The 40,666-nt window shown below is 69.9% G+C and carries 37 protein-coding genes and 1 pseudogene (1 of these 38 running past the window's edge); 25 read left to right on the top strand and 13 right to left on the bottom strand.

Annotated features, from left to right (window positions below; genetic code table 11):
- Positions 1-202: pseudogene (locus tag AAFN86_RS25315) on the top strand (D-galactarate dehydratase); the annotation flags it as partial.
- Positions 203-297: 95 nt separating this feature from the next.
- A complete protein-coding gene (locus AAFN86_RS25310; RefSeq protein ID WP_347546385.1) occupies positions 298-1,884 on the top strand; it encodes a calcium-binding protein in 1,587 nt (528 codons plus the stop codon).
- Positions 1,885-1,923: 39 nt separating this feature from the next.
- Here the strand turns inward: AAFN86_RS25310 and AAFN86_RS25305 are convergent, their stop codons facing one another.
- Positions 1,924-3,123 (bottom strand): M20 aminoacylase family protein, encoded by a 1,200-nt coding sequence (locus tag AAFN86_RS25305; protein WP_347546383.1) that lies wholly within the window; start codon positions 3,121-3,123, stop codon positions 1,924-1,926.
- 81 nt (positions 3,124-3,204) lie between these two features.
- Between AAFN86_RS25305 and AAFN86_RS25300 the strand changes: the two genes are divergently transcribed.
- The 8 genes from AAFN86_RS25300 to AAFN86_RS25265 all read left to right on the top strand — a co-directional run bounded on the left by AAFN86_RS25300 (position 3,205) and on the right by AAFN86_RS25265 (position 10,743).
- Positions 3,205-4,176 carry a tripartite tricarboxylate transporter substrate binding protein gene (locus tag AAFN86_RS25300; RefSeq protein ID WP_347546382.1) on the top strand — a complete coding sequence of 324 codons (972 nt, stop codon included), beginning with the start codon at positions 3,205-3,207 and terminating at the stop codon, positions 4,174-4,176.
- Complete coding sequence (locus AAFN86_RS25295; protein WP_347546381.1) at positions 4,176-5,177, top strand: Ldh family oxidoreductase; 1,002 nt, start codon at positions 4,176-4,178, stop codon at positions 5,175-5,177. The genes AAFN86_RS25300 and AAFN86_RS25295 overlap by 1 nt, the downstream gene beginning before the upstream one ends.
- Positions 5,174-5,908 carry an RNA methyltransferase gene (locus AAFN86_RS25290; protein ID WP_347546380.1) on the top strand — a complete coding sequence of 245 codons (735 nt, stop codon included), beginning with the start codon at positions 5,174-5,176 and terminating at the stop codon, positions 5,906-5,908. The genes AAFN86_RS25295 and AAFN86_RS25290 overlap by 4 nt, the downstream gene beginning before the upstream one ends.
- Positions 5,909-6,434: 526 nt before the next feature.
- Positions 6,435-7,547 (top strand): ABC transporter permease, encoded by a 1,113-nt coding sequence (locus tag AAFN86_RS25285; RefSeq protein ID WP_347546379.1) that lies wholly within the window; start codon positions 6,435-6,437, stop codon positions 7,545-7,547.
- 2 nt (positions 7,548-7,549) lie between these two features.
- The gene (locus AAFN86_RS25280; RefSeq protein ID WP_347546378.1) at positions 7,550-8,302 is read left to right on the top strand and encodes an ATP-binding cassette domain-containing protein; all 753 of its coding nucleotides are present in this window, start codon (positions 7,550-7,552) and stop codon (positions 8,300-8,302) included.
- On the top strand, positions 8,303-9,349 hold the full coding sequence (locus tag AAFN86_RS25275) for an MlaD family protein (protein ID WP_347546377.1): 1,047 nt from the start codon (positions 8,303-8,305) through the stop codon (positions 9,347-9,349). It abuts the gene before it with no gap.
- A complete protein-coding gene (locus AAFN86_RS25270) occupies positions 9,350-9,955 on the top strand; it encodes a hypothetical protein (protein WP_347546376.1) in 606 nt (201 codons plus the stop codon). It begins immediately after the preceding gene.
- A 113-nt stretch (positions 9,956-10,068) separates the two neighbouring features.
- The gene (locus AAFN86_RS25265; protein WP_347546375.1) at positions 10,069-10,743 is read left to right on the top strand and encodes a hypothetical protein; all 675 of its coding nucleotides are present in this window, start codon (positions 10,069-10,071) and stop codon (positions 10,741-10,743) included.
- 374 nt (positions 10,744-11,117) lie between these two features.
- Here AAFN86_RS25265 and AAFN86_RS25260 read toward each other — a convergent pair whose 3' ends face one another.
- The 7 genes from AAFN86_RS25260 to AAFN86_RS25230 all read right to left on the bottom strand — a co-directional run bounded on the left by AAFN86_RS25260 (position 11,118) and on the right by AAFN86_RS25230 (position 22,766).
- Positions 11,118-13,448, bottom strand: coding sequence for a xanthine dehydrogenase family protein molybdopterin-binding subunit (locus AAFN86_RS25260; protein WP_347546374.1), 2,331 nt, complete (start codon positions 13,446-13,448; stop codon positions 11,118-11,120).
- A gap of 242 nt (positions 13,449-13,690) precedes the next feature.
- On the bottom strand, positions 13,691-16,840 hold the full coding sequence (locus AAFN86_RS25255) for a multidrug efflux RND transporter permease subunit (RefSeq protein WP_347546373.1): 3,150 nt from the start codon (positions 16,838-16,840) through the stop codon (positions 13,691-13,693).
- 6 nt (positions 16,841-16,846) lie between these two features.
- Positions 16,847-18,007: an efflux RND transporter periplasmic adaptor subunit gene (locus tag AAFN86_RS25250; protein WP_347546371.1), complete on the bottom strand. Its 1,161-nt coding sequence runs from the start codon at positions 18,005-18,007 to the stop codon at positions 16,847-16,849.
- A gap of 226 nt (positions 18,008-18,233) precedes the next feature.
- The gene (locus tag AAFN86_RS25245; RefSeq protein WP_347546370.1) at positions 18,234-19,067 is read right to left on the bottom strand and encodes a universal stress protein; all 834 of its coding nucleotides are present in this window, start codon (positions 19,065-19,067) and stop codon (positions 18,234-18,236) included.
- Positions 19,068-19,244: 177 nt separating this feature from the next.
- The gene (locus AAFN86_RS25240) at positions 19,245-20,426 is read right to left on the bottom strand and encodes an MFS transporter (RefSeq protein ID WP_347546369.1); all 1,182 of its coding nucleotides are present in this window, start codon (positions 20,424-20,426) and stop codon (positions 19,245-19,247) included.
- Between the two features lie 94 nt (positions 20,427-20,520).
- Positions 20,521-21,912, bottom strand: coding sequence for an FAD-linked oxidase C-terminal domain-containing protein (locus tag AAFN86_RS25235; RefSeq protein WP_347546368.1), 1,392 nt, complete (start codon positions 21,910-21,912; stop codon positions 20,521-20,523).
- A gap of 5 nt (positions 21,913-21,917) precedes the next feature.
- Positions 21,918-22,766: an arginine deiminase family protein gene (locus AAFN86_RS25230; protein WP_347546367.1), complete on the bottom strand. Its 849-nt coding sequence runs from the start codon at positions 22,764-22,766 to the stop codon at positions 21,918-21,920.
- Positions 22,767-22,878: 112 nt separating this feature from the next.
- Between AAFN86_RS25230 and AAFN86_RS25225 the strand changes: the two genes are divergently transcribed.
- The 4 genes from AAFN86_RS25225 to AAFN86_RS25210 all read left to right on the top strand — a co-directional run bounded on the left by AAFN86_RS25225 (position 22,879) and on the right by AAFN86_RS25210 (position 26,491).
- A complete protein-coding gene (locus AAFN86_RS25225) occupies positions 22,879-23,640 on the top strand; it encodes an aldolase/citrate lyase family protein (protein ID WP_347546365.1) in 762 nt (253 codons plus the stop codon).
- Positions 23,641-23,643: 3 nt separating this feature from the next.
- A complete protein-coding gene (locus AAFN86_RS25220) occupies positions 23,644-24,114 on the top strand; it encodes a thioesterase family protein (RefSeq protein ID WP_347546364.1) in 471 nt (156 codons plus the stop codon).
- A 32-nt stretch (positions 24,115-24,146) separates the two neighbouring features.
- Positions 24,147-25,739, top strand: a complete 1,593-nt coding sequence (locus AAFN86_RS25215; RefSeq protein WP_347546363.1) for a GMC family oxidoreductase N-terminal domain-containing protein — start codon at positions 24,147-24,149, stop codon at positions 25,737-25,739.
- A 68-nt stretch (positions 25,740-25,807) separates the two neighbouring features.
- Positions 25,808-26,491 (top strand): hypothetical protein, encoded by a 684-nt coding sequence (locus AAFN86_RS25210; protein ID WP_347546361.1) that lies wholly within the window; start codon positions 25,808-25,810, stop codon positions 26,489-26,491.
- A 46-nt stretch (positions 26,492-26,537) separates the two neighbouring features.
- Here the strand turns inward: AAFN86_RS25210 and AAFN86_RS25205 are convergent, their stop codons facing one another.
- The 5 genes from AAFN86_RS25205 to gltS all read right to left on the bottom strand — a co-directional run bounded on the left by AAFN86_RS25205 (position 26,538) and on the right by gltS (position 31,810).
- The gene (locus tag AAFN86_RS25205) at positions 26,538-27,797 is read right to left on the bottom strand and encodes a DNA polymerase IV (RefSeq protein ID WP_347546360.1); all 1,260 of its coding nucleotides are present in this window, start codon (positions 27,795-27,797) and stop codon (positions 26,538-26,540) included.
- Positions 27,778-28,164 (bottom strand): hypothetical protein, encoded by a 387-nt coding sequence (locus AAFN86_RS25200; RefSeq protein ID WP_347546359.1) that lies wholly within the window; start codon positions 28,162-28,164, stop codon positions 27,778-27,780. Before AAFN86_RS25200 ends, AAFN86_RS25205 begins: the two co-directional genes overlap by 20 nt.
- A 96-nt stretch (positions 28,165-28,260) precedes the next feature.
- Positions 28,261-29,151 (bottom strand): ROK family protein, encoded by an 891-nt coding sequence (locus AAFN86_RS25195; protein WP_408906631.1) that lies wholly within the window; start codon positions 29,149-29,151, stop codon positions 28,261-28,263.
- A 5-nt stretch (positions 29,152-29,156) separates the two neighbouring features.
- Positions 29,157-30,620, bottom strand: a complete 1,464-nt coding sequence (locus AAFN86_RS25190; protein ID WP_347546358.1) for a TAXI family TRAP transporter solute-binding subunit — start codon at positions 30,618-30,620, stop codon at positions 29,157-29,159.
- A gap of 5 nt (positions 30,621-30,625) precedes the next feature.
- Complete coding sequence (gltS, locus tag AAFN86_RS25185; protein WP_347546357.1) at positions 30,626-31,810, bottom strand: sodium/glutamate symporter; 1,185 nt, start codon at positions 31,808-31,810, stop codon at positions 30,626-30,628.
- 98 nt (positions 31,811-31,908) lie between these two features.
- Between gltS and AAFN86_RS25180 the strand changes: the two genes are divergently transcribed.
- The 11 genes from AAFN86_RS25180 to AAFN86_RS25130 all read left to right on the top strand — a co-directional run.
- The gene (locus AAFN86_RS25180) at positions 31,909-32,148 is read left to right on the top strand and encodes a sulfurtransferase TusA family protein (protein WP_347546356.1); all 240 of its coding nucleotides are present in this window, start codon (positions 31,909-31,911) and stop codon (positions 32,146-32,148) included.
- The gene (locus tag AAFN86_RS25175; protein WP_347546355.1) at positions 32,145-33,074 is read left to right on the top strand and encodes a histone deacetylase family protein; all 930 of its coding nucleotides are present in this window, start codon (positions 32,145-32,147) and stop codon (positions 33,072-33,074) included. Before AAFN86_RS25180 ends, AAFN86_RS25175 begins: the two co-directional genes overlap by 4 nt.
- A gap of 83 nt (positions 33,075-33,157) precedes the next feature.
- Complete coding sequence (locus AAFN86_RS25170; RefSeq protein ID WP_347546354.1) at positions 33,158-33,865, top strand: NYN domain-containing protein; 708 nt, start codon at positions 33,158-33,160, stop codon at positions 33,863-33,865.
- 88 nt (positions 33,866-33,953) lie between these two features.
- Entirely contained in the window at positions 33,954-34,919 is a 966-nt protein-coding gene (locus tag AAFN86_RS25165) for a tripartite tricarboxylate transporter substrate binding protein (protein ID WP_347546353.1), read from the top strand.
- A 34-nt stretch (positions 34,920-34,953) separates the two neighbouring features.
- Entirely contained in the window at positions 34,954-35,211 is a 258-nt protein-coding gene (locus AAFN86_RS25160; protein WP_347546352.1) for an exodeoxyribonuclease VII small subunit, read from the top strand.
- A gap of 1 nt (position 35,212) precedes the next feature.
- Positions 35,213-36,127, top strand: coding sequence for a polyprenyl synthetase family protein (locus AAFN86_RS25155; RefSeq protein WP_347546351.1), 915 nt, complete (start codon positions 35,213-35,215; stop codon positions 36,125-36,127).
- The gene (gene dxs / locus AAFN86_RS25150) at positions 36,127-38,046 is read left to right on the top strand and encodes a 1-deoxy-D-xylulose-5-phosphate synthase (RefSeq protein WP_347546350.1); all 1,920 of its coding nucleotides are present in this window, start codon (positions 36,127-36,129) and stop codon (positions 38,044-38,046) included. The genes AAFN86_RS25155 and dxs overlap by 1 nt, the downstream gene beginning before the upstream one ends.
- Before the next feature lie 5 nt (positions 38,047-38,051).
- Positions 38,052-39,191, top strand: a complete 1,140-nt coding sequence (locus AAFN86_RS25145; RefSeq protein ID WP_347546349.1) for a mandelate racemase/muconate lactonizing enzyme family protein — start codon at positions 38,052-38,054, stop codon at positions 39,189-39,191.
- A gap of 61 nt (positions 39,192-39,252) precedes the next feature.
- Positions 39,253-40,425 (top strand): cobalamin-independent methionine synthase II family protein, encoded by a 1,173-nt coding sequence (locus AAFN86_RS25140; RefSeq protein WP_347546348.1) that lies wholly within the window; start codon positions 39,253-39,255, stop codon positions 40,423-40,425.
- Between the two features lie 3 nt (positions 40,426-40,428).
- Positions 40,429-40,641, top strand: a complete 213-nt coding sequence (locus tag AAFN86_RS25135; protein ID WP_347546347.1) for a hypothetical protein — start codon at positions 40,429-40,431, stop codon at positions 40,639-40,641.
- A 4-nt stretch (positions 40,642-40,645) separates the two neighbouring features.
- Positions 40,646-40,666 carry the 5' end (the start) of a TlyA family RNA methyltransferase gene (locus tag AAFN86_RS25130; RefSeq protein ID WP_347546346.1) on the top strand. It continues 717 nt past the right edge of the window, so the window shows 21 of its 738 coding nt (coding positions 1-21); the start codon lies at positions 40,646-40,648; its stop codon lies off the right edge, out of view.

Genomic DNA, 40,666 nt, shown 5'->3' with positions numbered 1-40,666 from the left:
GGCCAATCCGCGCACCATGCGCACCATGTCCGAGCACGTCGATGTGGACGTGACCGGGCTACTGCAGAAGCAGATGAACATGGACGAGGCCGGCGAGGCGCTGCTCGACTGCATCATCCGCACGGCGGATGGCCAGTTCACAGCGGCGGAGATCCTCGGCCACCGCGAATACAGCCTGACGCGGCTTTACGAGAGCGCGTGATCGGCGCGGCCAAGGGGCAACTTTCCCCCTTGGCCGTCCGAACCCGGCTTGGCTAGCATTCGGTTTCGATCCGACAACAAGGAGCCGAGCCCGACATGCCCAGCCAGGTCGTGACCACCGATGTCATCGGCGGTGCTTCGCTGAGTGGCGCGGAATACCTGCTCGTCAGCGCCGGCGGCATCCTGCGGTACAACTTCAGCACCATCGGCGTCACCTCGGGCGTCGGGGCCAGCACCGTCTTCAACTACGGGCTGGTGCACAGCGAAGGCAACGCGCTGGTGGCCTATGCCCTCAGCGAGGTCGTGGTCCGCAACCTGGGCGACATGATCGGCATCGTGTCGGGCATCGTCACCTCCGAGGCCGCCGAGGTCTCGCTGTTCAACGCCGGCAGCCTGATGAGCACGAACCAGGCTTTCTGGGCCGCCAATCCCGGCGCCGCGCCGACCGTCGTCGAACTGGACAATACGGGCGTGATGTCGGGCGCCGTCGCGGTGCGGATCGACGGGCAGCAGATCACCTCCTTCGTCAATGCCGGCACCATGAACGGCACGGTCGCGGCCATCCAGCTGAACGACCTCACCCTCGCGGCGACGCTGGTCAATCGCGGTGACATCGCCGGCCCGCAGGCCATCGCCGTCGCCAATACCACGGCGGCGCTCACCCTGCTCAACAGCGGGCATATCGACGGCACAGTCCAGCTCGGTTCCGGGGGCGACCTGTTCGACAGCCGGGACGGCACGACGAGCGGCCTGGTGCAGGGCATGGATGGCGACGACACGATGGTCGCCGGCACCGCCCTCGGCGCCTTCGACGGCGGCGTGGGGCAGGATGTGCTGATCGGCGGGGCCGGCGCGGATACGCTGCTCGGCGGCCTCGGCCTCGATACGCTGGATGGCGGCGGGGGCAATGACAGCCTGGTCGGCGGTGGCACCGGCGATGGCGCCGATCTGCTGCTTGGTGGCGCCGGGGACGACATCCTGGCCGGCGGCCTGGGCAGCGACGAGATGGACGGCGGCGAGGGCAACGACATCCTGCGCGGCGGCGCCGGGGCGGATTTCCTCGATGGCGGCCTCGGGCGCGACCTGCTGGACTACGCACTGTCGCTGGCCGTGAACGTCAACCTCGGCACGGCGGAAGCCTCGGGTGGCGATGCCGCGGGCGATGTCTTCAGCGGCTTCGAGAACCTCGCCGGCGGCACCGGCAACGACACGCTGACCGGCGATGCCTTCGCCAACGTGCTGTACGGCCGCGCTGGCAACGACCTGTTGAGCGGCGCCGGCGGCAATGATCTGCTGGTCGGCGACCTCGGCAACGACACGCTGGATGGCGGGCTCGGCGCGGATGTGCTGCGCGGTGGCGTGGGGGCGGATGTGTTCCGCCTGTCCGCGACGACCTACAGCCCGAATGTCGCCGGCCAGCGCGACCGCATCTTCGACTTCGTGCGCGCCGAGGGCGACCGGGTGGATCTTTCGCTGATCGACGCCGATGCGGCGCTGGCGGGCAACCAGGCCTTCGCCTTCGTCGGCAACCTCGCCTTCACGGCGGCGGGACAGGTGCGCGCGGTCGCCTCCGGGGCCAACTACCTGGTGCTGGGCAACACCGACGCGAACCTCGCGACAGCGGAATTCGCGCTGGTCATGACGACCGCGACCGCGCCGATCGCGGCCGACTTCATCCTCTGACCAGCGCGCAATTGTCGCACCGCCAGCGACATGCCGGGCTCAGCCTTCGACGCGCGGCATCTTCTGTTCCACCAGCGTCGCCAGCATCCCGCCGCCATACGGGATCGCGGCGTCGTTGAAGTCGTAGTGCACATTGTGCACCTCGCAGCCGCCGGCATCGCCCACACCGTTGCCGACATGGATGTAGGCGCCGGGCTTCTCGAGCAGCATGTAGGCGAAGTCCTCGCTGCCCATCACCGGGGATCGGTTGCGCTCGACATGCGCCTCGCCGACCAGCGCCACCGCCGCGTCGCCCATCGCGACCGCTTCCTCCGGCGTATTGATGGTGGGCGCGGCGATCTCGCGGAAGGTCACCTCGGCGGTCGCGCCGAAGCCGGCGGCAATGGATTGCGCCACGGCCTTCATCCGCTCCTCGACCATGCGCATCGTCTCCACACTGAAGGCGCGCACGGTGCCCTTCATCGCCACGCGGTCGGGGATGACGTTGTAGGCATCGCCGGCGGTGAAGCCGGTAACGCTGATCACCGCTGAATCCAGCGCGGCGACATTGCGTGACACGATGGTCTGCAGCGCCGAGACGATCTGCACGCCGACGATCACCGGATCGACGCTCGATTCCGGCCGCGCGCCGTGGCCACCGCGGCCCTGCACGACGATGTCGAAGAACAGCGCGCCGGCCATCACCGGCCCGGGGCGGATGGCGAACTGCCCGACCGGCAGGCCGGGGCGGTTGTGCAGGCCAAACACCGCGTCGCAGGGAAACCGGTCGAACAGCCCGTCGGCGAGCATCGCCTGCGCGCCGCCGCGGCCTTCCTCGGCCGGCTGGAAGATGAAATGCACGGTGCCGTCGAAATTCTTCGTCTCGGCCAGGTACCGCGCGGCGGCGAGCAGGATGGTGGTGTGCCCGTCATGGCCGCAGCCATGCATCTTGCCCTCGATGGTGGAACAATGCGCGAAGTCGTTGGCCTCGGGCATCGGCAGCGCGTCCATGTCGGCGCGCAGGCCGATGCGGCCCTGGCCATTGCCGTTCCGCAGCACGCCGACAACGCCGGTCCCGCCGATGCCGCGATGAACCTCGATGCCCCAGGCGGCCAGGCGCTCGGCGACCAGCGCGCTGGTGCGCACCTCCTCGAAGCCCAGCTCGGGATGGGCGTGGAAGTCGCGCCGCCAGGCGGTCAGCTCGTCCTGCCATTCCCGGATCCGTTCCACTGCGCTCACGCGTCGCTCCGTCTCTGTCATGGGTCGGCGATCCCTATAGGGTGCCGCGCCTGCCTGGGCTACCGTTGCCCCAACAACAAGCACCAGGAGAGGATTTCGTTCATGATGGACCGCCGTTCCATGCTTGCCGGCCTCGCCGCCGCCAGCCTGCCGGCCGCGGCGCGGGCCCAGGCCGCCTTCCCCGACCGCACGGTGCGCTACATCGTCCCCTTTCCGCCCGGTGGCCTGACCGACATCATGGCGCGGCTGGTCGGGCAGAAACTGTCGGAGACCTGGGGCAAGCCCGTGGTCATCGAGAACCGCGCCGGCGGCAATGCGCTGATCGGCGCCGATGCCGTGGCGAAGGCCGCGCCGGATGGCCACACGCTGCTCGCCATCACCATGACGCATGCGGTGAATGCCTCGCTGTTCCCGAACGCGCCCTACAATTTTCGGCAGGACCTGACGACGATCTCGGTGCTGGGTTCGCTGCCGCTGGTGGTGGTGGTGAATGCGGAGAAGAGCCCGGCGCACAGCCTCGCGGAGTTCATCGCGCTGGCGCGCACCGAACGGATGAATGCGGGGTCGTCGGGCAATGGCTCGCCGCCGCATCTGGGCATCGAACTGGTGCGGATCGCGGCGCGGGCGGGCGACAACATCCAGCACGTCCCCTATCGCGGCGGCGCGCCATCCGTCACCGACCTCGCCGCCGGCAATCTCGACTTCATGGTCTCGAACCTGCCGGAATGCATCGCGCAGATCCAGGGCGGCCGGCTGCGGCCCCTGGCGGTCACCTCGGCCGAGCGCCACCCGCTGATCCCCAACGTGCCGACGGTCAAGGAAGCCGGCCAGCCGAGCCTGGAGATGACCAACTGGACCGCGGTGATGGCGCCCGCCGGCGTGCCGGCGCCGATCCTTGCCCGGCTTGAGGCCGATACGCTGGGCGCGATCCGCGACGGCGATGTTGCCCGCCGCGCACGGGAAGGTGGCTTCACGGTCGAAGGCTGGGATCGTACACGGTCGAACGCCTTCGTGGCGGAGGAGACCGCGCGCTGGGCGCGGTTGATCCAGGATGCGGGGTTGCGCGCGGACTAATGCGGATTTCCCTGAACGACGCGCAGGCGCTCGCGCGCAATGCCCTGGCCGCCGCCGGCGCGCGGCCGGAGATGGCCGCGGCGACCGCCCGCGCCCTGGCCGCGGCGGAAGCCGCCGGGCAGGCCGGACATGGCCTGTCGCGCGTGCCGCAATACGCCGCCTTCCTGAAGAATCGCCGCGCCGATGGTGCGGCGGTCCCGCGCATCGTCAATGAACGCGGCGGCGCGGTGCTGGTCGATGCGCGACATGGGCTCGCCTATCCGGCACTGGCGCTGGCGGAATCGGAAGCCGCCTGGCGGGCGCGGGCGCATGGCGTGGCCTTCGCGGGCGTGACCAATTCCCACCATTCCGGGGCGATGGGCCTGCCGGTCGCGCGACTGGCGCAGCAGGGGCTGGTCGCACTGGCCTTCACCAATTCCCCCGCGGCGATGCCGGTGCCCGGCGGCGCGCGCCCGCTGATGGGCACCAACCCGATCGCCGCCGCCTTCCCGCGCCGCGACGGGCCGCCGCTGGTCATCGACATGGCGCTGTCCGAGGTTGCCCGCGGCAAGATCATGGTCGCCGCCAAGGAAGGCCGGCCCATCCCCGAGGGCTGGGCCGTCGATGCGCTGGGCCGCCCGACCACCGACCCGAAGGCGGCATTGTCGGGTGCGATGCTGGCGATGGGCGGGGCCAAAGGCGCGCTGCTGGCGATGGTGGTGGAATTGCTGTGCTGCGCGCTGACCGGCGCGGCCTTCGGCTTCGAGGCCGACAGCTTCTTCGAGGATGACGGCAATCGCCCACGCCTGGGCCAGGCGTTGCTGGTCGTCGATCCCGGCGCGCTCGCCGGCACCGACGCCTTCGCTGCGCGCATCGAAACCTTCGTCGCCGCCATGACGGCCGAGGACGGCGTCCGCCTGCCGGGCAGCCGGCGCGACGCGCTGGCCGCCCGCGCCGCCGCCGATGGGGTCGAGATACCGGACGCGCTGCACCAGCGCCTGATGGCCCTCGCAGCTTCGTGACCCAGCCCGAACTCGACCGGCATTGCGGCCCGGCCGCCGTCGCCGCGCTGTTCGCGCATCGGCCGCAGGATGTGATGCGGCTGTTCCACACGCCGGAGCGCCGGCGCGAAGCCGGGCCGCATTGCGCCGTCATGGCCCGGCAGCGCCGCCCCTATCGGGAGGTGACGGCAGCCGATCTCGCCCGTGTCGCCGGCACGCAGCACCATGGCGGGCTGGTGGCGCTGGCGCTGCCGCGGCCCGTGCCCGCGCTCGACGCGCGCAATCCGCCCGCCGCGATCGGCGCGGTGCGCGTGACGCCGGTGCTGGATGGCATCGGCAATCCGCACAATCTCGGCGCCATCGCCCGGTCCGCGGCCTTCTTCGGCTGCCGCGCGCTGGTGCTGTCGGGCGACCCGCGCCAGGCCGGGCTGTCGGATGCGGCTTTCCGTACATCCGAGGGTGGGCTGGAGGCGCTGGAAGTGTTCCGTGCCGAGGATCTGCCCAGGGCGCTGCGCGGCCTCGCCCCACGCATCCTGACCGTGGCCGCCGTGGCGCATGGCGGCGTGCCGCCCGCGCAGATCCCGCGCGACACCCCGATCGCCCTGGTGCTGGGCAATGAGGAGGATGGCGTGACGCCGGCGACCCTCGGCGCCTGCGCGATGCGCGTGACGCTGCCGCCGGTCGGGCCGGTCGAAAGCCTGAACGTGTCGGTGGCCGCGGCGGTGCTGATCCACGCCCTCGGCGGTCCGTGACGCGGCGAACCTGGTTGGATGGCGGAGGCCCGTGGGCGGCAGATTGGGCTGAAGGTTGGAGGGGCCTTGCCCCTCCAAGCCACCCCACCAAAGGCTTAAGGCCTTTGGAAACCTCGACCTGGCGTTGGGCGCGGCGGTTCGTCCCCGCGATGAACGCGGCTTTGGGCCGGCGAGCCCGTTCGGCAATCGAGCCCGCCTGCGGCGCGCAGCGCCCAGTGACAGGTTCTAGAAGGGTCAGAGCCGATCGCGTCTGACTGGAATCCGTCAGACCTGAGACGGTGCTCGTTCAAACAGGGGGGTTCAGGCGGCTTGCGTGAGCGCGGTCGAACGCCAACCGCGCGACGCCATTGGTGGGGGCATGAGGCACTGCCTCGCGTAGAGGGGGCAAGGCCCTCTCTGTGCCCATGCGTCACCGCCCTACCCCACCGCCACGCATACCCGCCCGTGCGCGGTTCGGGCCGGACCGCATGAACCCCGCATCAACTCGGGGCTTGCGGTGCGGTGCGGTATCGGTCCAATCGACCGCATGAACGCAAGCCCGGGCGAGGCGACGGCGCGGATCGAGGCGCTCACGGAACAGGGCGGGCGCGTGCTGCGCGCGAGCGGCCGCCTCGACACCGCGGCCGCGGCGCGGCTTTGGCCGGTCGCCATGAAGGCGGCCGAGGGCGAACCGATCATCGCGATAGACCTCGGCGGGCTTGAGGCCATCGATTCCGCCGGCGCCGTGCTGTTGCTGACGGCCGCCCCGGGGGCCGAGCTGCGCGGCGCGCCCGACCAGGCTGCCGCCGTGCTGGAACGCACCCGCAAGGCGCTGGAGACGATCCCGCCGCCCGGCCCACCGCCGCCCTGGCACCCGATCACCGCCATCGGCCGGGCCACGGTGGGCAAGATCCATGACGGCATCGCCGGCATCGCCTTCATCGGGGAAGCGCTGGTCACGATCGCGCGCGTGGCGACCCGCCCGAGGCTGCTGCGGCTGTCGGACGTGCTGCGCCATCTCGACGAGGTCGGCACCCGCGCCTTCCCGCTCACCCTGCTGCTCGGCTTCCTGATCGGCATCATCCTGGCCTACCAGTCCTCGATTCCGCTGCGGCGCTTCGGGGCGGAAGTCTTCGTGCCCAACCTGGTCGGCATTTCCCTGCTGCGCGAATTGGGGCCGCTGCTGGCGGGCGTGGTGCTGGCCGGGCGCACCGGGTCGGCCTTCGCCGCCGAACTCGGCACCATGACGGTGAACGAGGAAGTGGACGCGCTGAAGATCATGGGGGTGGATGCCACCGCCATGCTGGTGCTTCCGCGGCTGGTCGCCGCCACGCTGGCCATGCCGGTGCTGGCGATGCTGATGAACGTGGCGGGGCTGGCGGGGATGACGCTGATCATGGGCACGCTCGGCTACCCGTGGGCATCGGTGCAGTCGCAGTTGCAACAGTGGCTGTCGCTGCAGGACCTTGCCGGCGGACTGTTCAAGGCGGCCTGCTTCGGGCTGGTGATCGCCGGCATCGGCTGCCGCGCTGGGCTTTCGGCTGGGCGCGGGCCGCGCGCCGTGGGCGACGCGGCGACCGCGGCGGTGGTCGGTGGCATTGTCGCCATCGTGGTGATGGATGGCATCTTCGCCGTGCTGTTCTTCCGGATGGGCATCTGACCATGGCCGATGACCCCGTCATCCGCGCCGAGGGGCTAGCGGTACGCTTTGGCAACCGAACGATCTTCAAGGACGTTTCCTTCGAGGTGAAACGCGGTGAGATCTTCGTGATCCTGGGTGGGTCGGGCTGCGGCAAGTCCACCCTGCTCAAGGCGCTGATCGGGCTGGTGCCGCTGGCCGCCGGCCATGCCTGGCTGCTGGGCGAGGAACTGGCCACCGAGGACGACGCCGCCCGCCGCGCACTGTTGCGCCGCATCGGCGTGATGTGGCAGTCCGGCGCGCTGTTCGGGAGCATGACCCTGGCGGAGAATGTCGAACTGCCGATCGAGGAACACACCGACCTGCCGCGCCCCGCGCGCGTGGCGCTGGCGCGCTCCAAGCTCGGCCTGGTCGGCCTGGGCGACGCGGCGGGGCGGCTGCCGGCGGAGATCTCCGGCGGCATGGCGAAGCGTGCGGGCATCGCGCGCGCGATGGCGCTCGACCCGCCGCTGCTGTTCCTCGACGAACCGGGCGCGGGGCTCGACCCGATCACCTCGGCCGGACTCGACAAACTGATCAAGGACATCGCCCGTGACACCGGCACGACCTTCGTCGTGGTGACGCACGAATTGCAATCGATCCTGGCGATCGGCGACCGCTGCATCATGCTCGACAAGGACGCGCAGGGCATGATCGCCGAGGGCGACCCGCGACAGCTGAAGGCGGACAGCACCCAGCCCACCGTGCGCGCCTTCTTCCGGCGGGAGGCCGCGTAGATGGCCCGGTCAGGGCGCTCGCTCTACCTGCGCGTCGGCATGCTGGTCGTCGCCGGCACGGTGCTGGCGATCGGCTTCATCCTGTTCCTCACCTCAGGCAGCTTCGGCCCGCGCCAGCTGATGTTCGAGACCTATGTCCGTGAATCGGTCGCCGGGCTCGAGGTGGGCGCCCCGGTGCGCTTCCGCGGCGTCGCGGTCGGCCGGGTGACCGAACTCGGCCTGACCTCGGTCGTCTATGGCGTGTCGGAAGGCGGGGCGGACAACAGTGCAAATCGCCTGGTGCTGATCCGCTTCGCGCTCGACCCGACGCGCTACGGCAATACCCCGGTCGAGGAAGCGGTGCGCGCCGGGCTGCGCGTGCGCATGGCGAGCACGGGCGTGACCGGCGTCTCCTACCTCGAGGCCGATTTCGTCAATCCGGAGCGGTTCCCGCCGATCGAGGTGCCGTGGCGCCCGGCCTTCCCCTACATCCCATCCATCCCATCCACCATCAACCAGGTGACGACGGCGGCCGAGCGGCTCATGACGCGGCTGTCGGACATCGACCTTGACGCGCTGTTCACCTCCGCCACCGACCTGATCACGGATCTGCGCCGCCAGGTGGACGGCCAGGGCGACCTTGGCGTGACGCTGCGCGAGGCGGCGGCGACCATGACGGCGCTGCGCCAGGCGATCGAGGGGGCCGAACTCGCCAGCACCGTGCGCGATGTGCGCGAGGCGGTGAACCGCATCGGTGGCGCCGGCGAAGCCGCCGAGCGGCTGCTGGACGGCCCGGCGGTCGCCTCGGCGGTGAACAACATCAGCCAGGCTGCAGCCGACCTGCGCACCTCCATCGCGCGTCTGCCCGCGGTGATCCAGACGCTTGAACTGGCGCTGCGCAGCGTGCGCGGCACCACCACCGATGCGCAGGCCGACCTTGGCCCACTGCTGCGCGACCTGCGGGCGACCGCCGCCAGCCTGCGCGACACCGCCGAGGCGCTGCGGCGCAGCCCATCGCAATCCCTGTTCGGCCAGCCGCCGCCACCGCCAGCCCGGGACCGCCGCTGAATGACCCTGCGCCGCAGCCTTCTCCTCGCCCCCGTCGCGCTCGCGGCCTGTTCGGTGCTGCCGGACCGACCCTACCTGGACACGCAGCGCTTCCCGCTGGAACCGCGACGGACGGGTGCGCCGATCAGCGGGCGGGGGCGGCGGACGCTGCTGCTGCGTACGTTGCGCGCCGGGGCCGGGATGGAAACACGCAACCTGCGCACCATCCGCCCCGACGGCACGGAAAGCCTCGATTTCTACGCCGAATGGGCGGCCCCGCCGGCCGAGGCCGCCGAGCAGTCATTGCGCCGCTGGCTGATCGATTCGCGCCTGTTCGCGGCCATCCTGTCCCCCGGCAGCCGAGTGACACCGGATTTCGTCATGGAGGGCGAGATCACCGCGCTCGCTGCCAACCAGGGCCAGGGTGTCGCGCGTGCGGAGCTGACCCTGCTGCTGGTGGACGAGCGCAACGGCAGCCGGCTGGTCGGTCAGCTGGTGACCGACGGTACTGCGCCGCTGCCCGCCGGCACCGCAGCGCCCACCCCCGAACAGGCAGCCGCGGCGATGTCGGCAGCGCTGGGCAACGCCCTGGCATCCCTGGAACAGGCGCTGGCGCGCTACGCCTGAAGCAATTCGCAGGATGTGATGTGTCGCGGTTGGCTCTGCGTTGTCGCTCGGCTAGCGTGGCCACGGAATGAGCGGGCGCCATGCCCGGCACCTCGGGAAGGAGAGCCCGCCTGATGTTCAGACGCATCGCCATCGCCGCCGCAGCCCTGCTGGGCATGGGCTACCTGATCCCCGCGGCGCAGGCCCAGACGGGCGACCCGTCCTTCAACCTGATCAACCGCAGCAGCCGGGTGATCTACGAGGCCTATGCCTCGCCGTCCTCGGACAGCAACTGGGGCCAGGATCGGCTCGGCCAGAACATCATCCCGGCCGGGCGCAGCTTCGTCATGCGCCTGCCGCAGGGCGAATGCATCTACGACCTGCGCGTCGTCTATGACCGGGCAGGCGGCCCGTCCGAGGAACGCCGCAACATCAACCTGTGCAACCTGACGGAGCTGGTCTTCGACGGCCGGCCGCAGCAGCAGGGCGGCCAGCAGCCGCAGCAGGCGCCGCAGCAGCAGGCCCGCCCGGGTCCGGGCCAGGGCGCGCGCGGCAACCCATCCTTCAACCTGGTGAACCAGGGGCAGCAGACGGTGATGGAAGTGTACGCCTCGCTCGCCACCGACCAGAACTGGGGACCGGACCGGCTGGGGGCCGACACCGTCGCACCGGGCGCGGTCTATCCGGTGCGCCTGCCGGAAGGCGACTGCATGTACGACCTGCGCTTCGTCTACCAGAACGGGCAGTCGCAGGAGCGGCGAGGGGTGAACCTTTGCGAAGTCACGAATGTGACGCTGCCGCTGCAGTAAGGCCGACGCGATCGTCGCGATGAAAGGGGCGGGCCCGGCGGGGTCCGCCTTTTCTTTTGGGGCGGATGCCGGAGGGGCGCCGCCCCTCCAGACCACCCCGCCAGGGGGCAACGGGCCCCTGGACCGCGGAATGCTGGTGCCTGTGGAGACGTGGCGCCGATTGGTGGCGAGGGGGAGATGCTGCGGGCTGTGCAGAACGTGCCGGCCGGCGCCTTGCGCCTGCGGCCATGCACAAAGACATCGCCGGCAAGAACTCAGTTCATGCTCAGGGTTACACTGGCAGGTCCAGCCCGGCGCCAGGTCCCCGCGGTCCAGGGGGCCGTAGCCCCCTGGTGGGGTGACTTGGAGGGGCAACGCCCCTCCAACCTTTCACGTCACGCAGCAGCCTTCGCCAGCGCCTTCCACACCGCTTCCGGCGTCGCCGGCATGTCGATGGTGGCAACGCCCGCATCCGCCAGCGCATCCACCAGCGCGTTCATCACCGCCGGCGGCGAGCCGACCGCGCCGGCCTCCCCTGCCCCCTTCACCCCGAGCGGGTTGGTTTCGCAGGGCACCGCGACCAGTTCGACCTCGATGGATGGCAGGTCGTCCGCCCGCGGCAGCGCGTAGTCCATGAAGGATGCCGAGATGAGCTGCCCGCTGTCGCCGTCATAGGCGGTGCGTTCCAGCAGCGCCTGGCCGATGCCCTGGGTGACGCCGCCATGCACCTGGCCGCGCACGATCAGCGGGTTCAGCGCATGGCCGACATCATCCACCACGATGTAGCGCGCGACGGCGACGACGCCGGTTTCCGGATCGACCTCCACCTCGGCGACATGGCAGCCATTGGGGAAGGTGTGGGACTTGATCTCGGCGGTTTCCTGCGCGTCGAGGATGGTCGCCTCGATGCCCGCCGCCGCCTTCTTCCGCTGCACGGCGGCGAGTTCCAGGATGCCGATCGCACGATCGGTGCCGACCACGGTGAAGCCGCCGTCGCGCGGGGTGAACTCGATATCGGCGACCGAGGCTTCCAGATGCTCCGACGCCGCGATCTTGCCTTTCTCGACCACGCTCGCGGTGGTCACCAGGATCGCCTGGCCTTCGGAATACAGGCTGCGGGCGCCGCCGGTCCCACCGCCATCGGGCAGCGTGTCGGAATCGCCCTGCTTGACGCGGATCTTCTCGATGGGGATGCCGAGTTCGAAGCTCGTCATCATGGCATAGGCGGTCTCGTGGCCCTGGCCGGTGGATTGCGTGCCGACATAGACATCGACGAATCCGTCATCGGCGAATTTCACCGCGGCATTCTCGGTCGGCGAACCACCGGTCGCTTCCAGATAGTAGGCGAGACCGATACCGCGCTTCTTGCCGCGCTTCGCCGATTCCGCCTTGCGCGCGGGGAAGCCGGCCCAGTCCATGTTGGTGAGCGCGGTGTCGAGGATCAGCGCGAATTCGCCGGAATCATAGCGCTGCCCCATCGCCGAGGTGTAGGGCATGGCCGAGGACGGCACCATGTTGCGCCGGCGCAGCTCGATGCGGTCGATGCCGACTTCGTGCGCCGCGGTGTCGATCAGACGCTCGACCAGGTAGTTGCTCTCCGGCCGCCCGGCGCCGCGATACGCATCGACCGGCACGGTGTTGGTCATCACGCCGATGACCTGCGCGTGGATCGCCTGGAAGCCGTAGACCGAGGCCAGCACCTTCGTCCCTGCCCCGGTCGGGATGAAGGGCGCGAAGGTGTTGAGATATGCCCCCATCCCCGCCCAGTTCTTGGTGCGCAGCGCGAGGAACTTGCCGTCCTTGTCCAGCGCCAGTTCGCCGATGGTGATGTTGTCGCGGCCATGGGTGTCGGACAGGAAGGCCTCGGTGCGTTCCGAGGCCCACTTCACCGCGCGGTTGATGGCGCGCGCCGCGAAGGCGGTCAGGACATGTTCGGGGTAGATGAAGATCTTCATCCCGAAGCCGCCGCCGACATCGGGGGTGACGACGCGGAAATTGTCGGTCGAGACCTTGAAGATGTTCTGCGCCATCACGTTGCGGACCAGCCAGGAGCCCTGGGTGTTGGTCGTAATGGTCCAGTGGTTGCGCGCGGCATCGTATTCGGCGAGCGAGGCGCGCGCTTCCATCGAGGCGACCACGACGCGGTTGTTCACCACGCGCAGCCGCGCGACATGCGCCGCACCCTTGATCAGCGCATCGACCTTGGCGGCGTCGCCGGTTGCCCAGTCGAAGCAGGTGTTGTTGGGCGCGCTCGGCCAGATCTGCGGCTGGCCGGGGTCGGTCGCGGTGGCGAGGTCGGTCGCGGCGGGTAGCAGGTCGTAGTCGATCTCGATCGCCTCGGCGGCGTCGCGGGCCTGGGCGATGGTCTCGGCGACGATGAAGGCGACGGGATCGCCGACATAGCGCGCGACACCTTCGGCGAGTACCGGATGCGGCGTGGCCGAGGTCGGGCTGCCATCGACCGACTTCACGGGCGCGAGACAGGGCAGATGCCCGATGCCGGCCGCGGCGAGGTCCGCCCCGGTCCAGACGCCGAGCACGCCCGGCATGGCCTTGGCGGCCCCGGTGTCGATCGAGACGATCTTCGCATGGGCATGCGGGCTGCGCAGGACATAGCCCTGCGCCTGCCCCGCCACCGCGACGTCATCCGTGTAGCGGCCACCGCCCTTGAGAAGGCGGGGATCCTCGACGCGACGGATGGATTGGCTCAGGCCGAACTTCGCCATGCCCGGTGTCTCCCTTGGTTCCTGCTCCCATCATCTGCGATGCGGGGGCCGTATGGGAAGGGGGCGGCGCTCGCCTTTGGCGAGCGCTTGAGTCTTTGTGCGTCCCTCAGGCGGCGGGCGCGGCCCATCCGGGCCGCTTGCCTTCGCGCCCTGCACCGACGCGCCGGGGGCAGCGGGCGGTCGGGGCGCGGCCGCGCTGTGCGCTCGCGGCCCGAGGCAAAGCCTCGGGCCGCGGAATGGCGTCAGTGTTCGGCGGCGGGCGCCTTGCGTCCGAACAGCCGCTTGCTGCCCTCCCGCATCGATTGGAACACCACGTACAGCATCGGGATGACGAAGATGCCGATGACCGCGGCGCCGATCATGCCGCCGAACACCGCCGTGCCCACCGCGCGGCGGGACATCATCGCGGCCCCGGTCGCGAAGACCAGCGGCACCAGCCCCAGCACGAAGGCGATCGACGTCATCATCACCGCACGGAAGCGCAACCGTGCCCCCATCACCGCCGCATCGCGGATGGAGAGCCCTTCCTCGCGCTTCTCCTTGGCGAATTCGACGATCAGGATGCCGTTCTTGGCGGCCAGCGCGATCAGCACCACCAGACCGATCTGCGCATAGATGTCGAGCGGCATCTTGGCGACGAACAACGCCCCGAAGGCAGCCAGCACACCCACCGCGACCGACAGCAGCACGGGCACCGGGATAACCCAGGATTCATACAGCGCGACCAGGAACAGGTAGGCGAACATCACCGCGAGCGCGAGGATGTAGATGGTCTGCCCCGAGGCCAGCTTTTCCTGATACGCCGTGCCGGTCCATTCATAGCCATAGCCGCGCGGCAGCACCCGGGCCGACAGCGATTCCATCGCCGCAAGCGCATCGCCAGACGACACGCCCGCCCGCGGCGCGCCGTTGATCGAAATGGCGCGGTAGTTGTTGTAGCGGAAGATGGTCTGCGGACCGATGCGCGTCTGCACATCGGCGACCGCACGCAGCGGCACCATCTCGCCGCGCGTGTTGCGGACATGGATGCGCCAGATGTTCTCCACGTCACGGCGGTCGGCAGCCTCGGCCTGCAGATTCACCTGCCAGGTGCGGCCGAACAGGTTGAAGTCGTTGACGTAGAAGCCACCCAGCGTGGCCTGCAGCGCGGTGAACACATCGGAGATGCGCAGGCCCAGCGCCTGCGCCTTCTCCCGGTCGAGGTCGAGATACAGCGTCGGGTTGGTCGCGTTGAAGGTGGAGAACACCGCGGTCAGCTGCGGGTCCTGGTTGGCCGCCACGATCAGCCCCAGCATGACCGCGCCGAGTTCGGCGGGCGGCCGCCCTTCATAGTCCTGCAGGATGTATTCGAAGCCACCGCCGGTCCCCAGCCCGATGATCGGCGGCAGGTTGAAGGCGAAGACATTGGCCGTGCGCACCGCCTGGCCGGCGCCAAACACCCGCCCGATCGCCGCCTGCACCGACATCGCCGCATCGGTGCGGTCGGCGAACGGCTTCAGCCGCGCGACCAGGAAGGCGGAATTGGACTGCGCACCGCCATCGATCAGCGAGAAGCCGACGATGGCCAGCGTGCCCTGGACCGACGGGATGGACTTCAGGATCTCCTCGACCTGCACCACCGCTTCGCGGGTGCGGGAGACGGAAGCGCCCTGCGGCAACTGCACCTGGACGAAGAAGGCGCCCTGATCCTCCTGCGGCAGGAAGCCCGACGGCGTGATCTTCGACATCTCCCAGATGCCGAAGAAGAAGCCGCCGGTCAGCACGATGGACAGGATCGACACCCGCACCAGGCGCGACACCACGCCGGCATAACGGTCGCGCACCCAGTCGATGCTGCGCAGCCAGCGTCCCATGATGCCGGGCCGGTGGCCACCCGCATGCGCATGCGGGCGCAGGAACACCGCGCACAGCGCCGGGGACAGCGTCAGCGCATTGATGGCGCTGATCACCATCGCCGCGCTGATGGTCACCGCGAACTGGCGGAACAATTCGCCCGACAGGCCCGGGATGAAGCCGATCGGCACGAAGACCGACAGCAGCACCAGGGTGATGGCGATGATCGGCGCGGTGATCTGCGCCATCGCCTTCTTGGTCGCCTCGCCGGGGGTGAGGTGCGGTTCCTCCTCCATCACCCGTTCGACATTCTCCACCACCACGATGGCGTCATCGACCACGATGCCGATGGCGAGCACCATCGCCAGCAGCGAGATGGTGTTCGCCGAATACCCCAGGGCGAGCAGGATGATGAAGGACCCGATCAGGCTGACCGGCACGGCAATGGTCGGGATGATCGTCGCGCGCATGTTCCCCAGGAACAGGAACACAACGATGACGACCAGGATGAAGGCCTCGATCAGCGTCTTGATCACCTCATGGATCGTGTCGTTCACGAAGTCCGAGGTGTCGAAGAAGACGCGGTGGTTCACCCCCACCGGATAGCGGGCGCGCATTTCCTCGAGCGCGCGGCGGACATTCTCGGCCGCCGTCACCGCGTTCGCACCGGGCTGGAGATAGACGCCGAAAGTCACCGCGGGCTTGCCGTCGAAGCGGCTTTCGGTGTCCATGCTGGCGGCGCCGAGTTCGACGCGCGCGACATCGCGCACGCGCAGCACCGAGCCGTCCGGATTGGCGCGGATCAGGATGTCGCCGAACTGTTCCGGTGTGGTCAGGCGGCCCTGGGTCTCGAGGTTGATCTGGAATTGCTGGTCGTCGGGCATCGGCCGGCCGCCCAGCCGGCCCACCGGCGCCTGCACGTTCTGCGCCTGGATCGCCGCCACCACGTCCGATGGCGTGAGGTTGAGGCTGATCAGCCGGTCCACCTCGAACCAGATGCGCATGGAATAATCCATCGCGCCGAACAGGTTCACCTGGCCCACGCCCGGCACGCGCGCCAGCCGGTCCACGATGTTGATGGTGGCGTAGTTCGACAGGAACAACGGCGTGTGCTCGCCGCTTTCCGAATACAGGAAGATGAACTGCAGCACCGCCGAGGACTGCTTGCGCACCGTGACGCCCTGGCGCTGCACCTCCTGCGGCAATCGCGCCAATGCCGCCTGCACGCGGTTGTTCACGTTGACGGTGGCCAGGTCCGGGTTGGTGCCCAGCTGGAAGGAGACGTTGAGGCTGTAGGACCCGTCATTGGCGCTGTTCGACCGCATGTAGATCATGCGGTCCACGCCATTGACCGATGCCTCGATGACCTGCGCCACGGTCTGTTCGATGACGGTCGCCGAGGCGCCGGGGAAGCGCGTGGTGACGGATACCTGCGGCGGCACGATGTCCGGCAGCTGGGAGACGGGGATGCGCGTCATCGCCAGCGCCCCGGCCAGTGCCGTGACGATCGCGATGACCATCGCGAAGCGCGGACGGTCGACGAATATGGCGGAGAACACGCGCGGTCAGCCCCGGACCGGCGGTGCGGCCGGTGCGGATGGCGGTCCGGGGTTCACCGGCTGGCCGGGCCGGACGCGCTGCACACCTTCGACCACCACGGTCTCGCCGCCCTGCAGGCCGGATTCGACGACGGCCACCTGCCCGGTCGAGCGGCCAAGCGCGATGTTGCGCCGTTCCGCCTTGTTGCCCTCGCCGACCACGAAGACATAGGCGCCCTGCTGGTCCTGCAGCACCGCCGCACGCGGCAGGGTGATCGTCAGCACCGGCTCCGAGCCCTCCAGGAACACGGTGACGAACTGGCCGTCGACCAACTCGCGCGGCGTGACCGGCGTCGCGCTGTCCGAGGCCCGGCGCACCGGGTTGGGGATCAGCGCGCGCACCAGGATGGTGTCGGTGTTGCGGTCGATCTGGTTGTCCACGAAGTCCACGCGCCCGGTCTCGCTGTACATCCGCCCATCGGTGGTGCGGATGCGCACGCGCACCGCGTCGGGCCCGCCGCGCCCCTCGAAGCGGTTGCGCAGGTCGAGCGCGGTGCGCTGGCTGACCGTGAAGGCAACGCGCATCGGGTCCTGGCTGACGATGGTCGCCAGCGTGCCGGTATCGGGGCCCACCACGTTGCCGATGGACAAGATGGTGCGGCCGATCTGCCCGGCGATCGGCGTCGAGATCTCGGTGTAGCCGAGGTTGATCTGCGCCACCCGAACCGCGGCCTGGGCGGACAGCACCTGCGCCTGCCCGGTGCGTTCGGCGGCCTGCGCGTTGTCGAAGGCGACCTGCGTGCCCGCGCCGCTCTGCCGCAGGTCGCGCGCGCGGGCCAGCGCCACCTGGGCGTTCTCAAGCTGCGCGCGGGCCGAGGCCAGGCCGGCCTCCGCCTGCTCGACCTGCGCCTCGAAAGGCGCGCGTTCCAGACGGTACAGAACCTGGCCCTCGGTCACGTCGGAGCCTTCACGGAACAGGCGTTCCTGCAGGAAGCCGGTGACGCGGGCGCGGATGTTCACCCGGTCCGTCGCCTCGACCCGGCCGACGAATTCGGTCGTCTCGGTGATCGGGCGGCGTTCGGCCGTGATCACGCCGACGGCCGGCGGCCCCTGCGGGCCGAACTGCGCGGCAGCGGGCAGCGCACCGGCGAGAAACAGGGCAACGGCACCGGCGAGTACTCGGATCATGACGGCTTCCACTGGCGAGCCTCCGACATGAGGGGGCGTTGTGCGGTGCGTCAAGACCGTTGGCCAAAGGGCCGGCGGCCTCGACGGGTTGTATGCGGACACCCGGGCCCGCCGGGCGCCAGCCTAAAGCGTGATCGCCGCAGGTGGAATCGCCGGAGGCGCGGATCACGCGATCAAACAAAGGGCATGGAGCACGAGGCGCAGGCGAAAGCGAACGGATCCTGCCCTAATGCGCGACGAAGATCGGACAGGTGGCGCCGGCGAGCAGCTTCTGGGTCACCGATCCGGTGAACAGGGTGCGCAGGCCCGAATTCTCGTAGGCCCCCATGACCAGCATGCGCGCCGGCATGGCCGCCGCTTCCGCCAGCAGGGCTTCCAGCGGATGGGAGCCGACCACCGGCACGCCTTCCGCCGCCAATGTATGGCTGCGCAGGAAGGTCGCTGCCTCCTCGGCCATCCGCGCCGCCTTGGCGCGCGTGGGATCGACCGACAGCACCTTCACCGGCAGCCCCGCGCCAAGCCCGAGCAGGGCGAACAACTGCAGCGCCCGCATCGCCGGCACCGAACCGTCATAACCGACCAGCACGCCGCCCGCATCCGGCACCGGGCCCGGCGGCACCACCAGCAGCGGACGGGGCCCATCATGCAGCAGCGCCCCGATCACCGGCGCGACGTCGCCGTCATTCTCCTCAAGCCCCAGGGTCGAATCGCGGCCGATCACGATCATGTCATGGGTGGCGCCGGCGCCCAGCAACGCGGCCTCCGGTGCCTCGGTCAGCCGCAGGCGCTGGAAGGGCGTGTCCCCGGCCGCGGCGGCGCAGGCGGCAAAGGCCTGGTCGGCCTCGGCTTCCAGGCGTTGGGCGCGGGCGGCGTCGCGGCGTTCCTTGAAGGCGCCGGCGCCGGGGGGAACCGGTTCATGCGCGGCGTGCACATGCGGCCAGTCGAGCACCGTCGCCGCCGTCAGCGCGGCGCCGCTGCTGCGTGACAGGGCAATGGCGAGGTCGCGCGCCGCGATGGCGCCTGCGGTGTCGTCCAGCGCGACCAGGATACTGCGCAACATGGCTCGCTCCTCGCCCACCCCATGGGACGGCCGCCACTCCGTCCGGCCGGACGCCGCGGCCCCAGCCGCCGCACGATCTAGCGCGGATCGCGACCGGCGCGAAGCGCTGGCGCCCGAGCGCCCTGCCCTGTCATTGGCGGCGGCGCCGGCCGGGATCATCAAGGCGTGCCGGCGGGGTCAGGGCGGCCCGGGCAGGCGCAGGAAAACCAGGGTGCATACAACCAGCGCGCAGGCGAAGACCAGCAGCGCTGCCGCCAATCCGCCGGCCGACGCGGCCAGGCCCGAGACCGCCTGCAGCACCGCCGCGCCCCCGAAGAAGGATATGTTCATCGCCGACAGCGCCCGGCCGACACGTTCCGGCGGCACCGCCGCGCGCACCAGCGCGAAGCAGATCACCTGCGAGGAAACCAGCAGGCCGAAGCAGAACAGCAGCACCGCATCCGCCGCCACCCCCCAGCCGAGGGCGCCGCCCGCGACCAGCAGCCCGATCGCCGCCGCCGCGCCGAGATGCCCACCCACCAGCAGCGCACGCCGGTGCCGCTGCACGCGCCGTTCCAGCATGCCGAACACCACCGGCCCGACGGTCAGCGCCACCGTGCAGGCCAGCAGCACATTGCCGGCGGGCACGCGGGTCAGGCCCTTGACCTCCATCAGCCACGGCCCGCCCCACAGCCCGCGCACACCCAGCACGGCGGCGAAGGAGGCGAAGGCGATCACCACCGGCGCGCGGATCGTGCGCGACAGGCCAAGCGCGATGACATCGCGCGCATCGTCCAACATGCTCCGCCGCGCCTGGGGCGCGGTTCGCACGTCCCGGACGATGACGCAGACCGCAAGCGCGGCGCCCACCGCCAGCGTCGTGCAGGCGAGGTAGCCGCTGCGCCAACCGGCATGGTCCACCAGCAGCGCCAGCGGGCTGGCCGACAGCAGCATGCCGGTATTGCCGAAGGCCTGGATCACGCCGCCCCAAAGGCCGAATTTCTGGGGCGACAGGGTCTTCGCCGCATAGGTCATGGGGCACATCAGCATCCCCGAGCAGCCGACGCCCAGCACGACCTGCGCGGCCAGCATCGACCATGGCCCGGTCGCCACCGCCCCCAGCGCCGAACCCACCGCGGCGATTGCCAGCAGCGCCAGCGCCGTCGGCTTCACGCCAAAACGGTCGAGCGCCACGCCCACCGGCAGCATGGTCAGCGCGAAGGCCGCGGGGAAGGCGCCGGTCAGCGCCGCGAGGCCATCGGCGGTGATGCCGAGGTCGCGCTGCAGCACATCCGCCGCCATCGCCGGCAGCGTCCGCACCGCGTTGGAGAAGACATGCCCGAGCGTGAGCGCGAGGATCGCGAGGCTGAGGGCGTTCACGCCGCCGCCACGACCTCGGTCCCGGTCAGCCAAGCCGCGCCGGGAGGCACCGGTACGGCGTCGCACGCAGCGGTCGAACCGAACCGCATCGTGGTCAGTTCCGGAACATCTTGCCGGGATTCATGATGCCGCGCGGATCGAGCGCGACCTTCACGCTGCGCATCACCGCGAGCGCTTCCGCGCCATGTTCCTGTTCGAGGAATTCCCGCTTGCCCAGGCCCACGCCATGTTCGCCCGAGCAGGTGCCGCCCAGCGCCAGCCCTTCGGCAACGATGGCGCGATCCAGCGCCCAGGCCTGTTCCAGCCCTTCCTGGCTGCCCTCGGGGAACAGGATCAGGCAGTGGAAATTGCCGTCGCCGACATGGCCTACGATGCAGGACGTCAGGCCCGAGGCGCGCGACTTCTCCTTCGCCCCCAGCACTGCCTCGGCCAGGCGGGAGATCGGTACGCAGACATCGGTGGTGATGCCGCGATGGGCGGGCTTGAGCGCCACCGCCGCCCAATAGGCATCGTGCCGCGCCTGCCACAGCCTGTTGCGCGATTCCGCGTCGGTCGCCCAGGCGAAGCCGGTCGCGCCGTAGTCGCTCGCGATCGCCTCAACCGCCTCGGCCTGTTCCTTCACCCCGGCATCGGTGCCGTGGAATTCGAGGAATAGCGTTGTCTTCGCCGCGAAGCCCTCCAGCTTCGAATACTTGATGCAGGCCTCCATCTGGTCCTCGTCGAGCAATTCGATGCGCGCGACGGGGATGCCGGACTGCATGACGGTGATCACCGTCTCGACGGCGGCGGCCAATGTGGGGAACTGACAGACGGCGGCGGACATCGCCTCGGGGATGCCGTGCAGGCGCAGCCGCACCTTGGTGATGACGCCGAGCGTGCCTTCCGACCCAATGAACAGCCGCGTCAGGTCATAGCCGTTCGACGCCTTGCGGACGCGCCCGCCGGTCTGGATCACGCGGCCATCGGCGAGCACGACTTCGAGGCCCAGCACATTCTCGCGGATGGTGCCGTAACGCACCGCGTTGGTGCCGGAAGCACGGGTCGCGCACATGCCGCCGATCGTCGCGTGGCTGCCGGGATCGACCGGGAAGAACATGCCCTTGTCGCGCAGGAAGGCATTCAGCTCCTGCCGCGTCACGCCTGGTTCGATCAGGCAGTCCATGTCTTCCTCGTTCACCTCCAGCACCGCAGTCATGCGGGACAGGTCGAGCGAGATGCCGGCGCGTACCGGATTCACATGGCCTTCCAGGGACGTTCCCGCCCCGAAGGGCGTGACCGCCACACCATGCTGGTGGCACAGCGCGAGGATGCGGCTGACCTCCTCGGTCGTCTCCACGAAGGCGACGGCGTCGGGCAGGGTCGGGGTCGTGGTGTCCTCCCCGCGGCTGTGCTGTTCGCGCACGCTGCCGTTCACGCTGAGGCGGTCGCCGAGAAATTCCCGCGCGGCGGCAATGACGATCTCGACCGGGGTGGTGGTCAGGGACATGGGCGTTACTCCTCCCGCCCCAGCGGGCAGGTCAGGCAATGGGGACCGCCGCCGCCGGCGGTGAACAGGGAGAGGTCGGGGTCGAGCACGGTGAGGCCTTCCGCCCGCAGCGCGGCGTTCAGCGTCGCCGACCCGCGCGCGGATATGACGCGCCCGCCACCGAGCGCGAGGATATTGCAGCCGAGCTGCATCGCATCGCGATACGCCACGTCGATGCAGCGGATGCCGTGCGCGCCAAGCCAGGCGACGAAATCGGGATCGAGCACATCGAGGCAGGCCACCGCAAGCCCCGGTGCCGCCATGCAGAACAGCACGTCCAGGTGCAGGAAGTGTTCGTCGAAGACTTCGACCCGCACCTCCCAGCCCTCGGCGCGCAGCCAGGCGGCGAATTGCTCCGCGCCCGCCAGGTCGGTGCGGCCGCCGGAGGCGCCGATGCAGGCGAGGCCGGGCCGGATGATGTGGATGTCCCCGCCTTCCAGCGTGCCGGCGCTCGACTTGCGCCAGAAAGCGGCGGCATGGAAATCGATAACGGCGGCGTATTCCCCGCGCCGCTGCGGGCGTTCCAACTGCGTCAGCACCGGGCCCCAAGGCGTGACCACCGCCGAATCCCGCGTATAGGCCATGTAGGGCAGGTGCGGTTCGGGCGGCAGGATATGTACCCGCGCGCCGCCTTCGCGCAGTGCCGCGACCAGCTCGCCATGCTGCGCTGCGAGTGCCATCGCCGATGGCTGCTGCGCCCCTGCGAGCGTGCGACGCACGATCGCGTTGGTGGGGATCCAACGGTAGTGATCGGGCGGGCAGACCAGCACATCGGTCAGCGCGCCGGTCTCGGAACTGACGGCCCATTGCGACATGGCGCGCACCCTGCCCCGCGCATGCCTGCCAGTCCAGGGCCGGGTTTGACGCTTTCCGGGACGCAGCCTAGCGTCCCTGCCATAGCAGCCCAACAAGAGAGGAAGCGGCGCCATGGCGAATGCGGTCAAGGAAGCGTGGAAAGCCGGCAAGGCCGTGGTCAACGGGTGGCTCGCCATCCCGAACGCGTTCTCCGCCGAGATGTATTCCAAGTGCGGCTGGGATTCCGTGACCGTGGACATGCAGCATGGCGTCCAGGACTACCTGTCCTGCGTGGCCTGCTTCCAGGGCATCCAGCTGTCGCCCGGCGTGACGCCGATGGTGCGCGTGCCGTGGAATGAGCCCGGCATCGTCGGCAAGGTGCTCGATGCCGGTGCGATGGGCGTGATCTGCCCGATGGTGAACACCGTCGAGGAAGCCCGCGCCCTGGTGCAGTACAGCAAATATCCGCCGCGGGGCACGCGCTCCAACGGACCGATCCGGGCTGGCGCCTATGGCTCCTCGGGCAACTACCAGAAGACGGCGAATGACGAGATCCTCGTCATACCGATGATCGAGACCAAGCAGGCGATCGAGAACATCAAGGGCATCCTCGATGTCCCCGGCATCGACGGCATCTATGTCGGCCCGTCGGACCTCTCCTTCTCCTACGGCAAGGAGCCGAAGCTCGACGTCGAGGACCCGGAAATCCTGGCGATCTACGACATGCTGCTGGCCGAGACGTCGAAGCGCGGCATCGCGGCGGGGCTGCACAACGGCTCCCCGGCCTATGCCAACAAGATGATCCAGAAGGGCTTCAAGCTGGTGACCATCGCCAACGAGGTCGGGCTGATGTGCCAGGCGGCGACGGCGGCGGTGAAGACCGCGCGCGGCTGACGGATGGACGGCGCGGCAAAGCGGCAGCCAAGCCGCGCCGACTTCCGGTTCTTCATGGCGCACCGGGTGCGCTACGTCGAACTGGACACCCAGGCGATCGTCTTCAATGCCCATTACCTGGCTTGGTATGACGAGGCGGCGTCGGACTACATCCGCGCCGCCGGCTGGGCCTACCAGGATGAGGTGAAGGCGTCGGGCGCGGATTTCCACGTCGTCCGCGGCCTGGTCGAATACAAGGTCGCGATCGGCCGCAAGGCGGAGATCGAGATCGGCGTGCGCTGCACCCGCATCGGCCGCACCTCCATCGCCTTCCAGCCTGCGGTCTTCCCCAAGGGCGGCGATACGCTGCTGGCGACCGGCGAGATCGTCTGGGTGCTGACCGACCAGGCGACCCGTCGCCCCACCCCGATCCCCGACAAGTTGCGGACCATGCTCGCAGCGTTCGAGGGGATGGATTTCAGCGCCCCGCCGTAGGACGCTGCCGCAAACAGTGCGGAAGCCCCAGGATGGAAACGGACTACCTGATCATCGGCGCCGGTTCGGCCGGTTGCGTCGTCGCCGCGCGCCTTTCGGAAACCGGCGCGCGCGTCACGCTGCTGGAAGCGGGGCCGAAGGACCGCCACCCCTGGATCCACATCCCCGCGGGGATGCTGAAGCTGCTGCAGAACCAGAACCTCGTGAACTGGGGCTACGTCGCCGAGCCGACGGAAGCCGTGAACAACCGCGAGATCCGCTGGCCGCGCGGACGCACGCTGGGCGGCACGTCATCCATCAACGGCATGCTGTATGTCCGCGGCAATCCGGCGGATTTCGACATCTGGGCGCAGATGGGCTGCCGTGGCTGGTCCTATGCCGATGTGCTGCCCTTCTTTCGCCAGTCCGAGACCTACCGCAACGGCGGCGACCCGGACTTCCGCGGCCAGGGCGGTCCGCTCCAGGTCGAGGACTACCGCACCATCCTGCCGCTGACCCATCGCTTCATCGAGGCCGCGCAGCAGGCCGGCCACCCGTTCCGGAAAGACCTGAACGGGGAAGAACAGGAAGGCGTCGGCTATTCCCAGATGACCCGCGTCGGTCGCTGGCGTGGGTCGACGGCGCGGACCTATCTGCGTGCGGCCGGTGATCGCGTGCGGGTGGAAACCGAAGCCCAGGTCAGCCGCCTGCTGTTCGACGGAAGCCGCTGCATCGGTGCCGAATTCCGCCAAGGCGGGGAACTGCGCCGCATCACCGCCACACGCGAAGTGATCCTGTCCGGCGGGGCGGTGAATTCCCCGCATGTGCTGCAGATGTCGGGCATCGGGCCGGCCGACCATTTGCGTTCGCTCGGGATCGAGGTCCGCGCCGACATGCCTGCCGTCGGTGCCAATCTCCAGGACCACTACGTCTCCCGTGTGCAGCATCGGGTGAAGGACAGCCTGTCCACTAACCAGCTCGCGCGCGGCGCGCGGCTGGTCGGCGAGGTCGCGCGCTTCTTCCTGCGCGGCAATGGCGCCCTGACCTTCGGCGTCACCACCGCGCAGGTCTTCTCACGGTCGCGCGACAGCCTGGCCAGCCCCGACCTGCAATTGCTGTTCACGCCGGCGTCCTATGCCCCCGGCCAGTTCGGCGTGCTGGAGAAGGAGCCCGGCATGACCTGCGCCATCTGCCCGGTGAAGCCGGACAGTCGCGGCACGGTGATGGCGGTTTCGGCCGATCCCTTCGCGAAGCCGGCGATCCGTCCGAACTACCTCTCGGCGCGATCCGACCAGGCGTTGCTCGCCGCCGGCATCCGCATGGTGCGCGACATCTTCGCCCAACCCGCGATCGCGCAGCACAGCGTGCAGGAAATCCTGCCCGGCCCTGGCGTTGCCTCGGATGACGAGATGCTCGCCTTCAACCGGCAATACGGCACGACGATCTACCACCCGGTCGGCACCTGCCGCATGGGGGAGGACCCCGGCAGCGTGGTGGACAGCCGGCTGCGCGTCCGGGGCGTCGCGGGCCTGCGCGTCATCGATGCCTCGGTGATGCCGACGCTCACCACCGGCAACACCAACGCGCCGACCATCATGATCGGCGAGAAGGGTGCGGCGATGATCCGGGAGGATGCCGCCGCGTGAAGTGAATCACAGCGGCGCGTCACGTCCATAGCGCAGGATGCCAGCAGCCGACAGCATCGGAGGCATCCATGCGTATCCCCGCCACGGGTCTCGCCGGACTTTCCCCGCGCCGCCGCCGCATCATCTGCGAGATCCTGCCCGCCGTGGTGCCCAGCAGCTATGGCAGCGCGCGGTTCAGCGAGATCGACGCCAACTACAAGCCCGGCGCCGGCTACACGACCTGTGGCGGCCTGCCGACGCTGGTCGCACGGCGGCTCGGCGTCTCCGCGGCGCAGCGCAAGGAAGGCATGGGTGGATACGGGCTGGTCGGCATGCGCAACGGCGCCATACGGCGCGGCGCCTGGGTCCATGCCGGGAGTTGTCCCGGCAATGGCGCAGTGACCTCCGCGCCGTTGGGTACGCGGCCGCAACCGGGCGACATCTACATACTGTGCAGCGGTGGCGGCCATGATTTCGGCTGCTGCACCATCCAGCGGGAAGCCGAGACGGACCCGTTCCCGAAGCATCTCGGCGCCAAGGTCGAGCATATCGGCGTGATCGTCGACACCGACTGCAACGCGCTCTGGATCACCGCGGACGCCGGACAGGGCGGCAACGAGCAATACGCCGACTACATGCCACGCCAGTATGACGACACCACCGGATACATGACCGGCGAGCAATCGCGTGAGGGCAAGCCGATGCGCCGGCTCTGTGGCTGGGTCGATGTGGACCGCTACCCCTTCGAGGATGGCTTCAACGGCCAGGCGTAGCGGCGGCGGCCGGGCAAGCCCGACGCAGCCACCACGACGCGGTGCGTCACGTCTTGCGGAGCCCCCGTCCGCGCAGCACCGCGCCCTCGCCAAACTTCGCGCGCAACGTCTCCACCGCCTGCCAGCGGGCGGCGCGTTTCGGCGCCTCCGGATCGGCCAGGTCGCCCAGATCGGCGTCCGCGGCCGGCGCCAATGGCTGCGCACCGATGCCGATCAGCCGGAATGCGGTGCCATCCACCTCCTTCGCCAACAGCGGCCGTGCCGCGGCGAACAGCACATCGGGTAGCCGTGTCGGTTGCGGCAGGCGGACCGCACGCGTGCGCGTGGCGAAGGCGGCTGTCTTCAGCTTCAGCGTCACGCCGCCGGCGGCAAAGTCCTTCTCCTTCAGCCGTCGCGCGAGCTTCTCGCACAGCCGCCACAGCGGTGCTTCCAGTGCCTCCTGCGCGCTGATGTCCGTCTCGAAGGTTGTCTCAGCGCTGATCGACTTCGTCTCGCGATCAGGGTTCACGCGCCGCGTATCCTCGCCGCGCGCACGGGCGGCGAGCGCCGGCCCGTCCTCCCCGAAGCGGCGCATCGCGTCACGCGCATCCAGCGCACCAAGTTGCCCGAGCGTCGAGAATCCCGCCGCCTGCAACCGCTTCGCCATCGCCGGCCCGACCCCAGGCAGCAGCGACACCGGCTGCGGCGCCAGCCAGCCCGCCGCCTCCCCCGCTCCGATCACCGCGAAGCCGCGCGGCTTGTCGCGTTCCGCCGCGAGCTTCGCCATCAGCCGGTTCGCCGCCAGGCCGATGGAGACCGTCACGCCGACCTCGCGTTCCACGGCCAGCGCAAAGCGCGCCAGCACCACCGCCGGCAGGGCGCCGTGCAGCGCCTCGGTACCCGCGAGATCCAGCACCGCCTCGTCGATCGACATCGGCTGCACCAGCGGCGTCAGCGCCTCCATCATGGTGCGGATGCGGCGGCCTTCCTGGACGTATTTCGCCATCTCCGGCTTGATCACCACCGCATCGGGGCACGCGGCGAGCGCCTTGAACATCGGCATCGCACTGCGCACGCCGCGCGTCCGCGCGATGTAGCAGCAGGCGGAGACGACGCCGCGCTTGCCACCACCGACGATCACCGGCTTCGTCAGCAATTCGGGGCGGTCGCGCTTCTCGACGCTGGCGTAGAAGGCGTCGCAATCGACATGCGCGACGGTCAGGCGGAACAGGTCTGGATGCGAGACCACCCGGCGCGACCCGCAGGCGGCGCAACGCGTGGTGGTAGGCTCGACAGCGTGCAGGCAGTCACGACACAGCGTCGGCATGGCCACGGCCGATCAGGAAGGGCAGCGCGACAAGCCAGGCGAGCAACGGCAGCATGACGGCCTGTTCTGCCAGGCTGCGAGGGGCGCGATCGGCGGCAAACCCGCTCGCCTGCAGCGCGAGGCCCACCGCGATGTCGAGCACGAGCACCACGCCCAGCGCCACAACCGCTGACATCGCGCGACGACGCCATGGCACCCGTGCCATCACACGCCGGGCCGCCATCCATAGCAGCAGCGCCATGGCGGCTGCCTCGGCGAGCGCGGCCGACAGGCCACCGATCCGTGGGGCGAGAATCAATTCCCGGATCGGACCCAGGATCGCGCCGGCGAGGAAGGCGAGCGCGCCGTAGGTGAGGCCGGGCTTCATGGGCGCTGGAGGGGCGCCGCCCCTCCAGACCACCCCGCCAGGGGCCAGCGGGCCCCTGGACCGCAGGCTTTTGGCGCCGGGCCGGGTGGGGCGTGGCTATGGCACATCCCACAGCCTCGCGGCGCCGAACACGCCGGACGAATCGCCATGCTTCGCCCGCACAATCGGCGTGCGGGCCACGTCACCGAAGACGTGCGGCGCCATCAGCCTCGGCACCTCGGCATACAGGTGCTGCATGTTCGACAACCCGCCGCCCAGCACGATGACATCCGGGTCGAGGATATTGGCGATCATGCCGAGTGCCCGCGCCAGCCGGTCGGCATGCCGTGCCAGCGCCGCGTCGGCCTTCGCATCCCCCGCCGCGGCGCGCGCCGGCAGCCCGCCGGCATCGCGTGCGCCAGGACCGTCGCAATCGGCGGCGAGGCCGGGGCCGGAAAGGAAGGTCTCGAGACATCCATGCCGGCCGCACCAGCAGCGCGGCCCCGGGAATTCCTCCGGCCGCATCCAGGGCAGCGGCGTGTGGCCCCATTCCCCGGCGGTGCCGTTCGGACCATCCAGCAGCCGGCCGGATGACACTATGCCGCCGCCGCAGCCGGTGCCGATGATGACGGCGAAGACCGTGCGATACCCGGCCCCCGCGCCGTCCGCCGCCTCGCTCATCGCCAGGCAGTTGGCATCGTTGGTGATGCGCACCGCCCGACCGATCGCCGCCGCCAGGTCGCGGTCGAGCGGCTGGCCGTTCAACGCCTGGGAATTGGCGTTCCGCATCAGCCCGGTGACAGGGCTGAGGCTGCCGGGGATGCCGACGCCCACGGTGCCGCGCGCGCCGGTCTCGCCTTCCGCCTCGCGCACCAGCCCGGCCATCGCCTCGACCGTGGCCCGATAGCCGGGCGGCGTGGCGACGCGGCGGCGCAGCCGCACCGTGCCCGCATCATCGAGGGCGACGATCTCGATCTTGGTACCGCCGAGGTCGATGCCGAACTTCATCCCGATCACCGGGCCCCTGGACCGAAAAAGGCAAGAGCCGCCGGATGGAAGGGCAAGGGCAGCGGGCCCGCCGCCGTTTCCCGCCGGATCATCAGCGCGGCGGGACCACCGGCTGCGGCCAGGCCCTGGCCATCGAGCAGCGTCGCCAGCATGGCTGCGACCTCGGCCTGGGTCAGGGTTTGGGACGCGACGAGAACGGCCTGGGTGGCAAGCGTGGGCACGGCGTCCTCCTGGTTCGGATAGGTGCCGGCCGGGATGGCGAAGCGGATCAGCGGCCCGCCAGGGCCGGCAAGCGTGGCCATCGCCGCTTCCTCCAGCGGCAGGAAGCGCAGTGGCAGGGCATCGGCAAGGCGCAGCACGGACTGCGCGGGGGCGAGGCTGACACCGATCGCGGCGGCCACGCGGCCCGTCCCCAGGGCCTCCGCCAAGGCGTCGGGCGCGAGCGCCACGCGCGGCGTGGTGGCGGCATCGAGGCCATGGGCCAGCAGCACTTCCTCCGCCGTGACGCGCGCGCCGGAGCCCGGCGCGCCGACGCCAACCGGCCGCCCGGCGAGGTCCGCCATGCGCCGGATGGCGGAAGCCGCCGGCACGCCGACATGCACGGCCTCGGGATACAGTGCCGCGACGGCACGCAGCCCCGGCATCGCGGGCAGGTCCCACTCGCCCGCACCGCCATGCAGCGCCCGCAGCGCGACATCGGCCTGGGCGATGCCGGCAACGGCCGTGCCATCGGCGATCAGGCGCAGGTTCTCGACGCTGCCGGCCGATGGCAGGGCGACGGCGCGGCCCAGCCCCTGGCCCGGCGGCAGGCGGGCGAAGGCCTCGGCCAGGCGGGCATATTCGGAACCCGGGGCACCGCCGGCGATGGACAGGCCATGGCGCAGCCGCGCCTCGCGCGCTTCGATGTTGCGCCAGGCCTGGGCCAGTTCCTGCTCGATCACCGGCGTCATCTCGGCGCCGGTGGCCCGCCCGCCGGCAGTCAGCGCGGTGCCGATGGCACGCAGCAGGCGTTCTGCCTGGGCACCGGGGCCGTCGAAACTGGTGGGTGGCGTATCGTCCCAGGCGGCGGAAGCGAGCGGGACCCAGCGCCCGGCTTCTTCCCGCAGGCGCAGCGCGCCGTTCACCCGGATCACGTCGCCGGCGCGGTTGCCGTCCCGATTGGCGCCGAGGATGGCGCGCGGCGCCGCACCCAAGGCCGCCGCCAGCGATTGCAGGTTGCGCCCATCCCAGGCGCCGAAGGCATGGTCGCGCGCCAGCCGCAACCGCGCGGCGAAATAGGCGATGCGCGCCCCGCCCGCCGGGTCGGGCGCCTGGCCCATGCGACGGAAGCTCTCAATCTCCAGCAGGCCGGGCCCGGCGGCCTCGACGATGCGTGCCTGCACCATCGCCCGCAGCGCGTCGGTATCCGGCATGGCCAAGGCCGGCGGGGCCGCCAGCAGCGCGATCAGAAGAAGAAGGCGTCGGAGCATGGCGGCTACTCTCCGAAGACCGGCAGGGTCAGCGCGCCGGTCAACACCAGCGCATTGGCCAGGTCGATGAAGAAGGCCCCGGTCAGCGGCACCACCAGGAAGGCGACCGGCGCCGGCCCGTATCGCCCCGCCACCGCCTGCATGTTGGCGATCGCCGTCGCCGTCGCGCCCATGGAGAATCCGAGGAAGCCGGCGGTCGCCACCGCTGCCTCATAGTCGCGGCCCATCATGCGGTAGACCACCAGCACCGCGTAGATCACCGCGAAGGCCGCCTGCGCGCCGACGATCGCCATCAACGGCCCGGCGAGGGCGGCAAGTTCCCACAGCCGGATCGTCGCCATGGTCATCGCCAGGAACAGCGCCAGCGCCATGCTGCCGACTAGGTCCACCGAGGCATCCGACACCGGCAGGCGGATCGCCGGTGCGATCAGGTTGCGCACGATCACGCCGGCGAACAGGCACCACAGGAAATCCGGCAGGGCGATCGGTGCGCCGGCGGTCAGGCTCGCCATCCAGCCGCCGAGTAGCAGGCAGAACAGCACGAGGCAGGTGGTGACGATCGCCCCTTCCGTCGTGGCGGGTTCGACCCTGTCCTCGGCGGTCGCGGTGTGGCCGCCGGCGGCGATCGGTGCGCGCCCGCGCAGCAGGTATTGCGCGACCGGCCCGCCCACCACGCCGCCGAGCACCAGCCCGATCGTAGCGGACGCCATGGCGAGGCCCATCACGCCGGCCAGGCTGTGCGTTTCCTCGAAAATGCGGGCATAGGCGGCCCCGGTGCCATGCCCGCCGACCAGCGTGACCGATCCGCCGATCAGCCCGATCAGCGGATGCTGGTCAAGCAGGATCGCCATGCCGGTCCCCAGCGCATTCTGCGCGATCAGGAACGGCACGACGCAGGCGAGGAACAGCACCAGCTTCGGCCCGCCCTTGCGCAGCCGCCCCAGATCCGCCGACAGCCCGACCGAGGCGAAGAACGCCAGCAGCAAAGGTCCGCGCAACACCGAGGAGGTCTCGATCACCAGCCCCGACCAGGCATGCAGCGCCGCCGCGACCAGCGCGAAGGCCAGCCCGCCAGAGATCGGCTGCGGAATGTTGTAGCGCGCGAGCACGCCGATGCCGGCATTGAGGAAGCGCCCCGCCAGCAGGATCGCCGCCGCCAGCGCCAGCGTTCCCGTCGAATCGAGCGTCATGCGGGCACCTCCGGTGGCAGTGTGCACTGTCCGGCGCGCGGTGCGGAACCCTGCGCGGCGCGCTTGCCCCGGGCGGCGGCGGGTGGTGCAATCCCCGGATGGGTGAAACGCTGCTCGACGTGAAGGGCCTGACCTGCCCGCTGCCGGTGCTGAAGGCCAACAAGGCGCTGCGCGGGCTGCCGGCCGGGTCGCGGCTGACGGTGCTGACGACGGACCCGGCCTCGGTCGCCGATTTCCGCGCCTTCTGCAAGGAGACCGGCCATGCGCTGGTCGCCTTCGGGGAGGAAGCCGGCGCCTACCGCTTCGTCATCCGCAAGCGGGAGGATCCGCCCGCATGAGCGTGCTGCTGCTGACCCATCGCGCCTGCCTGCATCACGATCCCGGTCCGCATCACCCGGAATGCCCGGACCGGCTGCGATCGGTGCTGAAGGCGCTGGATGCCGGGGAATTCGCCGACCTGATCCGCGACCAGGCGCCGCTCGCGACGGTGGACCAGCTGACGCGGGTGCATCCGGAGAACTACGTCTCGGCCATCCTGGCGATCCGCCCCGAACCGGATGAGCATGTTGCTCTGGATGGCGACACCATCATGTCCTGGGGCAGCGCGGAGGCTGCGCTGCGCGCGGCCGGCGCGGCTGTCGCGGCGGTGGATGCGGTGATGAAGGGCGAGTTCCGCCGCGCCTTCTGCGCCACGCGCCCGCCGGGGCATCATTGCGAGGTGGCGCGGCCGATGGGCTTCTGCCTGTTCGCCAATGCGGTAATCGCGGCGCGGCACGCGCAGGCGGAACATGGCGCGAAGCGCGTCGCCATCGTGGATTTCGACGTCCATCACGGCAATGGCAGCCAAGCCTGCGTCGAGGCCGACGGGTCGATCTTCTATGCGTCGTCGCACCAATGGCCGCTGTATCCGGGCACGGGGGATGTGTCCGAACACGGCGTGGGCAATGTGTTGAACGTAACGCTGCCGCCGGGCGCCGACGGCGCGGCGTTCCGCGCCGCCTGGGCGGACCAGATCATCCCGGCGGTCGAGGCCTTCGCGCCGGATCTGTTGGTGATCTCGGCCGGCTTCGACGCCCATGCGGCAGACCCGCTGGCGCAGCTGCGGGTGCGGGAGGCGGATTTCGCCTTCGTGACGGAAGCGCTGTGCGCCATGGCGGAACGCTGCTGCGCGGGGCGGGTCGTGTCGCTGCTGGAAGGCGGGTACGACCTGGAGGCGCTGGGGCGGTCCACGGCAGTGCATGTGCGGGCGTTGATGCGGACGTAAGGCCCGGAAGCGCGACGGGCCAGATGCGTTGGAATGCGGGGATCATCATGGCAGGCGACACCAGCGGCACTGCCTGACTTGCCGTGCTGATCGATGCCGACAACGCAAACCCCAAGGTCATCGAGGCCCTGCTTGGGGAGGTTAGTCGATACGGTATCGCCAGCGTCAAGCGGGCCTATGGCGACTGGACGACGCAGCAGCTTGGCGGTTGGAAGACCAGCCTGCTGGATCATTCCATCCAGCCCATGCAGCAATTCGCCAATACCAAAGGCAAGAACGCGACCGACAGCGCGATGATCATCGACGCGATGGACCTGCTGCACATGCGGGGCCTGGATGGGTTTTGCATCGTCCCAAGCGACAGCGACTTCACGGGGCTGGCGCGCCGCATCCGCGAGAACGGTCTGCTGGTCGTGGGCTTCGGGGAGAAAAAGACCCCGAAGGCCTTCGTCGTCGCCTGCGACCGCTTCGTCTACACGGAACTGCTGCAGCCCCCCGAGGCGAAATCCGCGGCAACGACGGTTGCGTCACCCGAGCCACCTCGCGAAGTCCTGGACCTGATCCGCAATGCGATCGAGGCAGCTTCCGACGACACCGGGTGGGCCCCACTTTCTGCAGTGGGCAGCAATATCGCGAAGCAATCCCCGGATTTTGACTCCCGCAGCTATGGCCACGCGAAACTCAGCGGGCTGGTAAAGTCGCTGCCCAAGCATTTTCAAGTACAGGATCGGCCGCGTCCCGATGGTCAGTCCAAGGTGGTGTTCATCCGCGACCGACAAAGCGCCGCTTAGGTCATCTGGAAAGCGCGGAGGCCCAACCCTGGACGCCGCCGCCACCGGGCAGTATCCCCGCCGCCGACTCCACCGGGAAGGAACCGCCATGAACCGCCGCGCCCTGCTGGCCGCCCTGCCGGCCGCCGCCATATTGCCTGCCGCCGCCGGCGCGCAGACCTGGCCCGACGCCCCCATCCGCGCCATCGTCCCCTTCGCCCCCGGTTCAGCCACCGACACCGTCGCCCGCGTGGTCGCGGATGGCATGCGCCCCTCCCTCGGTCAGCCCGTGGTGGTGGAAAACCGCGCCGGCGCCAACGGCCTGATCGGTGCGGAAGCGGTCGCCCGTGCCGCGCCGGACGGCAACACCGTCCTGATCGGCACCAATTCCACCAACGCCGCCGCCAACGCCCTGTTCCGCCGCGTGCCCTTCGACATGGAGAACGGCTTCATCCCGGTCTCCACCATCGCCACCGTCCCGCTGCTGGTCGCGGTGAAGGCCGACAGCCCGTACCGGACGCTCGCCGACCTGATCGCGGCGGCAAAGGCGCGGCCGGAAGGGATCACCTTCGCCTCCGCCTCCTCCTCCCAGCGCGTCGCGACGGAATCGCTGGCCGCGATGGCCGGCATCAAGATGCTGCACGTCCCCTACCGCTCCTCTCCGCTCGCGGTGCAGGACGTGCTGTCGGGCCGCGTGGACCTGTTCATCGCCGACCAGGCGGTGATCCTGCCGCAGGCGCAGGCCGGCGCGCTGCGCATCCTGGCCGTCACCTCCGGCCAGCGTTCCGCCGCCGTGCCGGAAATCCCGACGGTGCGCGAGGCCGGCAACCTGCCGGACTACGAAGTCATCGCCTGGTTCGCCCTGTTCGTCCCGGCAGGGACCCCGGCCGACCGCGTCACCCGGCTCAACGCCGCCGTCACCGCCGCGCTGGCGACGCCCGAGGTCCGCACCCGTCTCGGCACCTTCGGCATGGATATCCGTGGCTCGACCCCGGCCGAGGCGGTCGCCTTCGTTCGCGCCGAGACGGTCAAGTGGACCAACGCCATCCGCCAGGCGGGCATCGAGCCGGAATAGCCCCCGCCGCCCTTTGGCGGTAGAATGGGCGGGCATGGCCAGTAAACCGACCGAGGCGGGCGACAAGCCCGCCGCTATAGACACCCTCACCTTCGAGCAGGCGCTGGCCGAGCTCGAAGGCATCGTCAAGGCGCTGGAAACCGGACAGGGGGCGCTGGAATCCTCGGTTTCCGCCTATCAGCGCGGCGCCGCATTGCGGGCGCATTGCGAGCGGAAACTCGCCGAAGCCGAGCAGAAGGTGCAGGCCATCGTCGAAGGGCCGTCCGGCCTCACGTTGCGGGATGTCGAATAGCATGGACACCATCCCGGCCCCGACCGAGGCGCTGCGCGTGGCGATGGCCGAAGCCGCGACCGACATCGACCTCGCGCTCGACATGCTGATCCCACCCTCGGAAGGCATCGAAGCCCGGCTGTTCGACGCCATGCGCTACGCTTCGATGGGGGGTGGGAAGCGGCTGCGCGGCTTCCTGGTGCTGGAATGCGCCCGGCAGTTCGGCGTCGGGCGCAACACGGCACTGCGCACCGCCGCGGCGATCGAGATGCTGCACGCCTATTCCCTGGTGCATGACGACCTGCCCTGCATGGACGATGATGATTTGCGCCGCGGCAAGCCCACCGTCCACAAGGCCTTCGACGAGGCGACGGCGGTGCTGGCGGGCGACGCGCTGCAGGCCAATGCCTTCTTCGTGCTGGCCGAGCCCGACACCCACGCCGACCCGGCGGTGCGCGCCGAATTGTGCCGCGGCCTGGCCCGGGCGGCCGGCCCGCGCGGCATGTGCGGCGGGCAGATGATGGACATGCTGGCCGAGGCCAAGGGTGAGCCGATGGAGGAAGCCGAGATCGGCCGCCTGCAGATGCTCAAGACCGGCAAGCTGATCGAATTCGCCGCCGAGGCGGGCGCCATCCTGGGCAAGGCGCCCTTGCAGATGCGCCATGCGCTGGCGGCCTATGGGCGCGACCTGGGCGCGGCCTTCCAGATCGCCGACGACCTGCTGGATGCCACCGCCAGCGCCGAGGAAGCCGGCAAGCGCACCCGCAAGGACGCCGCGGCCGGCAAGGCGACGCTGGTCGGGCTGCTGGGCGTGGACCGTGCGCAGTCGCAGATGGAACGACTGGCGGCCCAGGCGGCGGCGCATCTGGACGCCCTCGGCGATCGTGCCGATCTGTTGCGGGCGCTCGCCCATTACGCGATCGCGCGGAGGAACTGATGACCCGCCCCGCCACCCCCCTGCTGGATCGCGTGAGCGTTCCGGCCGACATGCGGAACCTCTCTACCGACCAGTTGAAGCGGCTGGCCGAGGAGTTGCGCGCCGAGACGATCGACGCCGTATCGACCACCGGCGGGCATCTGGGTGCCTCGCTCGGCGTGGTGGAACTCACCGTCGCCGTCCATGCCGTGTTCGACACGCCTGCCGACCGGCTGATCTGGGATGTCGGGCACCAGGCCTATCCGCACAAGATCCTGACCGGGCGGCGCGACCGCATCCGCACGCTGCGCCAGGGTGGCGGGTTGTCCGGCTTCACGAAGCGGTCGGAATCCGAATACGACCCCTTCGGCGCGGCGCATTCCTCGACCTCGATCTCCGCCGGGCTCGGCATGGCGGTGGCACGTGACCTGAAGGGCGACGACCGCCACGTCATCGCGGTGATCGGCGACGGCGCGATGAGCGCGGGCATGGCCTACGAAGCCATGAACAATGCCGGGGCGTCGAAGGCGAACCTGATCGTCATCCTCAACGACAACGACATGTCGATCGCCCCGCCGGTGGGTGCGATGTCGGCCTATCTGTCGCGGCTGATCTCCTCCCGCCCCTTCCTGTCGCTGCGCGACATGATGTCGCGGCTGGCCAAGCGCTTCCCCGCGCCGCTGGAACGCGCCGCGCGGCGCGCCGATGAATACGCCCGCGGCTGGTTCACCGGCGGCACGCTGTTCGAGGAATTGGGCTTCTACTACGTCGGCCCGGTGGACGGGCATAACCTGGACCACCTGCTGCCGATCCTGCGCAACCTGCGCGACACCGACCATGCAGGCCCGATCCTGCTGCATGTCGTGACGCAGAAGGGCAAGGGCTACGCGCCGGCCGAAGCATCGGCCGACAAATATCACGGCGTGCAGAAGTTCAACGTCGTCACCGGCGAACAGGCGAAGGCGCCACCCGGCCCGCCATCCTACACCAAGGTGTTCGCCAATGCGCTGATCGCGGAGGCGGAAGCCGATGAGCGCATCGTCGCGATCAACGCCGCGATGCCGTCGGGCACCGGGATGGATGCCTTCGGGAAGAAGTTCCCCCGGCGTTGCTTCGATGTCGGCATCGCCGAACAACACGCCGTCACCTTCGCCGCCGGCATGGCGACGGAAGGGATGAAGCCCTTCGTCGCGATCTATTCCACCTTCCTCCAGCGCGCCTACGACCAGGTGATGCACGATGTCGCGTTGCAGTCGCTGCCGGTGCGCTTCGCGATGGACCGTGCCGGGCTGGTGGGTGCGGATGGCGCGACCCATGCCGGCATCTTCGACATCGCCTATCTCGGCTGCCTGCCGGGGATGGTGCTGATGGCGGCCTCCGACGAGATCGAGCTGATGCATATGGTGGCGACTGCCACCACCATCGACGACCGGCCTTCGGGGTTCCGCTATCCCCGCGGCGAAGGCATGGGCCTCGATCTGCCGGCGCGCGGGTCGGTGCTGGAGATCGGCCGCGGCCGCGTGCTGCGGGAGGGCACGTCCATCGCCATCCTGTCCTATGGCGCGCGCCTGCCGGAATGCCTGAAGGCGGCCGATGAACTTGCCACCCACGGGCTTTCCTGCACTGTCGCCGACGCCCGCTTCGCCAAGCCGCTCGACACCGCCCTGGTCGAGCGCCTGGCGCGTGAGCACGAGGTGCTGATCACCATCGAGGAAGGCTCGATCCTCGGCTTCGGCGGGCTGGTGATGCAGCATCTCGCGACGCGCGGCCTGCTCGATCGCGGGCTGAAGATCCGGCCGATGTGCCTGCCGGACCGCTTCATCGACCATGACGCGCCGCGCAAGCAGTATGACGAGGCCGGGCTGAACGCGCCGCAGATCGTGGCGACGGCGCTGGCCGCGCTGGGGCAATCGACGGCGGTGCTGCCGGCGCGGGCCTGACGGCCATGGCCCGCGGCACGACGATCCGTGCCATCCAGCCGCATGTGCTGATGGCGGACCTCGCCGAGCCCTTCGCCTATTCGCAGGCCTGGTATCGTCGCCGAGGTGCGATGCTGGTGGAGATCACCACCGAGGATGGCATCACCGGCTGGGGCGAGGCCTTCGGCCCGCCGGAACTCACCGCGCCGATCGTCGCCTGGCTGGCGCCGCTGCTGGTCGGCCAGGATGCGATGGCGCGGGAGGCGCTATGGCAGGCGCTGTACAACCACCTGCGCGACCACGGCCAGCGCGGCATCGTGGTCGAGGCGATCAGCGCCATCGACATCGCGCTGTGGGACATTGCCGGCAAGGCGCTGGGTGAACCGGTGCACCGTCTGCTCGGCGGCCCGCTGCGGATGGAGGTCGAAGCCTACGCCACCGGCTTCTACCGCCGCGAACGCGACGACCACCTCGCCTATCTGGTCGAGGAAGCGGAACTGCGCCTGTCGGAAGGCTTCCGCACGCTGAAGCTCAAGACCGGCTGGGGCCTGGCGGAGGACATAGCGCTGACCCGCGCCTTCCGCGCCGCCATCGGCCCGGATGTCGGCCTGCTGGTCGATTGCAACCATGCCTATGACGCGCCGGCCGCCATCGCCTATGGCAACGCCGTCGCCGCCTGCGACATCGGCTGGTTCGAGGAACCGGTGCCGCCCGAGGACATCGACGGCTACCTGGAGGTCAAGGCGCGCCAGCCCATCCTGGTCGCGGGCGGCGAGGCCTCCTTCGCCCGCTGGGGCTTCCGCGAGATGATCACGCGGCGCGCCGCCGACATCCTGCAGCCGGACGTCGCGGCCTGCGGCGGCATCTCGGAACTGAAGAAGATCGCCGACATGGCAAGCGCCTTCGGCATCCGCGTCAATCCGCATGTCTGGGGCACGGGCGTGGCACTTGCCGCCTCCCTGCATCTGCTCGCCGTCATCCCGGACAATCCGCCGGGGCTGTTCCCGCGTGCGCCGCTGCTGGAACTGGACCGCTCGCCGCATCCGGTCCGCAATGCGCTGCTGGCGGAACCCATCGCCTTCGGCGGCGGCCGCGTCGCGGTGCCGACAGGGCCCGGCCTCGGTATCACCATCGACCGCGCCGCGCTGGACCGCTTCCGCGCCTGACCCCCTGGCGCCGCCCGCCCGCGCGACGCATCCTCGCGCCCGAATACAAGGGAGGATCGCGATGCACCGTTCCGAAGGCCGCATCCTGACGACGCATACCGGCAGCCTGCCGCGACCGCGCGCGCTGACGGAATTGTTTGCCCGTCGCGGGCGCGGCGAGTCCGTCGACGCAGCCGCCATCGCCCGCGAGGGCCGCGCCGCGACCCGCGCCATCCTGCCGCGCCAGGTCGAGGCCGGGCTCGACGTCATCAACAATGGTGAGCAGGAGCGCGATTCCTTCGCCCTTTACATCCGCCACCGGCTGACCGGCATCGGCGGCCAGAGCCAGCGCGTCGGCTTCGGCGACCTCGACAATTATCCCGAGTACAAGGAGGCCTTCGTCGGCGCCAATGCCGAGAAGGTGGCGGTCAGCAACACCGCGCACCTGCCCGCCGCGATCGGACCCGTCGGCTATCCCGACACCGCGGCGATCGACGATGAACTCGCAGACTTCGCACAGGCGCTGGCGCCGCTCGCCGGTCGCTATGTCGAATCCTTCATGTCGGCGCCCTCGCCCGGCATTGTCGGTTCCATCGTGCAGAACCGTCACTACGATACGGAGGATGCCTATTTCGCAGCCCTCGGCGCCGCGCTGCGTATCGAATACGAAGCGATCCATCGCGCCGGCCACGTGCTGCAACTGGATTGCCCGGACCTGGCACTGGAACGCCACGTCTCCTATCGCGACCGACCGCTGGCGGACTTCCTCGGCTTCGTCGAACGCATCGTCGACACCATCAACGTCGCGATTGCCGACATCCCGCAGGAGCGCATCCGCCTGCATGTCTGCTGGGGCAACTACGAAGCGCCGCACGACCTGGACGTACCGCTCGCCGATATCTGGCCGACCATCAAGCAGGCCCGTGTCGGAGGCTTCGTGTTGCCCTTCGCCAATCCGCGCCACGCGCACGAAACACGCGTGATCGCCGAACACCCGATGGATGACGACCAGATCTTGGTCGCCGGGGTGATCGACACGCTGACCAACTTCGTCGAGCACCCCGAAGTCGTCGCCGAGCGTATCGAACGCGCCGCCCAGGCGGTGGGCGACCCGATGCGCGTGCTCGCCGGCACCGATTGCGGCTTCGACACCGCGGCCGGGCGCGGTCGCGTCACGCCTGATGTGGTGTGGGCCAAGATGCGCAGCATGGCCGAGGGCGCGCGCATCGCCTCGGCACGACTGTTCGGGGGCTGAGCGATGTGCTGGCTCTGCCAGACGCGCGGCCTGCTGCACGCGCAACCCTTGCCGCCGACCGGGATGGGCACCCATCCGGCTGACCTCGCCGATACGGATGACGAGGAGGAGCGCGCGGCGATCATCGAAGCCCCGCCTGCCTCGAGCGGCATGCCACGGCTGGCATCGGGCATGGCGACCGGCAGCGGCGCCTCGGCCCTGCCACGGCCGCGCTGACCCGATGGCGAAGCAGCGCGCCGAT

The organism is Roseomonas sp. CAU 1739, from assembly GCF_039839775.1.
Classification (GTDB): domain Bacteria; phylum Pseudomonadota; class Alphaproteobacteria; order Acetobacterales; family Acetobacteraceae; genus Neoroseomonas.
This window is presented reverse-complemented; position numbering and strand designations above follow the sequence as displayed.

What these genes read in the sequence shown, in the direction of transcription:
- AAFN86_RS25285 (WP_347546379.1), top strand. Translation starts at nt 6,435, where the DNA reads ATGAACGCAAGCCCGGGCGAGGCGACGGCGCGGATCGAGGCGCTCACG.
- AAFN86_RS25165 (WP_347546353.1), top strand. Translation starts at nt 33,954, where the DNA reads ATGAACCGCCGCGCCCTGCTGGCCGCCCTGCCGGCCGCCGCCATATTG.
- AAFN86_RS25145 (WP_347546349.1), top strand. Translation starts at nt 38,052, where the DNA reads ATGGCCCGCGGCACGACGATCCGTGCCATCCAGCCGCATGTGCTGATG.
- AAFN86_RS25210 (WP_347546361.1), top strand. Translation starts at nt 25,808, where the DNA reads ATGCGTATCCCCGCCACGGGTCTCGCCGGACTTTCCCCGCGCCGCCGC.
- AAFN86_RS25230 (WP_347546367.1), bottom strand. Translation starts at nt 22,766, where the DNA reads ATGTCGCAATGGGCCGTCAGTTCCGAGACCGGCGCGCTGACCGATGTG.
- AAFN86_RS25270 (WP_347546376.1), top strand. Translation starts at nt 9,350, where the DNA reads ATGACCCTGCGCCGCAGCCTTCTCCTCGCCCCCGTCGCGCTCGCGGCC.
- AAFN86_RS25310 (WP_347546385.1), top strand. Translation starts at nt 298, where the DNA reads ATGCCCAGCCAGGTCGTGACCACCGATGTCATCGGCGGTGCTTCGCTG.
- AAFN86_RS25135 (WP_347546347.1), top strand. Translation starts at nt 40,429, where the DNA reads ATGTGCTGGCTCTGCCAGACGCGCGGCCTGCTGCACGCGCAACCCTTG.
- AAFN86_RS25260 (WP_347546374.1), bottom strand. Translation starts at nt 13,448, where the DNA reads ATGGCGAAGTTCGGCCTGAGCCAATCCATCCGTCGCGTCGAGGATCCC.
- AAFN86_RS25245 (WP_347546370.1), bottom strand. Translation starts at nt 19,067, where the DNA reads ATGTTGCGCAGTATCCTGGTCGCGCTGGACGACACCGCAGGCGCCATC.
- AAFN86_RS25155 (WP_347546351.1), top strand. Translation starts at nt 35,213, where the DNA reads ATGGACACCATCCCGGCCCCGACCGAGGCGCTGCGCGTGGCGATGGCC.
- dxs (WP_347546350.1), top strand. Translation starts at nt 36,127, where the DNA reads ATGACCCGCCCCGCCACCCCCCTGCTGGATCGCGTGAGCGTTCCGGCC.
- gltS (WP_347546357.1), bottom strand. Translation starts at nt 31,810, where the DNA reads ATGACGCTCGATTCGACGGGAACGCTGGCGCTGGCGGCGGCGATCCTG.
- AAFN86_RS25140 (WP_347546348.1), top strand. Translation starts at nt 39,253, where the DNA reads ATGCACCGTTCCGAAGGCCGCATCCTGACGACGCATACCGGCAGCCTG.
- AAFN86_RS25180 (WP_347546356.1), top strand. Translation starts at nt 31,909, where the DNA reads ATGGGTGAAACGCTGCTCGACGTGAAGGGCCTGACCTGCCCGCTGCCG.
- AAFN86_RS25195 (WP_408906631.1), bottom strand. Translation starts at nt 29,151, where the DNA reads ATGAAGTTCGGCATCGACCTCGGCGGTACCAAGATCGAGATCGTCGCC.
- AAFN86_RS25160 (WP_347546352.1), top strand. Translation starts at nt 34,954, where the DNA reads ATGGCCAGTAAACCGACCGAGGCGGGCGACAAGCCCGCCGCTATAGAC.
- AAFN86_RS25205 (WP_347546360.1), bottom strand. Translation starts at nt 27,797, where the DNA reads ATGCCGACGCTGTGTCGTGACTGCCTGCACGCTGTCGAGCCTACCACC.
- AAFN86_RS25300 (WP_347546382.1), top strand. Translation starts at nt 3,205, where the DNA reads ATGATGGACCGCCGTTCCATGCTTGCCGGCCTCGCCGCCGCCAGCCTG.
- AAFN86_RS25175 (WP_347546355.1), top strand. Translation starts at nt 32,145, where the DNA reads ATGAGCGTGCTGCTGCTGACCCATCGCGCCTGCCTGCATCACGATCCC.
- AAFN86_RS25235 (WP_347546368.1), bottom strand. Translation starts at nt 21,912, where the DNA reads ATGTCCCTGACCACCACCCCGGTCGAGATCGTCATTGCCGCCGCGCGG.
- AAFN86_RS25275 (WP_347546377.1), top strand. Translation starts at nt 8,303, where the DNA reads ATGGCCCGGTCAGGGCGCTCGCTCTACCTGCGCGTCGGCATGCTGGTC.
- AAFN86_RS25225 (WP_347546365.1), top strand. Translation starts at nt 22,879, where the DNA reads ATGGCGAATGCGGTCAAGGAAGCGTGGAAAGCCGGCAAGGCCGTGGTC.
- AAFN86_RS25265 (WP_347546375.1), top strand. Translation starts at nt 10,069, where the DNA reads ATGTTCAGACGCATCGCCATCGCCGCCGCAGCCCTGCTGGGCATGGGC.
- AAFN86_RS25250 (WP_347546371.1), bottom strand. Translation starts at nt 18,007, where the DNA reads ATGATCCGAGTACTCGCCGGTGCCGTTGCCCTGTTTCTCGCCGGTGCG.
- AAFN86_RS25200 (WP_347546359.1), bottom strand. Translation starts at nt 28,164, where the DNA reads ATGAAGCCCGGCCTCACCTACGGCGCGCTCGCCTTCCTCGCCGGCGCG.
- AAFN86_RS25305 (WP_347546383.1), bottom strand. Translation starts at nt 3,123, where the DNA reads ATGACAGAGACGGAGCGACGCGTGAGCGCAGTGGAACGGATCCGGGAA.
- AAFN86_RS25220 (WP_347546364.1), top strand. Translation starts at nt 23,644, where the DNA reads ATGGACGGCGCGGCAAAGCGGCAGCCAAGCCGCGCCGACTTCCGGTTC.
- AAFN86_RS25295 (WP_347546381.1), top strand. Translation starts at nt 4,176, where the DNA reads ATGCGGATTTCCCTGAACGACGCGCAGGCGCTCGCGCGCAATGCCCTG.
- AAFN86_RS25215 (WP_347546363.1), top strand. Translation starts at nt 24,147, where the DNA reads ATGGAAACGGACTACCTGATCATCGGCGCCGGTTCGGCCGGTTGCGTC.
- AAFN86_RS25190 (WP_347546358.1), bottom strand. Translation starts at nt 30,620, where the DNA reads ATGCTCCGACGCCTTCTTCTTCTGATCGCGCTGCTGGCGGCCCCGCCG.
- AAFN86_RS25280 (WP_347546378.1), top strand. Translation starts at nt 7,550, where the DNA reads ATGGCCGATGACCCCGTCATCCGCGCCGAGGGGCTAGCGGTACGCTTT.